Source organism: Mucilaginibacter flavus (assembly GCF_030409315.1).
GTDB classification, from domain to species: Bacteria; Bacteroidota; Bacteroidia; order Sphingobacteriales; family Sphingobacteriaceae; genus Mucilaginibacter; species Mucilaginibacter flavus.
Genome location: NZ_JAUFPS010000042.1, coordinates 1 through 54,147, shown reverse-complemented (window position 1 = coordinate 54,147; position 54,147 = coordinate 1). Strand labels below are relative to the sequence as shown.

General features: G+C 52.0%; 62 protein-coding genes (1 of these 62 only partly in view). 32 read left to right on the top strand and 30 right to left on the bottom strand.

Going from position 1 to position 54,147, the window contains the following annotated elements; all coding sequences use genetic code 11:
• A protein-coding gene (locus QWZ17_RS21490; RefSeq protein WP_290307373.1) for a glycoside hydrolase family protein crosses the window boundary here: on the bottom strand, positions 1-1,940 show its 5' portion. The gene continues 283 nt to the left of window position 1, outside the view; only the first 1,940 of its 2,223 coding nucleotides appear in the window; it begins with the start codon at positions 1,938-1,940; its stop codon lies beyond the left edge, outside the window.
• 292 nt (positions 1,941-2,232) lie between these two features.
• On the opposite strand from QWZ17_RS21490, the gene QWZ17_RS21485 reads away from it, so the two are divergent.
• Both QWZ17_RS21485 and QWZ17_RS21480 read left to right on the top strand, forming a co-directional pair.
• Positions 2,233-2,814, top strand: coding sequence for a DUF4142 domain-containing protein (locus QWZ17_RS21485; protein ID WP_290307372.1), 582 nt, complete (start codon positions 2,233-2,235; stop codon positions 2,812-2,814).
• Positions 2,815-2,868: 54 nt separating this feature from the next.
• Positions 2,869-3,057, top strand: coding sequence for a hypothetical protein (locus tag QWZ17_RS21480; protein WP_290307371.1), 189 nt, complete (start codon positions 2,869-2,871; stop codon positions 3,055-3,057).
• 236 nt (positions 3,058-3,293) lie between these two features.
• Here the strand turns inward: QWZ17_RS21480 and QWZ17_RS21475 are convergent, their stop codons facing one another.
• Positions 3,294-3,521, bottom strand: a complete 228-nt coding sequence (locus tag QWZ17_RS21475) for a hypothetical protein (RefSeq protein WP_290307555.1) — start codon at positions 3,519-3,521, stop codon at positions 3,294-3,296.
• 395 nt (positions 3,522-3,916) lie between these two features.
• Here QWZ17_RS21475 and QWZ17_RS21470 point away from each other — a divergent pair, with 395 nt between their 5' ends.
• From QWZ17_RS21470 to QWZ17_RS21455, 4 genes are all read left to right on the top strand, one after another.
• Positions 3,917-4,342, top strand: coding sequence for a response regulator (locus QWZ17_RS21470; RefSeq protein ID WP_290307370.1), 426 nt, complete (start codon positions 3,917-3,919; stop codon positions 4,340-4,342).
• An 18-nt stretch (positions 4,343-4,360) separates the two neighbouring features.
• Complete coding sequence (locus tag QWZ17_RS21465; RefSeq protein WP_290307369.1) at positions 4,361-4,885, top strand: DUF892 family protein; 525 nt, start codon at positions 4,361-4,363, stop codon at positions 4,883-4,885.
• A 110-nt stretch (positions 4,886-4,995) separates the two neighbouring features.
• Positions 4,996-6,549, top strand: a complete 1,554-nt coding sequence (locus QWZ17_RS21460) for a PAS domain-containing protein (RefSeq protein ID WP_290307368.1) — start codon at positions 4,996-4,998, stop codon at positions 6,547-6,549.
• Positions 6,539-6,904: a response regulator transcription factor gene (locus QWZ17_RS21455; RefSeq protein ID WP_290307367.1), complete on the top strand. Its 366-nt coding sequence runs from the start codon at positions 6,539-6,541 to the stop codon at positions 6,902-6,904. Before QWZ17_RS21460 ends, QWZ17_RS21455 begins: the two co-directional genes overlap by 11 nt.
• Positions 6,905-6,977: 73 nt before the next feature.
• Here QWZ17_RS21455 and QWZ17_RS21450 read toward each other — a convergent pair whose 3' ends face one another.
• Entirely contained in the window at positions 6,978-7,499 is a 522-nt protein-coding gene (locus QWZ17_RS21450) for a hypothetical protein (protein ID WP_290307366.1), read from the bottom strand.
• Between the two features lie 72 nt (positions 7,500-7,571).
• Positions 7,572-8,324: a DUF72 domain-containing protein gene (locus tag QWZ17_RS21445; protein WP_290307365.1), complete on the bottom strand. Its 753-nt coding sequence runs from the start codon at positions 8,322-8,324 to the stop codon at positions 7,572-7,574.
• Positions 8,325-8,378: 54 nt separating this feature from the next.
• On the opposite strand from QWZ17_RS21445, the gene QWZ17_RS21440 reads away from it, so the two are divergent.
• On the top strand, positions 8,379-8,537 hold the full coding sequence (locus tag QWZ17_RS21440; RefSeq protein ID WP_290307364.1) for a lmo0937 family membrane protein: 159 nt from the start codon (positions 8,379-8,381) through the stop codon (positions 8,535-8,537).
• A 50-nt stretch (positions 8,538-8,587) separates the two neighbouring features.
• On the opposite strand, the gene QWZ17_RS21435 is transcribed toward QWZ17_RS21440, so the two are convergent.
• The 3 genes from QWZ17_RS21435 to QWZ17_RS21425 are packed head-to-tail and all read right to left on the bottom strand — an operon-like array spanning position 8,588 to position 11,193.
• The gene (locus QWZ17_RS21435; RefSeq protein ID WP_290307363.1) at positions 8,588-9,097 is read right to left on the bottom strand and encodes a DUF892 family protein; all 510 of its coding nucleotides are present in this window, start codon (positions 9,095-9,097) and stop codon (positions 8,588-8,590) included.
• 22 nt (positions 9,098-9,119) lie between these two features.
• The gene (locus QWZ17_RS21430) at positions 9,120-9,584 is read right to left on the bottom strand and encodes a hypothetical protein (protein ID WP_290307362.1); all 465 of its coding nucleotides are present in this window, start codon (positions 9,582-9,584) and stop codon (positions 9,120-9,122) included.
• On the bottom strand, positions 9,574-11,193 hold the full coding sequence (locus tag QWZ17_RS21425; protein WP_290307361.1) for an FAD-dependent oxidoreductase: 1,620 nt from the start codon (positions 11,191-11,193) through the stop codon (positions 9,574-9,576). Before QWZ17_RS21425 ends, QWZ17_RS21430 begins: the two co-directional genes overlap by 11 nt.
• Before the next feature lie 20 nt (positions 11,194-11,213).
• On the opposite strand from QWZ17_RS21425, the gene QWZ17_RS21420 reads away from it, so the two are divergent.
• From QWZ17_RS21420 to QWZ17_RS21390, 7 genes are read left to right on the top strand one after another with little or no spacing between them, the layout of a single operon-like run.
• Positions 11,214-12,425, top strand: coding sequence for a zinc-dependent alcohol dehydrogenase (locus QWZ17_RS21420; protein WP_290307360.1), 1,212 nt, complete (start codon positions 11,214-11,216; stop codon positions 12,423-12,425).
• The gene (locus QWZ17_RS21415; RefSeq protein WP_290307359.1) at positions 12,425-13,216 is read left to right on the top strand and encodes an SDR family NAD(P)-dependent oxidoreductase; all 792 of its coding nucleotides are present in this window, start codon (positions 12,425-12,427) and stop codon (positions 13,214-13,216) included. The genes QWZ17_RS21420 and QWZ17_RS21415 overlap by 1 nt, the downstream gene beginning before the upstream one ends.
• A 4-nt stretch (positions 13,217-13,220) precedes the next feature.
• Complete coding sequence (locus QWZ17_RS21410) at positions 13,221-14,066, top strand: SDR family oxidoreductase (protein ID WP_290307357.1); 846 nt, start codon at positions 13,221-13,223, stop codon at positions 14,064-14,066.
• Positions 14,067-14,120: 54 nt separating this feature from the next.
• Positions 14,121-14,918, top strand: coding sequence for an alpha/beta hydrolase (locus tag QWZ17_RS21405; protein ID WP_290307356.1), 798 nt, complete (start codon positions 14,121-14,123; stop codon positions 14,916-14,918).
• Positions 14,919-14,929: 11 nt separating this feature from the next.
• Positions 14,930-15,106: a DUF6496 domain-containing protein gene (locus QWZ17_RS21400; RefSeq protein WP_290307355.1), complete on the top strand. Its 177-nt coding sequence runs from the start codon at positions 14,930-14,932 to the stop codon at positions 15,104-15,106.
• 33 nt (positions 15,107-15,139) lie between these two features.
• Positions 15,140-16,147 carry an SDR family oxidoreductase gene (locus QWZ17_RS21395; protein ID WP_290307354.1) on the top strand — a complete coding sequence of 336 codons (1,008 nt, stop codon included), beginning with the start codon at positions 15,140-15,142 and terminating at the stop codon, positions 16,145-16,147.
• A 9-nt stretch (positions 16,148-16,156) separates the two neighbouring features.
• On the top strand, positions 16,157-16,657 hold the full coding sequence (locus QWZ17_RS21390; protein WP_290307353.1) for a DUF4142 domain-containing protein: 501 nt from the start codon (positions 16,157-16,159) through the stop codon (positions 16,655-16,657).
• A gap of 32 nt (positions 16,658-16,689) precedes the next feature.
• Here the strand turns inward: QWZ17_RS21390 and xth are convergent, their stop codons facing one another.
• Positions 16,690-17,463, bottom strand: coding sequence for an exodeoxyribonuclease III (gene xth / locus QWZ17_RS21385; RefSeq protein WP_290307352.1), 774 nt, complete (start codon positions 17,461-17,463; stop codon positions 16,690-16,692).
• A 230-nt stretch (positions 17,464-17,693) separates the two neighbouring features.
• Positions 17,694-17,891 (bottom strand): PAS domain-containing protein, encoded by a 198-nt coding sequence (locus tag QWZ17_RS29690; RefSeq protein WP_353959527.1) that lies wholly within the window; start codon positions 17,889-17,891, stop codon positions 17,694-17,696.
• A gap of 523 nt (positions 17,892-18,414) precedes the next feature.
• On the opposite strand from QWZ17_RS29690, the gene QWZ17_RS21375 reads away from it, so the two are divergent.
• On the top strand, positions 18,415-19,911 hold the full coding sequence (locus QWZ17_RS21375) for a DEAD/DEAH box helicase (protein ID WP_290307350.1): 1,497 nt from the start codon (positions 18,415-18,417) through the stop codon (positions 19,909-19,911).
• A 21-nt stretch (positions 19,912-19,932) separates the two neighbouring features.
• Here the strand turns inward: QWZ17_RS21375 and QWZ17_RS21370 are convergent, their stop codons facing one another.
• The 4 genes from QWZ17_RS21370 to QWZ17_RS21355 all read right to left on the bottom strand — a co-directional run bounded on the left by QWZ17_RS21370 (position 19,933) and on the right by QWZ17_RS21355 (position 23,586).
• The gene (locus QWZ17_RS21370; RefSeq protein ID WP_290307349.1) at positions 19,933-20,232 is read right to left on the bottom strand and encodes a hypothetical protein; all 300 of its coding nucleotides are present in this window, start codon (positions 20,230-20,232) and stop codon (positions 19,933-19,935) included.
• A 78-nt stretch (positions 20,233-20,310) separates the two neighbouring features.
• On the bottom strand, positions 20,311-20,784 hold the full coding sequence (locus tag QWZ17_RS21365) for an ankyrin repeat domain-containing protein (RefSeq protein ID WP_290307348.1): 474 nt from the start codon (positions 20,782-20,784) through the stop codon (positions 20,311-20,313).
• A gap of 50 nt (positions 20,785-20,834) precedes the next feature.
• Entirely contained in the window at positions 20,835-23,048 is a 2,214-nt protein-coding gene (locus QWZ17_RS21360) for a catalase (protein WP_290307347.1), read from the bottom strand.
• Positions 23,038-23,586, bottom strand: a complete 549-nt coding sequence (locus tag QWZ17_RS21355) for a YciE/YciF ferroxidase family protein (RefSeq protein WP_290307346.1) — start codon at positions 23,584-23,586, stop codon at positions 23,038-23,040. Before QWZ17_RS21355 ends, QWZ17_RS21360 begins: the two co-directional genes overlap by 11 nt.
• Positions 23,587-23,806: 220 nt before the next feature.
• On the opposite strand from QWZ17_RS21355, the gene QWZ17_RS21350 reads away from it, so the two are divergent.
• Positions 23,807-24,343 carry a DUF892 family protein gene (locus tag QWZ17_RS21350; protein ID WP_290307345.1) on the top strand — a complete coding sequence of 179 codons (537 nt, stop codon included), beginning with the start codon at positions 23,807-23,809 and terminating at the stop codon, positions 24,341-24,343.
• Here QWZ17_RS21350 and QWZ17_RS21345 read toward each other — a convergent pair.
• Positions 24,338-24,631, bottom strand: a complete 294-nt coding sequence (locus QWZ17_RS21345) for a hypothetical protein (RefSeq protein WP_290307344.1) — start codon at positions 24,629-24,631, stop codon at positions 24,338-24,340. The two genes, QWZ17_RS21350 and QWZ17_RS21345, sit on opposite strands and share 6 nt — an antisense overlap.
• A gap of 184 nt (positions 24,632-24,815) precedes the next feature.
• Between QWZ17_RS21345 and QWZ17_RS21340 the strand changes: the two genes are divergently transcribed.
• Positions 24,816-25,406 carry a PAS domain-containing protein gene (locus tag QWZ17_RS21340; protein ID WP_290307343.1) on the top strand — a complete coding sequence of 197 codons (591 nt, stop codon included), beginning with the start codon at positions 24,816-24,818 and terminating at the stop codon, positions 25,404-25,406.
• Positions 25,407-25,437: 31 nt separating this feature from the next.
• On the opposite strand, the gene QWZ17_RS21335 is transcribed toward QWZ17_RS21340, so the two are convergent.
• The 3 genes from QWZ17_RS21335 to QWZ17_RS21325 form a co-directional block, all read right to left on the bottom strand.
• Positions 25,438-25,641 (bottom strand): hypothetical protein, encoded by a 204-nt coding sequence (locus QWZ17_RS21335; protein ID WP_290307342.1) that lies wholly within the window; start codon positions 25,639-25,641, stop codon positions 25,438-25,440.
• The gene (locus QWZ17_RS21330; protein WP_290307341.1) at positions 25,631-25,927 is read right to left on the bottom strand and encodes a hypothetical protein; all 297 of its coding nucleotides are present in this window, start codon (positions 25,925-25,927) and stop codon (positions 25,631-25,633) included. Before QWZ17_RS21330 ends, QWZ17_RS21335 begins: the two co-directional genes overlap by 11 nt.
• Before the next feature lie 75 nt (positions 25,928-26,002).
• Entirely contained in the window at positions 26,003-26,446 is a 444-nt protein-coding gene (locus QWZ17_RS21325; protein ID WP_290307340.1) for an Hsp20/alpha crystallin family protein, read from the bottom strand.
• 233 nt (positions 26,447-26,679) lie between these two features.
• Here QWZ17_RS21325 and uvrA point away from each other — a divergent pair, with 233 nt between their 5' ends.
• A complete protein-coding gene (gene uvrA, locus QWZ17_RS21320) occupies positions 26,680-29,232 on the top strand; it encodes an excinuclease ABC subunit UvrA (RefSeq protein WP_290307339.1) in 2,553 nt (850 codons plus the stop codon).
• Between the two features lie 15 nt (positions 29,233-29,247).
• Here the strand turns inward: uvrA and QWZ17_RS21315 are convergent, their stop codons facing one another.
• On the bottom strand, positions 29,248-29,874 hold the full coding sequence (locus tag QWZ17_RS21315) for a hypothetical protein (RefSeq protein ID WP_290307338.1): 627 nt from the start codon (positions 29,872-29,874) through the stop codon (positions 29,248-29,250).
• Between the two features lie 191 nt (positions 29,875-30,065).
• On the opposite strand from QWZ17_RS21315, the gene QWZ17_RS21310 reads away from it, so the two are divergent.
• The 3 genes from QWZ17_RS21310 (at position 30,066) to QWZ17_RS21300 (ending at position 32,366) form a co-directional block, all read left to right on the top strand.
• Positions 30,066-30,428, top strand: a complete 363-nt coding sequence (locus tag QWZ17_RS21310) for a response regulator (RefSeq protein ID WP_290307337.1) — start codon at positions 30,066-30,068, stop codon at positions 30,426-30,428.
• Between the two features lie 124 nt (positions 30,429-30,552).
• Entirely contained in the window at positions 30,553-31,590 is a 1,038-nt protein-coding gene (locus QWZ17_RS21305) for an SDR family oxidoreductase (RefSeq protein WP_290307336.1), read from the top strand.
• Positions 31,587-32,366 carry an AraC family transcriptional regulator gene (locus tag QWZ17_RS21300; protein ID WP_290307335.1) on the top strand — a complete coding sequence of 260 codons (780 nt, stop codon included), beginning with the start codon at positions 31,587-31,589 and terminating at the stop codon, positions 32,364-32,366. The genes QWZ17_RS21305 and QWZ17_RS21300 overlap by 4 nt, the downstream gene beginning before the upstream one ends.
• A 97-nt stretch (positions 32,367-32,463) precedes the next feature.
• Here QWZ17_RS21300 and QWZ17_RS21295 read toward each other — a convergent pair whose 3' ends face one another.
• Positions 32,464-33,036 carry an RNA polymerase sigma factor gene (locus QWZ17_RS21295; RefSeq protein ID WP_290307334.1) on the bottom strand — a complete coding sequence of 191 codons (573 nt, stop codon included), beginning with the start codon at positions 33,034-33,036 and terminating at the stop codon, positions 32,464-32,466.
• Positions 33,037-33,154: 118 nt separating this feature from the next.
• Here QWZ17_RS21295 and QWZ17_RS21290 point away from each other — a divergent pair, with 118 nt between their 5' ends.
• Positions 33,155-34,471, top strand: coding sequence for a sensor histidine kinase (locus QWZ17_RS21290; RefSeq protein ID WP_290307333.1), 1,317 nt, complete (start codon positions 33,155-33,157; stop codon positions 34,469-34,471).
• Between the two features lie 312 nt (positions 34,472-34,783).
• Here the strand turns inward: QWZ17_RS21290 and QWZ17_RS21285 are convergent, their stop codons facing one another.
• The 3 genes from QWZ17_RS21285 to QWZ17_RS21275 all read right to left on the bottom strand — a co-directional run bounded on the left by QWZ17_RS21285 (position 34,784) and on the right by QWZ17_RS21275 (position 39,969).
• On the bottom strand, positions 34,784-37,729 hold the full coding sequence (locus QWZ17_RS21285) for a PAS domain-containing protein (protein ID WP_290307332.1): 2,946 nt from the start codon (positions 37,727-37,729) through the stop codon (positions 34,784-34,786).
• Between the two features lie 73 nt (positions 37,730-37,802).
• On the bottom strand, positions 37,803-39,335 hold the full coding sequence (locus QWZ17_RS21280; RefSeq protein WP_290307331.1) for a PAS domain S-box protein: 1,533 nt from the start codon (positions 39,333-39,335) through the stop codon (positions 37,803-37,805).
• Positions 39,336-39,675: 340 nt separating this feature from the next.
• On the bottom strand, positions 39,676-39,969 hold the full coding sequence (locus QWZ17_RS21275) for a putative quinol monooxygenase (RefSeq protein WP_243483068.1): 294 nt from the start codon (positions 39,967-39,969) through the stop codon (positions 39,676-39,678).
• 233 nt (positions 39,970-40,202) lie between these two features.
• Here QWZ17_RS21275 and QWZ17_RS21270 point away from each other — a divergent pair, with 233 nt between their 5' ends.
• Positions 40,203-41,828 carry a PAS domain-containing protein gene (locus tag QWZ17_RS21270; protein WP_290307330.1) on the top strand — a complete coding sequence of 542 codons (1,626 nt, stop codon included), beginning with the start codon at positions 40,203-40,205 and terminating at the stop codon, positions 41,826-41,828.
• Here the strand turns inward: QWZ17_RS21270 and QWZ17_RS21265 are convergent.
• The 3 genes from QWZ17_RS21265 to QWZ17_RS21255 form a co-directional block, all read right to left on the bottom strand.
• On the bottom strand, positions 41,797-43,947 hold the full coding sequence (locus QWZ17_RS21265) for an ATP-binding protein (RefSeq protein ID WP_290307329.1): 2,151 nt from the start codon (positions 43,945-43,947) through the stop codon (positions 41,797-41,799). The two genes, QWZ17_RS21270 and QWZ17_RS21265, sit on opposite strands and share 32 nt — an antisense overlap.
• Positions 43,948-44,196: 249 nt before the next feature.
• Positions 44,197-44,700 (bottom strand): hypothetical protein, encoded by a 504-nt coding sequence (locus QWZ17_RS21260; protein ID WP_290307328.1) that lies wholly within the window; start codon positions 44,698-44,700, stop codon positions 44,197-44,199.
• A gap of 59 nt (positions 44,701-44,759) precedes the next feature.
• Positions 44,760-45,620, bottom strand: coding sequence for a chromate resistance protein ChrB domain-containing protein (locus tag QWZ17_RS21255; RefSeq protein WP_290307327.1), 861 nt, complete (start codon positions 45,618-45,620; stop codon positions 44,760-44,762).
• A gap of 82 nt (positions 45,621-45,702) precedes the next feature.
• Here QWZ17_RS21255 and QWZ17_RS21250 point away from each other — a divergent pair, with 82 nt between their 5' ends.
• Both QWZ17_RS21250 and QWZ17_RS21245 read left to right on the top strand, forming a co-directional pair.
• Complete coding sequence (locus QWZ17_RS21250; RefSeq protein WP_290307326.1) at positions 45,703-46,692, top strand: LLM class flavin-dependent oxidoreductase; 990 nt, start codon at positions 45,703-45,705, stop codon at positions 46,690-46,692.
• 8 nt (positions 46,693-46,700) lie between these two features.
• The gene (locus QWZ17_RS21245; RefSeq protein ID WP_290307325.1) at positions 46,701-47,396 is read left to right on the top strand and encodes a molybdopterin-dependent oxidoreductase; all 696 of its coding nucleotides are present in this window, start codon (positions 46,701-46,703) and stop codon (positions 47,394-47,396) included.
• On the opposite strand, the gene QWZ17_RS21240 is transcribed toward QWZ17_RS21245, so the two are convergent.
• Positions 47,397-47,783: a TraR/DksA family transcriptional regulator gene (locus QWZ17_RS21240; protein WP_290307324.1), complete on the bottom strand. Its 387-nt coding sequence runs from the start codon at positions 47,781-47,783 to the stop codon at positions 47,397-47,399.
• Between the two features lie 43 nt (positions 47,784-47,826).
• Complete coding sequence (locus QWZ17_RS21235; RefSeq protein WP_290307322.1) at positions 47,827-48,372, bottom strand: lipocalin family protein; 546 nt, start codon at positions 48,370-48,372, stop codon at positions 47,827-47,829.
• A 77-nt stretch (positions 48,373-48,449) separates the two neighbouring features.
• Between QWZ17_RS21235 and QWZ17_RS21230 the strand changes: the two genes are divergently transcribed.
• Together QWZ17_RS21230 and QWZ17_RS21225 are read left to right on the top strand one after the other, a co-directional pair.
• Positions 48,450-48,635 carry a hypothetical protein gene (locus QWZ17_RS21230; protein WP_290307321.1) on the top strand — a complete coding sequence of 62 codons (186 nt, stop codon included), beginning with the start codon at positions 48,450-48,452 and terminating at the stop codon, positions 48,633-48,635.
• A gap of 55 nt (positions 48,636-48,690) precedes the next feature.
• Positions 48,691-48,927, top strand: coding sequence for a hypothetical protein (locus QWZ17_RS21225; RefSeq protein ID WP_290307320.1), 237 nt, complete (start codon positions 48,691-48,693; stop codon positions 48,925-48,927).
• Here QWZ17_RS21225 and QWZ17_RS21220 read toward each other — a convergent pair.
• A complete protein-coding gene (locus tag QWZ17_RS21220) occupies positions 48,924-49,301 on the bottom strand; it encodes a winged helix-turn-helix transcriptional regulator (protein ID WP_290307319.1) in 378 nt (125 codons plus the stop codon). The genes QWZ17_RS21225 and QWZ17_RS21220 overlap by 4 nt on opposite strands.
• A 60-nt stretch (positions 49,302-49,361) precedes the next feature.
• On the opposite strand from QWZ17_RS21220, the gene QWZ17_RS21215 reads away from it, so the two are divergent.
• The 3 genes from QWZ17_RS21215 to QWZ17_RS21205 are packed head-to-tail and all read left to right on the top strand — an operon-like array spanning position 49,362 to position 50,765.
• Complete coding sequence (locus QWZ17_RS21215; RefSeq protein ID WP_290307318.1) at positions 49,362-50,105, top strand: SDR family oxidoreductase; 744 nt, start codon at positions 49,362-49,364, stop codon at positions 50,103-50,105.
• A gap of 46 nt (positions 50,106-50,151) precedes the next feature.
• Positions 50,152-50,355, top strand: coding sequence for a DUF2188 domain-containing protein (locus QWZ17_RS21210; RefSeq protein ID WP_290307317.1), 204 nt, complete (start codon positions 50,152-50,154; stop codon positions 50,353-50,355).
• Positions 50,352-50,765 (top strand): DUF1810 domain-containing protein, encoded by a 414-nt coding sequence (locus QWZ17_RS21205; protein WP_290307316.1) that lies wholly within the window; start codon positions 50,352-50,354, stop codon positions 50,763-50,765. Before QWZ17_RS21210 ends, QWZ17_RS21205 begins: the two co-directional genes overlap by 4 nt.
• 2 nt (positions 50,766-50,767) lie before the next feature.
• Here QWZ17_RS21205 and QWZ17_RS21200 read toward each other — a convergent pair whose 3' ends face one another.
• Complete coding sequence (locus QWZ17_RS21200) at positions 50,768-51,367, bottom strand: SOS response-associated peptidase (protein ID WP_290307315.1); 600 nt, start codon at positions 51,365-51,367, stop codon at positions 50,768-50,770.
• A gap of 93 nt (positions 51,368-51,460) precedes the next feature.
• Between QWZ17_RS21200 and QWZ17_RS21195 the strand changes: the two genes are divergently transcribed.
• The gene (locus QWZ17_RS21195; protein ID WP_290307314.1) at positions 51,461-52,438 is read left to right on the top strand and encodes an alpha/beta fold hydrolase; all 978 of its coding nucleotides are present in this window, start codon (positions 51,461-51,463) and stop codon (positions 52,436-52,438) included.
• Here the strand turns inward: QWZ17_RS21195 and QWZ17_RS21190 are convergent.
• Positions 52,435-53,142 carry an SDR family NAD(P)-dependent oxidoreductase gene (locus QWZ17_RS21190; RefSeq protein ID WP_290307313.1) on the bottom strand — a complete coding sequence of 236 codons (708 nt, stop codon included), beginning with the start codon at positions 53,140-53,142 and terminating at the stop codon, positions 52,435-52,437. The two genes, QWZ17_RS21195 and QWZ17_RS21190, sit on opposite strands and share 4 nt — an antisense overlap.
• Positions 53,143-53,340: 198 nt before the next feature.
• On the opposite strand from QWZ17_RS21190, the gene QWZ17_RS21185 reads away from it, so the two are divergent.
• A partial coding sequence (locus tag QWZ17_RS21185) for a DUF3500 domain-containing protein (protein WP_290307312.1) occupies positions 53,341-54,147 on the top strand: 807 nt, incomplete at its 3' end.

The following is a 54,147-nucleotide window of genomic DNA, read 5'->3' as shown; positions in this document are numbered from 1 at the left end:
ATGTAATGCCGCGGCAGGATACCGAAAGCGTTCCCGGCACCGTAGACCTCCTGACCGACCTCGCCGGATTTTTCCCAGCCGTCATGCAGGTCCTCGAGCGCAATCCAGAGACCGGCGTTCACTTCGCCAGTTTTCACTTTTTCCGCCAGCATTTCTTTGGGCAGCATCGGCGGGTAATAAAAAACTGCCCGGTCGATCAGGTACCGGATATACTCGGCCATCAGCAGGCGCAGAGAGGGCAGGATATCGACGCCCTCCGCGTGGCGCAAGTAATCATGGAAAGCGCAAAAAACCTCTTCCTCTTCATAAGCCGCCGTATAAGGCGCGTCGTTCAGTGGGAAAAGCGCAAAGAAGGACGGGAAATTCTTACCGTACCCATAATTGCAGTCCCACAGCCGGGTATTTTTAAAAACACTAGCCAGGCAAAGATAGCTCAGCTCCCGGTAGACCTCTTTTTTGGTGATCTTATATAAGCGCAGCAGCGCGCCGGCAGAAAAGGCAGTATTGTTCGCCTGGTAAAACACCTCAAAGCCCAGCCCTTTCAGTTTCAGGGCCGCCTTCTCGGCTTCCGCGAGATAGCGTTTTTCACCCGTCAGTTCCCAAGCCTGCAGTAATACATGCGCATAGAGACCCGGCACATCCTTTTCGCCGCCCTTGCCCGGGCGGGTCTCGGCCTTGATCACTTCCAGCGTATCCATCTTATAAAACACCGGCCAGTTGTAGTCAAATTGATGGGCCACCTTGATCACAAATTCCAGTGAGCCCAGGAACAACTGCTCCGCCGCCTTATCACCTTTCAAAGCTAAGCGTGATAAATTAAGCATCGGGTGCTGCAGGTACCAGGAATCCATGACCAGCGGCTTTTTATGTTCTTCCTCGCCGTTCAGCTTATCCAGCGCTTTAGGATGCCAGCGCATAATGGTTTTCAAATCCTCATCATAGAACGGCGGCAAACCCGCTTTGATCTTTTTCATCACCTCCAGGCGGTCGCCGTTCCATTCCACATAGTCCAGCAGGGGCAGCAGGATCGCCAATTGGACCATGATCTCCGGCGGGGTCAGGTAGTCACAGACATATGCATTGAAATAATGGTATCCGTCTACCTGTGACCAGCAGCCCGGGCTGTCCTGCAGATCGGCAAGGCCCCTCTTTAAAACGTCCGGCCATTCCTTATAGCTGGTGAGTGGCAGCGGCAGGCGAAGGTAGATCGCGGCCAGCAGGTCCAGGTATTGCCTGACCATCGCCGCTTCATCCGCCGGCACATCGTCGCTCAGGGCAATGAAAGCGTCGCTCATGATATACTGCTGACCGGCTTCCAGCGGTTTATTTTTCTGCGTCGGCGGCAGCGCAAAACCGATTTCCGGCCATTCGCCGCCTACCGTATCGCCGGCCGAGGTTTCGGTAGCCTGGTTATAATCCGCCAGCGCGGTCAGGTTCTGAAGATAAAAAACCGAACCGGCAGCCGGCCGCGTTAAACTGAAATACAACTGCCCGGAACGCGTGCCCACCTGGCTGACCCTGACATTACCCTCCGCCAAAACGTCGCTGCCGGCGGTGCCGAGCACGACGATATCCCGCGGCCAGTAGGGAAACAGCAGCGGTGCTGAGGGAACAAGCCCTGTCGTCAGGCGAATAACCGGTGTGCCTTCACCCGGCAGTTCCAGCACCGTCTCACATCTGCCGATCAGAGAAGAACACCGAAAGGTCACCCGGTCTCCTGCTGTTACCGGCTGTTCCAAAACCAGCTCGTCATTTGGAGCATAGGCCATCCGGAAGCCGATCCGGCTGCCGTTCGGCCAGGTAACCACCAGCCAGCAACTGTCGCCGGTCAGGTATACCCGCAGCCAGTAGCCGCCGGCATGTTGTTCATAAACTGCAGGCCGGGAAGAATCATTCAGTTTTGAATTGGCTGTGAGCAGCCAGGCAGATACAGGTTTCATGATCGAACTCAGGTTGTGTTCTGCAATAACTACTATTGGTTAAAAAATGTTTGTTGGTTTTCTTTCTAAAAAATTTTATTAATTAAAAACCATACTTAACCACCTTTGGTTGTATAAGGACAGACAGATCCCTTATTAGCGAGCAGTTCCTGAACTACGTTCACCATTTAAAAGACTTACAGTGCACGGGTAAGGAGATGAGCGCACAAAAAAGCGCGAGAGTAAAGTTATTTGAGCCAAAGGACAGAGCCCAAATGGATCACTAAACGGAAGAAATTAACAGCGATCAAAAATGAAAAGGATTTTAGCAACAACGCTGCTGGCTGCACTCTGGTGCGGCTGCAGCCAGGCGCCCAAGGACAGCGTCGAAAAAGCAGACAGCACTAACCTGACCAAAGATTCGGCCGACAAGAAACACCCGGCATCTTTCGGTCAGGAGATCAGCGGCGATGATGCGACCTTCGCGGTAAAAGCTGCGGCTGGTGGCCTGGCTGAAGTAGAATTGGGCAAACTGGCTCAGGCGAAGGCCGCCAGCCCGGAGGTCAGGGATTTCGCTGCCATGATGGTCCGCGACCACAGCGCCGCCAATGCCGAGCTGACAGCGCTGGCCAAAAGCAAACATATCGTGTTGCCGGAAAAGCTGACCGATGAGGCCACTAAATTGAAAGCTGAGCTGGGCGAAAAGAACGGCAGCGAATTTGATAAAGCCTATACGGACGCCATGATCGATGACCATGCGCAGGACACGAGCGAGTTTGTGCGGGGAATTAAGGTGGTCAAATATCCCGAAATGTCCGCATTCGCCAAAAAAACACTGCCCGTATTAAAGATGCATCTCGCTGCCGCTGAAAAAATAAAAGCCAAACTCAAATGAGATGAAAAGAACTGTTCACCCCGGACGCTGGCCGCTTTTGCCCTGGCCGCACTCTTGCTGGTTTCCTGCGACGAAAGCCGCAATAAAGCAACGCTGGGGGGCACCCGCGATACGACCAGCGTTAACAAAGCGGGCGGGCCGCCGATCAGCGACACTGCCGCCATTTCCCGCAACCGCCGGGACAGTGCCGGCCGCAAAAATAACCTCGCCAATGGCAATGCCGATCCCTCGGGGCGGATTTAAATCAATAGTGATGGAGGGTATCATGCAGCTCAAGGCCAGCATGTCACCTGCCCGGAGGGAGCGTGCGATGTGATCGGAACGATCAGAGATAAAGTGGTGATCGAACTGCAAAACGGAGCTTCCTGCTTATCCCCGTTGCCCAAATTACCGTGCAGGAGAGTGCTGAACCAGCCGGGTTTCCGCTTAAGTGCGCTAACCGTAAACCGGCGCGGCAGCAGACGGGTGCTTATTATTAATCAGCGCGACCCCGCGAAGGTTTCCGCTGCAACCGCCTGATGAGCGCGGGGGCCCGCAATCCTCAGCTGCTGATAGAGATCGATTACCTTTCTATGCAGCTGCATCACTTCGGCCTCGCGCTCGGCGATACGTTCGCGTACGGCCTGGATGGCATTCGCCTGCACCGGTCTTTCGGCCTGTTCGTCCAGCGACAGCAAGTCCACGACCGATAAGCCAAATGCCGGCAAGCTGCGCCAGGCGCGAAAGGTTCATATCGGTGACACCGCTTTCAATCTTGGAATAAGCCGGAACCGAAATAGCCAGTTTACGGGCCACGTCTTCCTGGTTCCAGCCCTGCCGGTGAGGAAGCAACCTTATTTTTCTACCCAATGTTTCCACCTCTAGTCAGGATTAGCATACGAGCTTGCAAACTTACGACAAATAAGAATTCGATAAAAACTGAGTATTTATCGAAAAGCGAATCGGCGAGTGCACCTGCCGTCCACCGTACAATTTGATCCTGGACTGAAAAACAGCTCGCAGATACCAGTTTCGCATGCAATCAATGTAGGGTTTTATATCCAATGCCTAAAATGCACATTCTCTGATATTTATTTATCCAAGCCCGAATAGCAGTTAATTCATGAAATACCGAAAAATGACGAAGTTGGACGGTTATTTGCACTATCAGCTGAAATCCCTGATGATGACAAGAAGAATATTGGTTATAGATGATGATGAGGACATCCTGGAAATATTAAATATTATATTCCAGGAGAATGGGTACGATATTGTAATGTCCAACACCGGCGAAGCTGCTGAACATATCCGCGTTATTCAACCGGACCTCATCCTGCTGGATGTACGGATCGTCGGTTCGGCTAAAAACGGCCCGGAGATATGTAGAGAAATTAAATCGCAGCTGGAAACGCGCCATCTTCCGGTAATGCTCGTATCTGCCGAATCAGATCTGTCCATTATCGCAAAAGAATGCGGTGCAGATGCCTATATTAGAAAACCTTTTGATATTTTTGATCTGCTGGCAAAGGTGGAGGAATGCCTCGCCTAGCTTGTCTGCATGAGGCCTATGACAAATGAACCAGGAAAACCGTCCCCTAGACAAATACAGTTAGGGTCAGAAAAATTAAAAACTTTTTTCATTGATCATCTTAACCGCATCTACAGCGCTAAAGCCCATCTGGTGACCAGGTTGCCGCAATTGAACGACGAAGCTTACTTCAAGGACCTGCAACTGGCTATCCGCGAAACCGTTGAAGACGTGGAAAAGCAAATGGCCCGGATGGACGTCATTTATGAATTGCTGGATGCCACCCATACGGATGGCAACATCAAGGGCCTCACCGGCCTGGTCGACGACGCGTTTGAAGCCATAGCGGCACAGGCAGACGAAGCCGAACTTCGCGATATGTCGATCATATTTTATCTGCAAAACATTGAGAGTATGGAAATGGCCTCCTTCCAGATCTTGCAGATGGCCGCCGTTAAGTTGCAAAATAAACAGGTCAAACAACTGCTCCAGGAAAATTACGATGAGGCTAAAGCTGACCGCACCTTATTGTTGCTGATCGCCGCCAAATACATCACCAAATAACCGCCCGGCTTTTCAGCACAACGTAATTTTAGACGACTGCCTGTAAACATTATCACGCCAAAGCGGTTTAATAGATCTGATAAGTTTTTCAATAATTGCGTGACCTACCTATGTCGGATGAAAAAAAAAACACGGCTGACCACATCGTGAGCAAGGATGTCGAGTTGCTCAAAAAAGCGCTGGACGCTTCCATTTCAGGTATTATCATTACCGATAACAACCAGCCGGATAATCCTATCATATATTGTAATGCTGCGTTCGAGCAGATCACCGGCTACAGCCGCGCCGAGATCATCGGGCACAACTGCCGGTTCCTGCAAAAAGACGACCGCAACCAGCCAGCACGCGCGCAACTGCGCCAGGATATCGCCGCGGGCAATAACTCCGTGATCGAGATCAGGAATTACCGAAAAGACGGTACCCTGTTCTGGAATGAACTAAATGTATCGCCGATCAAGAACAGCAGCGGAGCGGTCGATTATTTCATCGGTGTTCAGAATGATGTAACCCGCCGAAAAAACGCGGAGGAGGAACTCAAGTCAAACCAGTCGAAACTGGAGCAGCGGGTAGCCGAGCGGACCCAAAGCCTCCGGGAAAACGAGGAATACCTCGCCAGTATCGTTCAGACCGTGCGCGAAAGCCTGATCGTGCTTTCGCCGGATTACAAGGTCATATTTGTCAATGATCATTTCAAGCGCACCTTTAAAGTTTCCCGCGAAGAAACCGAGGGCCGCAGCTTATTCGACCTGGGCAATGGCCAGTGGGATATTGCCGAACTCCGCCGCTTGCTCGAACAGATCCTGCCGACCAATAACCCGGTTATCGATTTCGAGGTCAGCCATGATTTCCCGCATATCGGTAAAAAACTCATGCTGCTCAATGCGCACCGGATCGAACTGGAAGGCCAGTATAAGGACCGGATTTTATTGGCAATTGAAGACATCACCGAGCGTCGCGCGATAGAACAGCGCAAGGACGACTTCCTGTCCATCGCCAGTCACGAGTTGAAGACCCCGTTGACCACCGTCAAAGGGCACGTCCAGATCATCAACCGCCTGACCGCGCAAAGCGGGGACGAGAAATTAAAGAACGCGGTCAGTAAAACTTCCTTGTATGTGGAACGGCTCAATAACCTGATCAGCGAACTCCTGGACGTTTCCCGTATCCAGTCCGGCAGCATCGAACTGCACAAGCAGCCCTTTGATTTTGACCAGATGGTCAAAGAAGCCGCGGACAGCATCCGCCAGGCGACAAACTCGCACGAAATTACCATCAGCGGCGCAACTGATAGCCAGTTCAACGGCGATGAATCGCACATTTCGCAGGTCATCACTAATTTGCTGAGCAATGCCGTTAAATATTCCCCGGAAGCGCAGCAGGTGAAGTTACATTTATCAACGGTCGGCGACTATCTTAAAGTTGCTGTTACCGACCAGGGTGTCGGAATTTCCCGCGATGAGCACCAGAAAGTATTTGAGCGCTTTTACCGCGTCAAGAACATACAGCAGCGTTTCCCGGGCATGGGCATCGGGCTTTACGTCTGCGCAGAGATCATCAAAAATCATGGCGGTACGCTTTGGGTAGAAAGTGAACCGGGCAAGGGCGCCACGTTTAGTTTCACCCTGCCACTCGACCAAGCGGAAGGAGCAGCCGATGTCCGCTAAAATCCTGATCTGCGACGATGACGAAGGTATCCTGGATCTCGTTGACATTGTGCTGGCCGAAGAAGGCTTCCAAACCATACCCGAAGTGAACAGCCTGAATGTAGCCGGGGTCATTGACCGCGAACACCCTGATTTGATCTTGCTTGATCTGTGGATGCCGGTACTCTCAGGTGACCAGGTGCTTAAATCCCTGCGGGACAATCCCGCGACCAAAGCCCTGCCGGTCATCGTCATATCGGCCAGTACCGACGGCAAAGCCATTGCCATGAATGCCGGTGCCACCGATTTTATGGCCAAGCCATTTGACCTGGATGAGCTGGTCGGCAAGGTCAGACAACATTTAAGCCAGCAATAAATTATTTAAGCAAAAGCCCTTAAACAACAAAGCCACGGCAGACTGTCGTGGCTTTGTTGCGGGAATACCCTTTTTAGATTTGTGAATCCTGGTCGCCCTCGCTGTTGTCCAGCTCATCATCCTGCAGGTCGTTGCCGCTGCGGTCCGACTCCTGGTCGCGGTAACTTTGGTCGCCTGTTGACTGTTGTTCCTGCTGGCTGCCGCGGTTATTCTCCTGCTGGTCCTGGCTGCTGTTCCAGTCCTGATTTGAGGAACCCTGGCTGCCGCCCATGCCCGAATTGCTTTGTTGTTCCTGACCGGCACTGCGGTTACTGTCCTGCTGGCCCTGGCTGCTGTTCCAGTCCTGATTCGAGGAACCCTGGCTGCCGCCCATGCCCGAATTGCTTTGTTGCTCCTGACCACCACTGCGGTTATTATCCTGCTGGCCCTGGCTGCTGTTCCAGTCCTGATTCGAGGAACCCTGGCTGCCGCCTATGCCCGAATTGCTTTGTTGCTCCTGATCGCCACTGCGGTTTTGTTGATTGTTTTGATCTGCTGAACCACTGCTTTGGTTCTGATCGTTTTGATTGAACGATCCTCCTGTGTTGTTTTCCATAATTGTAGAATTTAGAATTATTTGGTATAGAGATAACAGGTGCCGCGAAACCTTTGTTTCTTAAAAATTAAATTATTTTCCAACCAGTGAGCGCAGCAGGCGCGCGTCAGGGATAGCCGCCACTGCCGCGTCGTTATTAAAATAACACCAAACCTCCCGCACCCCTCGTTCGCTACTGATCGCGTCAGCCACAGCCGAAAGTGCAGCCCGGCTATAGGCTGAACGGTATAGGTCCGGTACCCCGTGGAAACGGTAATAGACCACCGGCCCGGTCACCACCGGTTCCACCGGCAGTTCCGGGTGGCTCATCCCGCAAAAAGTCACCTCCTTTTCGCGCAGGGCAGCAAACACCTCTTCGCGCCACCAGCCCGGGTGGCGGAACTCCAGTACGTTGGTAAAGCCTGGATCCAACTGATCGAGCACTCTCGCCAGCCGCTCCGGATCATAACGGAAACGTGGTGAGAATTGGAACAGCACCGGTCCCAGGCGGTCCGCCAAGCCTTCACGGACCGTGCCATAAAAGTCGGCCAGCATCCCGGCGGTGCCATGAAACTGTTTGAAGTGCGTGATCGCCTTAGGGGCCTTGACCGAAAACCGGAAACCTTCCGGCGCCTGCTCATACCAGGTACGCAATACCGGCATCCGCGGGAACCGGTAAAATGTAACATTCAGTTCCAGCGTTTCGAACTGATTGGCGTAGAAGCCGAACCATTTCGTTTGCGCCAGCCCCTCCGGGTAGAAAGCGCCCTTCCAGTGCTTATAGTGAAAGCCCGAACATCCGATATGCCATTCCATCATTCCGTAAATAAATTTATCACTTGTCAATCTTTGGTATCACTATTGCATAACCTTAACCAACATTTACTAAAACATTCAGTTATGAGATCATTATTGTATATCATCGCAGTTATCCTGATCATAGGTTGGGCTATCGGCACCTTCGCTTATTCAGCTACCGGCCTGATCCACGTTTTACTGGTGATCGCCATTATTTCACTGGTATTAGGCTTCCTGCGCCGCGACACGACTGTCGTGTAAACAGTGCAGACATTTTAAAAAAAGGTCGGCCCTATAAGCCGGCCTTTTTCTTATACGTAGGCTTCGGTGATCTGACGGAACAAGACCTTATCTTCCCTGGCTTCATCATAACATTCGACCAGCAACTGGACCACCGCTTTATCCGGGAAATGATCAGCCACGCGGAGCAGCGTTTTAAACGAGGATGTTTCAATACTCTCGATATTATACATGTAGAACAATATCGAAAGGTCACGTAAGGCCGCGCTGTCGCCCGGCGCACCGATGGACTGAAAGGCTTCATCCAGGATGCCCGCCAGCCCCACGCAACTCTCCGGCTGATAAAAAGTGTCCAGCCGGATATATATCTCCTGCATCCTTTTGATTTGCATCCTGACTATATCGATGGTTTCGCCGATGGCCTGCTGCAGGTCCAGGTAATGCGAACGTTTGCCCAACTGCGGCAATTTGTCCACCAGCTGGTTTTTGGCGCAATAAATACGGTTCAGGTGACTGATAAAGAAGACCCGGAGCTCCTCCGTGCTTAGTAAATGCGATGGTTGGCGGCTTTGATTTTCCATATAGTTATGATTATAGCCCGGCTTAATTAGGGTGTCCGCCCGGCGTTTTTTTTCGTTGAAGCTGATAACCAATTCCTGCAAACAGGGCGAACACCACATGCGCCGGAACTAGTTGTAAATAATATTTGTCGAAATTAAGTTTAGGCGGCAGCGGGTGCATTTTAAAGGTCGATTTCCAGATGGCAACGGCAACGAGACCGCTGATGCCACCGAGCCACAGATTGGTTTTCCAGTCAGGCCTTAATTTACCGCTGCGCCAAAGTTCCACATACACTACAGCAAAAAGCAGGCCCACACTATAATGCCCCAGCCAGCCCAGCGCCTGGCTTTGTTCCTCATCGAGTTTCGGCAGCAACCGCCCCGCCAGCTGGCCCAGCCGTTCCGGCTCACTGAAGTTTTCACCGTCCGCCAGCGAAACCAGGTAGCTGAAAAGCGTCATAAAGGTGGTACCGGTAATACCCGGGATCAATATTTCCTTAGCTTTCATCGGCATCCATTTTTAATAAGTCTTTTGTAGCCGGACCTGTCAGCACTTTACCGGCAATATCATAACGCGCACCGTGACAAGGGCAGTCCCAGCTTTTCTCCGAAGCGTTCCAGTTGACGATACAAGCTGCATGTGTACAGATCGGGCTCAAAGCATGGATCTTTCCGGCTTCATCGCGGTAAGCGGCGATCTTTTCACCGTCCACATCGACCACTTTGCCCGTTCCCGGCTGCAAACGTTTCAACGAATCGCTGTCCTTGATCCCAAACCTGTCGGCCACAAAATGATAGGCCACATCCGCGTTCTCTTTGACAAACTCCGTAAAGCTGTCTACCGGTTTGACCCGGGCCGGGCTGAACAGTTGTTCATATTTACTTTCCCTGCCCGTCACCAGATCGCTCAGTATTTTACCGGCGATACTACCCAGCATCATCCCGTTACCATTATAACCCGTCGCACAATAAATGCCGTTAGCCGCCAGCGGCATCTGCCCGATATAAGGCAGCCCGTCAACCGGTACATAGTATTGCGAAGACCAACGGTATTTTACCGACGAAACGCTATAGTACTTTCTGACATACTTTTCCAGATCGGCAAAAGCCTTTTCCGGATCTTCATGCCCCGTTTTGTGGTCCAGCCCGCCTACCAATAACAGTTCCTGACCGTCGATCACATGCGTGCGCACATAGTGATAGGGTTCCTGGCTGTCATAAATTAAGGCCTCGGGATATTTCCCGCTTTTGATTTTGACCGCCATCACATAGCTGCGGTAGGGTGCGCATTCAAAATTGAACACATTGATATTCGGCGGCAGATGTGTCGCATAGATCACCGCTCTGGCGCTTACCGGACCGTGATTGGTGTCCGCAATATGGATGCCTGAAGCCGTGTTTACCCCGCTCACCAGGGTGTTTTCTAAGACCACGCCGCCCAAAGACAAGAAAGCCTTTTCCAATCCCAGCAAATATTTCAGCGGCTGGAACTGCGCTTGCCCCGGCCATAACAAAGCTTTTTTATAGTCCACCGGTGTCGGTACCTCACTTACGTATTCGACCGCAACACCTGCTTTGATCGCCCCTTCGTAAATATCATTCAACTGTTTGGCCTCTTTATCCGTTTCGGCATACAGATAACCGGCCTTCGTTTCGTAATCACAATCAATCTTAAATTCGTCGATGTATGTCTTGATCAGCCCGGCACCCTCCGTTACCGCATTGGCAAACAATTCCGGCTGATCAACTTCCGCATAAGTCGTATCTGCAAAAGTATTGATATGCGCGCTCGTGCCGCCCGTCGTACCAAAACCCACCGTATGCGCTTCCGCCAGGACGACCCTTTTACCGGCTTTAGCCAAACCGATCGCCGCCGTAAAACCGGTCATCCCGCCGCCGACGACCAGTGCGTCATAAACCGTTCCTGCCGCCACCGTCGCCGGCGTGCTGATACTATTTAAATTGATTTGCCAGGGGCTCTGTTGCGCGCCGTCACGGGCGATACCTGGTTCATATTGTGTTGCCATACTATAAATACAAAGACAACGGCCGTCATGTTTGAAACTATCTTTCATATTAATAAACAAAAAAATTTCTTTCAAGTTAAATAAAGACATCAAAACTTAAAAAACTACTTATGAAAGCAGCAGTATTTCACAAACCCGGCGACATCCGTTACGATACCGTCGAAGACCCGCGCCTGGAACAGGACTCGGACGTTATTTTAAAGGTCACTTCTACTGCGATCTGCGGATCTGACCTGCACATCCTCAGCGGCGGCGTACCACAACCGAAACCCATGGTGATGGGCCATGAATTCATGGGCATCGTCGAAGAAGTCGGCAAGGGCGTCAAGAACCTGAAGAAAGGGGACCGTGTGGTCGTACCCTTCCCCATCTCCTGCGGCCATTGTTTCTTCTGCCAGCACGATGCCTCGCCCGCCTGCGAAAATTCCAACTACAAACATTATGGCCCGAACGGCGATATGGCCGATCAGAAAGGCGCGGCCCTGTTCGGCTATACCGACCTGTATGGCGGCTATTCCGGCGGCCAGGCCGAATATGTGCGCGTACCGTATGCGGATATCAGCCCTCGTGTCGTGCCCGATAACATGACCGATGAACAGGTCTTGTTCCTGACCGATATTTTCCCTACCGGCTGGTCGGCTATTGATTGGGCACAATTAAAGGGTGGTGAAGTGGTGGCCATTTTTGGTTCCGGACCTGTCGGCCTGATGGCGCAGAAAGCCGCCTGGCTGAATGGTGCCAGCCGGGTGATCGCCATTGACCCGCTGAACTACCGCCTGGAAAAGGCCAAAGCCGTTAACAAAGTAGAAACGCTTAACCCCCATGAAGTAGACGTGGTAGAAGCCATCCGCGCAATGACCGGCGGCCGTGGCGCTGATGTTTGCGTGGACGCTGTCGGATTTGAACCCGAGCGTAATATTTTGGACAAAGCCAAAGCCATGTTCAATTTCGAGGTTGGCAGCATGAAAGTGCTCGATATGTGTTTTAAAGCCGTCCGCCGCATGGGTACCGTGTCCATTATGGGCGTTTATGGATCACCTTACGACAACTTCCCGCTGCACCGCGTTTTTGATAAAGGTATTACCCTGAAAATGGGCCAGGCACCGGTGTTGAATTATATTGACCACCTCATCGAACTGGTGAAAACCGAAAAAGTGGTGCTGGATGATATCATATCGCACACTTTACCGCTGAGCGAAGTGACCCGCGGTTACGAGATCTTTGACAAAAAAGAAGAGGACTGCGTGAAAGTAGTACTGAAACCCTGGGAACAACAAAAACCGACCAAAAACGAAGACGAACCGATCAAAATCGAAAACTAATGGAAAATCAAAAAACCGCTTTGATCACCGGTGCCACCAGTGGCATCGGCTATGAACTGGCAAAACTATTTGCCGGCGATAAATATAACCTGATCATCGTTTCGAGGAATCAGGAAGAACTGGACATAAAGGCACAGGAATTCAAGATGAACTATGGTGTTACCGTAACTACCATTGCCAAAGACCTGTCGGATATGGAACAGGCTAAAGCGCTTTGTAGCGAGATCACTACACCTATAGACGTTTTGGTGAACGATGCCGGCCAGGGGGTTTACGGATTATTCACCGAAAACGAACTGGAACGTGAGTTGGGCATTGTTCACCTGAATATCTGCGCAACCGTCATCCTCACCAAATACTTCTTAAAAGAAATGGTCGCCCGTGGCGATGGTAAAGTATTAAATCTTGGTTCTGTCGCCGGCAAACTGCCCGGCCCCTGGCAGGCGGTTTACCATGCGACCAAAGCTTTCGTATTGTCCTTTACCACTGCGATACGCGAAGAGATCAAAGACAGCGGCGTAACGCTGACCGCGCTGATGCCCGGTGCTACCGATACCGATTTCTTTAACAAAGCCGGTATGCTGGACAGCAAGATCGTGCAGAATAAGGAAGCCTTATCTGATCCGGCTGACGTGGCGAAAGACGGTTATGAAGCTTTGATGGCCGGCACCGGCCGCGTGATATCGGGATTCAAAAACAAATTAGAGGTAAATATGAGCAACTTAATGCCGGATAGCAACGTCGCTCATACGATGTATGAACAGCAAAAACCGGTAGAACAAAACTCGTAACGTTATGGCAAAGACCCCGGCAAAACAAAATACACAACCCGGCATCGAGGCCAGTATGGACCCGGCTCCGGAATATATTAAAAGCAGCTATGCCGGTTCCGGCAAGCTACTCAACAAAGTGGCGCTTATTACCGGGGGCGATTCCGGTATCGGACGCGCCGTTAGTGTACACTTTGCCCGTGAAGGTGCGGATGTAGCCATTGTGTATTTGAATGAAGATATCGATGCTAAAGAAACCAAACGCCTGATCGAAACAGAAGGCCGGAAATGCTTGTTGCTGAAAGGCGATGTCAAAAAAGCGACATTTTGTAAAAAAGCAGTAGCAGCAACGGTAGATAAACTGGGCAAACTGAATATCCTGGTGAATAATGCCGGGATGCAACTACCGCAGAAAGACCCAAAGTCGATCGATGAAAAGCAACTGGAGGATACATTCCGCACGAATATCTTCGCTTATTTCCATTTTGCCAACGAGGCGCTGGAACACTTGCACGAAGGCGATAGTATCATTAATACGACCTCGGTTACCGCTTACCGCTCGTCGCCCAACCTGATCGATTATTCTTCGACCAAGGGCGCAATCACAAGTTTTACTCGTTCGCTGGCGACCAATCTGACGGAAAAGAAAATAAGGGTCAACGCGGTTGCGCCCGGCCCGGTCTGGACACCGCTGATCGTTTCGACCTTTGATAAAGAAAAGATCAAATCTTTCGGCAGCGAAACCGCTATGAAACGTGCCGGCCAGCCTTCGGAACTCGGCCCGGCCTATGTTTTCCTGGCTTCGGATGACGCATCATTCATTACCGGCCAGGTCATCCATGTCAACGGCGGGGAGGTCGTCAACGGTTAAAGCATACGCCGATAAAAAATTAATCTTACAGAATCAATAACATCATCAACAAATATGAAAACCATCGTATTTATCCACGGCATGTTCCAAAACCCCAAAAGCTGGGAAAAGTGGATAGCTTATTTTGAAGCCAAAGGCTACAATTGTATCGCACCGGCCTGGCCGCTGCATGAAGGCGAACCCGCCGATCTGCGCAATAACCCGCCGGCCGGTTTGGGTGACCTACACCTGCAGACCATTGTCGACCACATGGAGCGCGTCATCACCGCGTTGCCGGAAAAACCAATCGTCATCGGTCATTCCGTTGGCGGTTTGATCACGCAACTCTTAACCGCGAAAGGCTTGGTCGAAATGGGCGTGCCCATCAGTTCCGTGGCACCCAATGCCATGTTGGCTTTTGACTGGGGCTTCATGAAGAACAGCGCGCTGATCTCCAATCCACTTAAAGGCAATGAGCCATTTATGATGGACTTGGAAAGTTTCCATGGCTCGTTCTGCAATACCATGAGTGAGGCAGCAACTGAAGCCGCCTATAAGGAAACCGCTACCCATGACAGCCGCAACGTATTGCGTGATTGCATGGGCGAAGCTGGTCAGATCGATCTTGACCTGCCGCACGCGCCGCTGTTATTCATCGGCGGGGTAGAGGACCAGATCATCCCTTACGAATTGAATGAGCGCAATGCCGAAGCTTATACCGATGAGGTCAGCATCGTTGACTTCAAATTCTTTGACAACCGCGCCCACTGGATCTGCGGCCAGGACGGCTGGCAGGAAGTTGCTGACTATATCAGCGAATGGCTGACCGCCCACGCAGAACAGCTATATCATACCGAACAGGAAAACAATTAATCAAAAAAGTCATGGCTAAATATTCAGAAAAAGCCCAGGACAAGGTCCACAAGGCTTTACACGAAGAAAAAGAAGGCACGCTCAAAAGCGGCAGCGGTAAGAAAGTAACCAGCAAGAAACAGGCGATCGCTATCGGCTTATCCGAAGCCCGGAAAGACGGCGCTAAAGTCCCTAAAAAGAAAGATTAAAAAATATAAGCAGCAATCATTAATACAGACTCCATGAGTGAAGACCATAAAATTACCCGGCGGCAGGTTGTCGCCGGTTTAGGCGCCACCCTGGCAGCAGCAGCTGTTGCTCCAGCTTTCGGTGCAACTACTAATCCAACAACAAATGCCGACGGCCCTGCCAAGATCAGCGACCCGACCAAACTCTATCCCAAACCGCCTTACAAAAGCCAGCCGCAACCCTGGCCGGGTTTGCAAAGCAAAATGGACCCCGTACCGGATTGCGGAGAAACCAGCTATAAAGGCTCCGGCAGGCTGATGGGCCGTAAAGCCCTCATCACCGGCGGTGATTCCGGCATGGGCAGGGCAGCCGCCATTGCCTACGCCCGCGAAGGCGCGGATGTCGCCATTAACTATTACCCGAGCGAAGAACAGGACGCGCAGGAAGTGGTCGCCCTGATCCAAAAGGCCGGAAGAAAAGCCGTAGCCATTCCCGGTGACCTGCGCAGTGAGGATTTCTGTAAGTCATTAGTGGAAAAAGCCGTGACGGCTTTGGGTGGTTTAGACATCATTGTCAATAACGCCGGCCGTCAGCAATCGATCAATTCCATTGCCGACGTTACCACCGAGGAATTCGATGCCACCATGAAAACCAATATTTACGCGCCCTTCTGGATCATCAAAGCCGCCCTGCCGCACCTACCCGCCGGTTCCGCCATCATCGGCACGACGTCCGAACAGGCTTACGACCCATCGCCCGACTTGTATGCCTATGCGCAGACCAAGGCCGCGACCATGAACTATGTTAAATCGCTGGCCAAACAGTTAGGCCCGAAAGGCATCCGCGTCAACGGCGTCGCACCCGGGCCGGTCTGGACCGCTCTGCAGATCAGCGGCGGCGCGCAGCCCGAGAAACAGCAAATGTTCGGCAGCTGGACCATGCTGGGCAGGCCCGGCCAGCCCGCAGAGTTGGCCTCTATTTATGTACAATTAGCAGCGGCTGATGCCAGCTTTGCCACCGGGCAGATCTATGGTTCATCAGGCGGAGTGGGCATGCCATAATATGAAATCATGAAAAAAATATTCATCTCAATCCTGTGTCTCGGCGGCCTGGCTGCCCAGGCACAGATCCCGCAGCCCGATCCCGATACGACTGCCAAACATTTCCTGACCGTCGCTAGTATTAAAAATTTACAGGAGGTCAGTGCCGGACAACTCGCAGCCCAAAAGGCCATGGGTTCTGACGTAAAAATGTTCGGTCAGATGATGGTCAAAGATCATAATGATGCGGAAGCCAAATTGCTGGCTTTGGCTAAAAGCCAAAATGTGAATTTACCGCCTGCGGCGACCGGTGGGATACAAACCGACCTCATGCTGCAAAACGCGGGCAGTAATTTTGATAAATTATATGTTCATGGTGTGCTCAGCGGTCACCGGAACACCGTCGAAGTCTTTGAAAACTACGCCACTACCGGTAAAAACCCGGTCGTGAAAGCTTTCGCCCAAGCGATGCTGCCTACGCTGAAACACCACTTGATGGAGATCGAAGCCATCGACGAAAAACTTAAATGAACACAAGCAGCCCGTTTCGGCGGGCTGCAAATTTAATCTTTCAGTTTGATCCAGGCCGGCGCATGATCGCTGGAATGTTCCCAGCCCCGAACTTCTTTGTCGACACCATCACCGCCTAACCGGTTCATCAATGGCTCATTTAATAAAAAGTGATCCAGCCGCAGCCCCGCGTTCCTACGATAAGCATTCCGCAAATAATCCCAGAATGTATAGATGGGTTCATCCGGATGCAAATGACGGATCGCGTCTGTCCAGCCCGACTTGATCAATGCCCGCCACAGCTTGCGCGCCTCCGGTCTGAATAAAGCATTGTTCACATATTTCTCCGGCTTATAAGTGTCCAGTTCCGTTGGCATAATATTATAATCACCGATCAATGCCACCGGCAAACCAAAGCTTAACAACTTATCCGCATGGGCGTGCAGCCGTTTGATCCAGCGCAACTTGTACTCAAATTTTGGCCCCGGAAAAGGATTGCCGTTCGGCAGATACAAACAGCTGATCACCACGCCATTGATAAACGCTTCGATATAGCGACTGTGCAGATCTTCATCCTCGCCCTCCAAACCGCGACGGGTTTCCTGGATCTCGCCGTAACGCGACAGGATCGCCACCCCGTTCCAGCTTTTCTGACCCTGCCAGATCGCATGATAACCCGCGTCCAGCAAAGTACGTTCAGGAAACTTGTGATCCTCGCACTTCAGCTCCTGCAAACACACCACGTCCGGCCTGGCTTCCGCCAGCCAGCGCAGCAGGTTTTCAATACGGGCATTGATGCCATTAATATTATAGGTGGCGATCTTCACCCTACGATAACACCGCTTATTCTTTGTAGTTTTCGATGGTTTCGCTCGAACGCATTTTCGCCCGGTTCAGATCACCACCGCATCCCGGAAAGCGCGGCGCTGGCGCAGCAGGTCCCAATATAGTCAAATTTGGCTCTCAGTAATTCCTCGATGATCGTGTAACCCAATGTCTTGCTGTTCTCCTGGAACAGGATCGACATCACCTGGCACCAGACGATCGTGCCGTTTTTCTACCGGAGACAGGTCTTCAGGCTAAAGGAAGGCATGGCTTTTTGCCATAACTTTTCCTTGAGGAAGCGCCAGTCCTTATGGCATTCTTCCGGTGCAAAGTCTAAAATCGTGGCACCGATGACCCCTTTTTTGGATCCAAAACCCAGCAGGGCCACCATCGCCGGGTTGACCTGGATGATCTTCAGGTCGGGCGTGATGATCTTGTTATCAAGCCTGGAGGCCTCAAAGATGGTCTTAAAACGCGACTCACTTTCATGGTAACGCGGATCAGCCGAAAGAATGGCGTCCCGGTATTCGTCAGATTTCAGTCTTTGATTTTCTGCGGTCAGTGCTGCTATCCTGCGTTTTAAGTGGGGACATCTTCCATGAGGTGAGGTTTATCCATCTTAAAGCCGGAAATTGGAAGAAAGCGGATTTTTAAAAAAGGAAAATATTCCCGAATTGTTTGGAATAAAAATGCGTTTGATCCGCCATTCCTCCTTTCGATAGCACAGCGCTGGATATTATTATGGCCAGGTCGCTGAAACAGGCAGACACTTTTGTGCTTCAGGTAACCAAGCGCAAGCTTAGGGTCAATTTACTCTGTATGAGGAATATACCCTCAGTTATTAATGTATACTTAGATCGCGGGCGGAATTTAATCGCAAAAACGCAGTAGCCAAGCTTGGGCGGCACAGCAATTGTTTTGAAAGAAATATGAACCCAAACACCAAGTGCACAATGGCAGAACTTTACCCCTACCAGGAGCGGGACCTTAATCTTTTATTCACCAAACTGGCATCAGCTGACGCCAAACAGCGGTTGCTTTACCAATTGCCGACCGGTGGCGGCAAGACCCGTATCTTTTCCGAGATCGCCGGGCGTTATATCCGTCAATACGATAAAAATGTTATCGTACTGACGCACCGCGTGGAGCTCTGCAGTCAAACTTCAGCGGCCTTGAAATCGCTGGGCATACGCAATAAAGTGATCAACAGCCAGGTTAAAAAGCTCAGTCGCCGGGACAATTACCGCTGCCTGGTGGCCATGGTGGAAACTTTAAAGAACCGCATCAAAGAAGGATTGATCGATACGAGTACGATCGGGCTGGTCATCATTGACGAGGCCCACCACAATTCGTTCCAGAAACTGCTGGGTAAATTTGAGCAGGCCACCGTGATCGGTGTCACGGCAACGCCCTTCAGTTCTGATGTTAACCTGCCGATGCGCAAGCATTACCAGGAACTTATTGTTGGCGAGAGCATCCAAAACCTCATCGCGCAGGGTTTCCTGGCCAAACCCACCAACTGGCGGTATGACGTGGAATTGAACACGCTGCAAACCGGCATTAACGGTGATTTTACGGTAGCGACCTCCGATGCGCTGTATACCTCGCCGGCCATGCTGGAATTGCTGTTACACGCCTACGAGGCTCACGCCAAGAACAAGAAAACACTGATCTTCAATAACGGCATCTTCACTTCAAAAGCCGTGCTGGAAATGCTCGTCAGTGCCGGTTACCCGGCCAGGCACCTGGATAACCACACGCCGCCGGCGGAACGCGCAGCGATCCTGAAATGGTTTAAAAAGACCAGGTCGGCCATCCTGACCTCGGTATCCATTTTAACGACCGGTTTTGATGAACCTACGGTCCAGGCCGTGATCCTCAACCGGGCCACCACCTCACTGACGCTTTACCACCAAATGATCGGCCGGGCCGCACGGCGCCTGCCGCAGAAAAAGACCTTTACCATCATCGACCTGGGCAATAATACCGACCGTTTCGGGGAATGGCACGTCCCCATCGACTGGCAGCAAGTCTTCGAGCAGCCGGAAGCTTACTACGAGGCCCTGCATCATAAAAGCGAATATGAAGCGCATCAATTGCCGGCCGACTTCAGGGCGAAATTCCCGAACACCCTGCAGCTCTCCTTCGATATTCAGCAGGCCCACCAGGAAGCCGTGGCAAAACAGCTCAAATCCAAGATCGTGATCAGGGATGCCATTCGTCAACACGCGCTGATGTGTGCGGACAACAGCGAACACCTGACCGAAGCCCTGGCGCTGACCGGTTTATTGGAAAAGGAGATCGCCTGGCGGGTAAAACAATATGCCAAGTGCCTGGGACGGGTCACCAAAAACTACACCGAGTGGTTAACAGAAGATTATAAAGCGCGGTTACGAACGCTGATCACCAAGATCATGAACCGCCGTGCGCTCCACTTGCGGTCGGCCTGACCTTAGTGAGTGCTGTCAAATTCAGAAGATCGGATAGCGCTGCGCCAGCTGGTTTCGGAAATCCGCTGCGGACGACCGAAACAAGACCAGCCGATCGTTATATTTCAAGGACAGGTAAAGTTCACCTGCTTCCAAATGTGCCTCCCAGCAAGCCAGCGCCTGGCGTGCACTGGTCCGGTGCTGGAAATGAACGGATCCCGAGGTCGGACCGTTAAGGGTAAAACTCGCGATGAATTTTTCACCGTCTACGGGTTGCTCCAGTAATTTGCTGACCGTTTCTTTAATTTCAAGGTCCAGGTCGGTATAGGTTATTGCGCTCATTCCGGTAGAAATCGAAGTCTTCCTTGGATTTACGAGGATATGGGTAGTTCAGATGCTGAAACGACCGTTTTTTTTGAATCAGGTGCTTTCCAAAAGGTCCAGGGCGGCCTCGTTCCCCTGCTGCGCTGCCAGGTCAAAAACGGATAGGCCGCGGCTGTCTACCAGGGTTTTGTCCGCGCCATGTTTTAACAGGATTTTAAGCAGCTCGTTCCGGCCGAACATCGCCGCGAACATCAGTGCCGTACCGCCATTGCCATGCTGCAGATCGGTATCGGCGCAATGGTCCAGCAAGAGTTCCGCGATGGCCGGGTAGCCTTTAAAGCTAACCCCCATGAGTGCCGTATTCCCGCCATGATCGGCTGCGTCGACATCGGCGCCCGAATTCAGCAAAAGTTCAGCGGCAGCGAAATGGTTGTTATAACAGGCGATGATAAGTGGGGTATAGCCCTTTTCATCCCGGGCATTGACGTCGGCCCCGGCGGCGAGCAATCGCTTTAAGGTCTCCAGGTCTCCGGCACGCGCCGCATTGATCAATTGTAATGTTGTATCCATATCGTTGATTTAAGGAAGCCCGTGCCTGGGCACAGGCTTCCGGTAAATGATTAAGCCGGGATCAGGCGTGGTTTTTCACGCTCCCAGAAACGGTGTTGCGCGATCATCTTCGCAAACAAGCCCGCGAACTTAGCGCCACCGTCGCCGACCAGCAGGCCTTCGGCCAGTACGGTGTCTTCTTTATCATCAGGCGGCAGCTTTTTACTGAAATAAGTGGCTTCCAGGACCTGCAGGGCATCCTCCTGCGCCGCGATCGGTTTGCAGTGCTTGAACGCCTCATTCAGGAAATGGATCGCATTGGCTTCGGCTTCCAGCGTAGCGACCGCATTAGTGCCGCCAGCTACATATACCGCATCGAACAGCACCGAGGCAGCGGTCAGAAAACTCTGGTCCACCTCGATCTGCTCATCGTTGGCCGCGGTCAGGAACCCTCCACGCGGCGCAATGATCTCGACCACCGCGCCTTCAGCTGTCAGTTTCTCTTTAACGGTCGTAATAGACGCGGCATCCGCCCCATCGGCGGCCAGTATCGCCACTTTACGGCTTTTGATGGTGTCTTTGACCGTACCGGCCATGCTCAGTGCTTCAGATCTGGCTAAAGACCCTTCCACCTGGACCGATTGATAGTCTGCCGGGTTACCGTCGGCCGGAATACTTTGATTGGTCGGCAGGTCGGTAGGCAGATGTAAGCCTAAGCCATAAGCTACCTGAGTAGCCAGCCCTTTATCGATCTGCGCCAAAATGCCCAGCATACGTTCTCTGATCGCCACCGTTTTTACTTTGCCTAATTCAAACGTCAAAGCATCCACGATATGGTTCTTTTCCGGCTCGGACTGGCTGTTAAAGAACAGGCGTGCCTGGCTAAAGTGATCAAAGAAGCTCTTGTTACGCAGGCGCTCCTTGCGGGCCTCGATACGCTCGCGGTAACTGACAAAACCACCGGCGGCTTCTTTAACCTGCTGCGGGTCATTATTACCCAGCGAGTTCGGACTGTAGCTGGTTTTGCCCTTATTGATGGTCTGGCGCATAAAGCCGTCGCGCTGGTTATTATATACCGGCACGATCGGACGGTTGATCGGGATCTCCTGGAAGTTCGGCCCGCCCAAACGGGTCAGCTGGGTATCCGTATAAGAGAACAACCTGCCTTGTAACAGCGGGTCATTACTGAAATCGATCCCGGGCACGATATGGCCCAGGTGGAAGGCGATCTGTTCGGTTTCCGCAAAGAAATTATCCGGGTTACGGTTCAGGGTCAATTTACCGACACGCTGCACCGGCACCAGTTCTTCCGGTACCAGTTTCGTCGGGTCGAGCAGATCAAACTCATATTTAAATTCGTCTTCCTCGGGGATGATCTGCAAGCCCAGTTCCCATTCCGGGAAAGCGCCGCTTTCAATGCCATCCCAAAGGTCACGGCGGTGAAAATCCGGGTCTTTACCCGATATATTCTGCGCCTCGTCCCAGGCGACGGCATGTACGCCCAGCAAAGGCTTCCAGTGAAATTTGACAAAGCTGGCTTTGCCTTCGGCGTTGATCAAACGGAAAGTATGTACGCCGAAACCTTCCATCATGCGGTAGCTGCGCGGCAAAGCGCGGTCACTCATCGCCCACATCACCATATGTGCCGATTCCGGCATCAGGGAAATAAAATCCCAGAAGGTATCGTGTGCGGAAGCGGCCTGCGGGATCTCATTGTCCGGCTCGGGCTTAAGCGCATGGATCAGGTCGGGGAACTTGATCGCGTCCTGGATAAAAAATACCGGCATATTATTGCCGACCAAATCAAAATTACCTTCGGTGGTATAAAAGCGCACCGCAAAACCGCGCACGTCGCGCGCCAGGTCAGAAGAACCCCGCGAGCCCGCCACTGTAGAGAAACGTACAAAAACAGGGGTTTCAGCCTCCGTATCATTCAGAAAACCGGCTTTGGTATATTCGGCCAGGGGTTTGTAAACTTTGAATACACCATGCGCACCTGAACCGCGCGCATGCACCACCCGTTCCGGTATGCGCTCGTGGTCAAAATGCGTGATCTTTTCGCGCAGGATAAAATCTTCCAGCAAAGTAGGGCCGCGGTCACCCGCCTTTAATGAATTTTGGTCATCATTGATCGGCAGGCCGGTATTGGTATTCAGGTTCTCACCTGCACCGTCAGCGGTATGCGCTGCCAGTTGCGTGGTCTTGTCATTTTCGGGTTGCGGTGCCAGTTGTTTGTCAATGGCGCCCTCCGTACCCATTTTGGGTGATGGTTTCTTATTGCTCATCTGCTGCTTTATAATTGATATCACTTTCGGCCACTTCGGTCAGTTGCTGATCGGCCGCTTTTTCTTCGGTCAGGGTTTGGTAAAGCAGCTCAGCTACTTCATCCAGTCCTAAAGTTTTGGCTAACTGGGTTAAACCACCATAAGTGGCAATTTCGTAATGCTCCACTTTTTGCGAAGCGAGAATAATACCCACGTCGCGGGTTGCCGTCCCGGGTTCAGTACTTTCCACGATGCCTTCACCTTCTTTGGCCAGGCCTTCCATGGCGTCGCATTTCTGTGCCTGCACTTTTTCGCCCAGTAGGCCGAATACCTGCTCCAGCCGGCTTACATGGGTTTTAGTTTCTTCCAAATGGCTTTCGATGGCAGCTACCAAAGTCTTGGAAGTCGCGGCCTTTTGCATTTTCGGCAGGCTCTTCACCAAATGGTTTTCCGCCCAGTAAATATCCTTGATCCCATCGGTAAATAATTCCAGTAAGGCGGGCTCCGCCTTCGGTGATGTTTTAGTGCTGAATTGAGGTTCCCCTGTTTCTTTTTTCATAAGCTAGTTGTGGATGTTGATAGTAGGGTGGGATCGGCTGTAACGAAAGTATGGGCTCAGGTAGATAAACCCGCGGGAACCGTAATTGTTCCGATTTAAAAAGCTATTTCTACGCGGCGCGTTTAAATAAACCGTATTTTTACCAACGAACTAGGTTCACCGGATCATCAAGATAAGTATTTGGCCCGTCGTCGCTCACCTGCTTATAAACCCCTACAACATGGAAGATTCGTCAGCATCCGGACCCCAGGGTTCTTTAACCGCACAACAAATACAGCATTTCTTTGTCCTCCATCTCGATCGGGTTTATTGTGTCAAAGCCCATTTGCAGGAACGGCTACCGGAGATCAGCAATTATTCCGGGTTCATAGACCTTACTAAGGCGATCAGCGAAACGCAAATCGTTATCGACAAGCAGGTCGTCCGAATGGACGAGATCTACGGTCTGCTGGGCTTAACACCCCAGCTGGACAATTGCCAGGCTATGATCGGATTGATCGAAGATGCCTTCAGCGCGATCTACCTGGAAGATGAGGATAGGCAAATGCGTGATCTTTCGATCCTGTTGTACCTGCAGAACATTGAAAGCCTGGAAAGTACTTCCTTCAGATTGCTGAACCTGGCAGCCCCCTTGCTGGCAAGAGAAAAAATTCAGCAATTGCTCCTCAAAAATTTTAATGAAGCCCGGGAAGACCTGGCGATGCTGCAGCTGATCACCCGGCAATATTTTACACCGGATTCCCGCCCTATATCATGAACTCATTCTAATGCTACGGCTGCTCAAGATCTCCGCCAATTCGATCTTGAGAAAGTTCATTTCGACCTGGGAACCCAACACCTCATCGCCTTCCACATAATCCATCAGCAGCTGTCTGGCGAGCCGCTTCAGCTCAGCCTGGCGTGCGCTCAGGCAAACCAGGTCATTGGGATCGGCGAATCCGCTGATTTTGACGATTCGGCATACTTCGATCATTAAATGGAGCGATACTTGCAGGTCAGCCAGCGCATACTGCAGCAATTCTTGTTTTGCGTTTTCAGGGCTCATATTAAGGTGCCGGCAAGTTATACTTTTTACGAACAGTTGTCATCAATAAAGTGCGAACCGGCGGTCTTTGGCGCATCTTTGATATCGCATGATATTGTTTTCGCCTAACACAACCCATTCGATCCGGGCTTGACAACCTAAAACTTATCCGGCATATGCCTGTTCAATCACTATAACAACACGTATGAACCATTTCGCCCAGGTCAACCAGTTCCTGAAGGATTCTTCTTTTTTCTATACCATTGCGATCGGCATGGACAGCACCTATACTTACGTCAGTAAGAACTATGACCGTAATTTTGAATTTACCAACGGCACCTTGCTGGGCCGGCATTTCAGTGTCACCCTGCACCCGGAGGATGTCGCGATCTGCGCGCAGGTCGGCGGCCAGTGCTTCAGCGCACCCGGCGAGTTGTTTTCGGCAACCCTGCGCAAGCACGACGGGAGCGGCGGATATGTGACCACGCAATGGGAAATGCAGGCCCTGTTCGACCAGCAAGGGCAGCCCGAAGGTATCTTTTGTATCGGCTATAACATCACCGAATTTGTCGATACCCAAAGCCGTCTGGCCTCGGCGAACAACCAGCTTAGCGATATCGGCTTTATGCAATCGCACCTCGTGCGCAAACCCCTGGCCAATATCATTGGCCTGAGCAAACTCATCAGCGAAGAACTGAAAGACGAAAAGACCGGCCAGCTTTGCGCGATGCTCCTCGAAAGCGCGGATGAGTTGGACCAGGTGGTCAGGGATATCTCGGATAAAACCGACGAATAGGAACTGCCGCTATGAATTCGTGTAAGTTCGTTTAATACTGACCCGCCCAGTCGTCACCATCCTGCGGTGTGCGGAACAAAGTATAGACCAGCCAGCAGAGCACTGCCGCACCTAGCACTTGCTTGGGCATTGCTGCCAGCCGGTGTTCGGTCAGATAGCCGGTCAGTTCCCAAATAATGGCGATCATGACTAAGGCGATCATCAGCGCCTGCCTGACGAGTGTTTTATTCTTCATAGATCTTCAGATTTTTTTGGCGGAACACTTCGCGGGTGACCAGTTTACAGTTGGCGGCCAGTTCCTCCAGGCGGCAGCACTTCGTCCTGACTTTAGCCGGCAGCGCCCCGTCCGTTTCCATCAGATCGATGTGCAACAGGCCTAAGTCATTTAATGGCTCCTTTCCCTGCAAACTGTCGAACAGGGTATTGGCTGCCAGCCGGTCATCGCCGATGCCGAATTCCCCGAACACCTCGAAACCCGCCTGCGTTTTCAAACTGAGCAATAAAGCAAAGCGATCTTCCATAACTTCCAATTTAAGTAGTAAATAAAAGGGCTCTGCAAGCAGAACCCTTTTAATCAAACTAAAACACTTTAAAAATTACTTGATCTCGATCTGGCGGCGTACCATTTTAGCTTCCTCGCGTTTAGCGATATCGATCTTCAATACGCCGTCGGTATAGCTCGCCTCAATATTTTCGGCATTGGCGCTTTCGGGCAGCGTAAAAGAACGCACCCAGGAAGCATAGCTGTACTCGCGTTTACTATAGTTCTTTTGCTCCTCGCTGTTTTCCGCACGCTGCTCAACCGAAATGTTCAGCACGTTGCGGTCCAGGTTCAGCTTGAAATCCTCTTTTTTCAGGCCCGGCGCGGCCAGTTCCACATGGAAGTGATCTTCAGTTTCGCTGATGTTGGCCGCAGGCACCCGGCTGGTCAGGCGGTCATTGAAGAAAGTGTCGTTGAAGATGGAATCGAATACGTCATTAAAGCCTGGCATTAATGAACCGTTGTTACGTTTGTCGGAATTGAATTTAACCAGTGTCATAGGTCTGTCCTCCTTAAATAAATAATGATTAAAACTTATAATTAATTAAACTGAACATCGTATTTCAACTACTGTGCCAGGGCTGGAAACAGGAACAACAACTGAAAAATTTTCAGTTTGAATGAAAAAATTTCAGTTGCTGAATGACAGTTTTTCAAGTATTTGCCCTGATCTGGTGGACAGCGTAGACAAAAAGGCGGCAAAAAAAAACGGAGCAGCCCCTTCACGATAACATGTCCCGCACAAACAATGTGGCCGGCGACCTGTTAGCACCAGCAATGGATTTCAGTGGTTTTGTTAAAGTGAAAGGCGCGCGCGAGCATAACCTGAAAAATGTGAGTTTAGATATCCCGCGGGATGCCCTGGTGGTTTTCACCGGGATCTCCGGTTCGGGGAAATCTTCTTTGGCCTTTGGCACGCTATATGCCGAGGCACAACGGCGTTACCTCGAATCGGTTTCGCCTTATGCCCGCCGGCTGTTCAACCAAATGGCTATTCCCGAGGTCGATGAGATCGAAGGCTTGCCGCCGGCTGTGGCTTTACAACAGCAGCGTGGCGGCTCGTCCACCCGTTCGTCAGTTGGCAGCGTAACTACCTTATCCAACCTTTTGCGGATGCTTTATTCCCGCGCGGGAGATTACCCGGCGGGACAAGGGATCATATCCGCGGAGTCATTTTCACCCAATACGCCCGAAGGTGCCTGCACGGAATGCCATGGTTTAGGGCGGGTTTATGAAGTGACCGAAAAAACGATGGTGCCGGATGATACGCTCACGATCAGGGAAAAAGCGATTGCTGCCTGGCCCTCCGCCTGGCAGGGACAGAACCAGCGGGACATCCTGACCACCCTGGGTATCGATATCGATACGCCTTGGAAGGATATGTCCCGGAAAGATAAAGACTGGATCTTATTTACCGAAGAGCAGCCAGTGGTACCGGTTTACTCCGGTTACAGTCATTCGGAGATCAAGCGCTTCATTCAAAACAAGCGCCAGCCGGATTATATGGGCACTTTCACGGGAGCCCGGCGTTATGTGCGCCATACTTTTGCCCATACGCAAAGCGCGCTGATGAAAAAGCGGGTCTCGCAATATATGCTGAGCAGTGAATGCCCGTTATGCCATGGGAAAAGGTTAAGACAGGAATCACTATCGATCAAATTCGCAGGCTATGATATTGCCGAACTTTCGCGGCTGGCGCTAAATAAACTGGCGTTGATCTTCGCGCCTTATGCGACTGGTGAAGCCCCCGCGTTAAAAAAAATAGCTACGGCGCACCCGGAAAAAGTAGTCGTGGCGCAGCGAATAGCCGAAGATTTTTTAGCACGCTTACAAGTGATGCTGGACCTGGGGTTGGGGTACCTGACCATTGAGCGCAGTACGCCAACTTTGTCGCCGGGTGAGCTGCAACGCTTGCGCTTAGCTACCCAGGTCCGTTCCAATTTATTTGGGGTGGTTTATGTGCTGGATGAACCCTCAGCGGGTTTACATCCCGCAGACACCGAAGCATTACTACGGGCGCTGGACAAACTGAAAGCTTCGGGCAATTCGCTCTTTGTAGTGGAGCATGAGATCGATGTGATCCGCCATGCCGACTGGATCGTCGACGTGGGGCCGGCAGCGGGCGAAAACGGCGGGTATATCCTATACAGCGGTTTACCGGAAGGGCTACGTGAAGTCAAAGCTTCGGTTACCCGGCATTATATTTATGAGGACGCACCTAAAACGATCAGCGATCCGCGGGTGCCAAAAGCCTGGCTGAAGCTGGAAGGCGTTACCCGCAACAATCTGGTAAACTTAGCCGCCGCTTTTCCACTGGGTGTACTGACCAGCGTGACCGGTGTTTCCGGCTCGGGCAAAAGCAGTTTGGTCAGCCAGGTGTTAGTCGAACTGGTAGCAGAACATTTAGGCCTGCAGGTGGATATTTCCGGCGATACCGAAGCCGACCCGCTGGAACAAACCGAAGTGCAGACCCTGGGGGGACGTATCAGCGCCGGCATGTCTGATATTAAACGCCTGGTGGTGGTCGATCAAAAACCTATTGGCCGCACACCGCGCTCGAACCTGGCCACTTATACTGGCCTATTTGATCATGTGCGCAAATTATTTGCCGCGACGCCGATGGCCCGGTCGCGAAAATATGATGCCGGACGTTTTTCCTTTAACGTAGCAAAAGGCCGCTGCCCGCATTGCGAGGGTGAAGGGATGGTGATGGTGGAGTTGCTTTTCCTGCCCAGCGTATATACACCATGCCCGACCTGCGGCGGCACACGCTATAACCCCAAAACCCTGGAAGTAACTTATAAAAACAAGAACATTGCCGAAGTACTGGGACTGACGGTGGATGAAGCAGCGAATTTTTTTGATGAGGAGCCGGCGATCAGCCGGGCATTGGAAGTGGTACGGGAAGTGGGTTTGGGTTACCTGCGTTTAGGCCAGCCTGCCACCGAGCTTTCGGGCGGGGAAGCCCAGCGCATCAAACTGGCGACGGAATTACAGCGGGCACAGCACGGGCAAACGTTATATGTGCTGGATGAACCGACCACCGGCCTGCATCCCTCGGATGTGGAGCGGCTGATGCTGCAACTCAACCGCTTGGTAGATGCCGGGAACACCGTCATCCTGGTGGAACACGATATGCACGTTATTGCAGCAAGCGATTGGGTGATCGATATTGGTCCCGGTGCCGGTGAGGATGGCGGTAGGATCGTAGCCGCCGGGACACCTAAGGAAATAACCAAAGTTACAGCCAGCCGGACGGCACCTTATTTAGTGCCCTATCTGTAGATCCTTAGGTTAGCTTTACGTTTTGGCTTCCTGGTACTCAAGCAGACCGTTGACCAGTTTTTGCCATTGACCGCCTGACAGACCGACCCTGGCCATCAGGGCGATCGCGGTATTGCGTATCTGATCATGCAGATCGACATTTTCGTTATTAGGTGTTTCGTTCCGCCCGTGGGCACCGGCGCTGACCACCAGGCCGTCCCGTCGCACGATAAAGGTGCTGGTCGACACGTCGGTATAAAAATGCGCGGTTTCCGCAGTTACCCTACGCGGGTCCGCTGAAGGACGGACGGTCATTAGCACATATTCCGCAGCCGTATGCGCGCCGCCTTCAGATGCCAGCTTTTCCACCTGCACCCATTCGAGGCCGCTGCCGGCATCCGGCCCTGGCCCCGGCAGGTCGATACTGATAAAGAAGCCTTCTTCGGCCATCACGTCCAGTTCTTCGCCCGCGTTATTGCTTAACGTAAATTTGGCCGAACCTGCCCCGGCATACACGTGCCAGTTGTTCACCGACAGCATCCTTCCGGCCGCTGCCTGGAAGGTCTTATGCGCTGTTGCCAGCGTATCGTATTTTTGTTGGTGTGTAAAATCGGTTTGCCGCCCCGTGTGTTGTTCGGGCAATAGTTCTGGCGCTGTTTTCATACAGATGCAACGTCAAATGACCCGGCTTGTTTGCCGCCGGACCTAGTCCTTTTCCCGATAAAAAAAATTAAATGAAACATTGTCTACCCCCGCAGGTTGTATGCGTAACCTGCATTCACCTTGGAACCCGGGAACCGCGATAAACTGTAAAAGTTTCTTTCCCTTTTTGGATTTCATTCAACCAAAAAGCGATGGAAACGATCATTTTTCAGGAAACCGACCCGGATATTTTAGAGGTCTTGTATGCTGCACTGGAACTGGAAGGCTACCAGGTCTACGCGGTGCAGGATTGCGAGCCGGACTTTATCGAGATCATTGACAAGGCCCGGCCACATGTGGTCATGCTGGATTACCGGCTCAGCGGCGAGGTTTGTAAAGCATTTTGCCTGGCGATCAAAAAACACTATCCGCACCTGCCCGTACTGGCCCTTAGCTGTAACAGTAACATTAATGAGTGCTACCACCGGGATGGCTTTGACGGCTACGTGGAAAAGCCCTTCGACCTCGACCAATTGTACCGTATCCTGCGTGCACATATCCCAAAACCGGCTTGACAACGCTATCTTATGGTTATCTTGGGCGGGTCTGCCGGACCGCTCACTAAAGTAAATCTGGACCTCCTGATAAACCTGCGGGATTGAATTCCTGCCGAACTTTGTGTAATTATTTAACACGATCATGAAAAAATCAGCAACCGTATTGGTTACCGGCGGGACAGGTTTTGTGGGCCTGCGCCTTATCTTCACTTTATTGCAGCAGGGTTATACCGTCCGCACCACCGTCCGGCAGTTGAGCAGCAAGGATAAGATCATAGCCGCACTCAGCGAACATGGTATCCTTGACCTGGAACAATTGTCCTTTATCGAAGCGGAACTGACCGATGACCGGAACTGGGATGCGGCCATGCAGGGTAGCACCTATGTATTAAGTGTGGCTTCGCCGGTCTTCTTTGACATTCCGGAAGATGAAAACGAAGCGATCCGCCCGGCAGTCGAAGGTATCCGCCGGGTATTGAAATTTGCGCAGCAGGCCGGCGTCAAACGCGTGGTGATGACCTCGAACTTTGGCGCCGTCGGTTTCAGCCAGACGGATAAGACCCGGCAGACCACGGAGGAGGACTGGACCGATGTGCACTTAAAAGGCCTGTCGGTTTATGAAAAGTCAAAGACCCTCGCAGAAAAAGCCGCCTGGTACTTTATCCGCACGGAAGGCGACAGCCTGGAGCTGGCCGTTATTAATGCGGTGGCTATTTACGGGCCGGCACTGGACGCCCACGTTTCCGGCAGTTTTCACCTGCTCACCAATTTGTTGAATGGTTCGATGAAACTGGTGCCCAATATTCCGCTGAATGTGGTCGACATCCGGGATGTGGCCGAATTGCATATCCGCGCTATGATTACACCGGAAGCGAATGGGCAAAGGTTCATCGCCGCTGCTGACGGGCAGATCACCCTGCCCGGGATCGCCGCCTTGTTGAAAACCCGCCTGCCTGAGGTATCCGGCAAGGTATCGATGCGCCGGCTACCAGACCTGCTGGTCAGGTTCGCCGCGTTGTTTAATAGGAAAGCCCGGGAAGGTGTTGTATTTTTGAATATGAACCGGAACATCAGCAATGCGAAAGCCAGGCAGGCATTGGGCTGGAAGCCCATTGCCTCACAGGAAGAGGCGATATTGACAGGGGTGGCAAGTATGGCCAGGTACCGGATGATCTCATGAGCGCGATCACAGAAAACACAGCAACCAGCCTGCTCAAAGAACAGTTCATCCCCGATCACGTTTTCTGCTACGTGATCAGCGGGGAGATCCGTTTTTTTGACGGCAGCCAGAGCCACACCCTGAAAGCGGGGGAATGCGGCCTCGCCCGGAAAAATCACCTGGCCAGATTCATGGTGACCGACACCGGGGAGCGCTTTCAGCCGGTGCTGTTTTGTTTCGATGAACCTTTTTTGCGCCAGTTCCAGAGTAAGCATCGTGTAGCTGTGCCCGAGCCTGCATCCAAAGCGGCAATGATCAAACTTGGCCCAACTGTCCTGCTCGAAGCTTTTATCCGCTCCCTGGAACCATACCGCAAAGGCGTCATGGAACTGGACGAAGCCTTCGAGGACCTGAAATACGAAGAGTTGCTGATCATCCTGCTCAAAGAGCAGCCGGAACTGGCTGGACTGTTCTTTGATTTCGGCCTGCCCGGCAAGATCGGCCTCGAAGCGTTCATGAACCGGAACTACCGATTCAACGTCAGTATCAGCCGCTTTGCCTTCCTCACCGGCAGGAGCTTATCCGCTTTCAAGCGGGACTTCCGGTCGGTATTCACGGAGACGCCCGGGCACTGGCTGATCAGTAAACGGCTGGAGGAAGCGTACCGCCTGATGGTTCAGGAAGGCGCCAAGCCCTCGGCAATTTACCTGGAACTGGGCTTTGAAAGCCTGTCCCATTTTTCGGTGGCTTTCAAAAAAAAGTTCGGCTGCCCGCCGGCAGAGATATTGAACGTCTGAGGGCGATCCGAGCTTCGCCTATTTGGTAAGCGCTTACCGCTTACCTGATCGCCCGGCGCTGCAGCCGGAATGTGAGCGGGACAATGATAGCCGGCGGTTACGATGCTACATTTAACAGCCCCGCCGTGTAAAAGGAGCGCAGTCGTTTAAGCCCCATCATCAACCTGGTTTTAACGGTTCCCAGGGGCAAGCCCAGTGCTGCTGCAGCTTCGGCGTGTGTATACCCCTGGTAATAGATGAGGTTGATCACTTCCGATTCTTGCGACCGGAGTTTTTCGACACCCAACCGGATGAAATACCGGTCGGCCCGGTCATAGATCCCTTCTGCCGGAAGGGCAAGGTCTTCACATCCCTCCAGGCCCTGGGTCTGCTGGCCGTTGCGGTAGTTTTTCGAGCGGACGCGGTCGATCGCCTGGTGACGGGCGATATTCACCATCCAGGTGAACAGACGCCCTTTTTCCGGCTCATAGTGGTCGATGGATCGCCATATTTTTAAAAACGTTTCCTGTAAGATATCTTCGCTGAGCGCCTGGTCGTTCAGGATACGGCAGATCACGCCGAACAGTGAGCCGCTGTACATATCATACAATGCTTTCGGCCCGGCCGGATGCCTTTCCCGCAGCGCGCGGATCAGCATTTCTTCAGATAGTTTGAGTTTTTTTGTTTTCATAGGCAGATATGGGATTTACGAAACTTTTTAGCTGCCGGATTTGTATCAGTACAAGAAGTCCTTTAATTACCGGACGGATAATTACGGCCGCTACAATGGATTTGTCTATCTTAGAAAAATGTTACCTCAACGTCTACGTTCCTTAGCCGGGTACCTGGTGGGTACGGCGGAGAACGTCCCCCTGGAAGCCCGGGTCTTTCACGCGGTCTGCCTGATGGTCCTGTGCGGGATCGGGCTGAATGTGGCCTTTAATTTCCTGATCGGGCTGCCGGAAGTAGCCTGGCTGATGCTGGGGGTATTGATGGCTGCCGCGACCGTTTATTATACTTCCCGCTTCCTGAACCGGGTCAGTGCGGCGATGGCTGTTTTTCTTCTGGCCTGCGATCTCATACTGCCGGTCAACTATTACTATAATTCCGGGATCAACGGTCCAACCTACGCGATATTCCTGCTATGCCTGCTGGTGACCATTTCCGTGGCCCCGCGGCGCCAGTATCCGGTCTGGCTCCCGCTGAACCTGGCCGCGATGCTCGCCGTTTTCGGCTGGGATTACTTTCACCGGGACTGGCTCAAAGAAAATTATGAAAGCCGGGGCAGCCGTTACCTGGACTTTCTCTATACCTATATCATCATCGGCAGCCTGATCATCTTTATCGTGACCTATATCCGGAAAGCCTATCATGCCGAACGCGGCCTGGCCCGCGGGCGCGCGGCCGAACTGGCTGAAGCCAATGAGGTCAAAAATAAACTCTTGTCGATCATCGCCCATGACCTCAAGGAACCCCTGACCTCCATCCAGGGCTTTCTCGAACTCTTGGGGGACAAGGATATGGATGCGGCACAGCGCCGCCGGCTGGAGGCAGAACTGATGCACCGGACACGGAATGCCTCTGAATTACTCAATAATGTACTGAACTGGACACGTGGCCAGATGGACGGGCTGCGCGCCCGCCGGGTGCCGGTCAATTTAGCCGGCCTGCTGCTCCCAGTCATCCGGCTGCTGGAACCCCTGGCCGAAGAAAAGGCCATTAACCTGACCTCGGCCGTATCCCCCGCGACTTGCGTCATGGGTGATCCCGATATGCTGCAGCTGGTACTCCGCAACCTGCTCACCAACGCGATCAAATACAGCCATCCCGGCGGGGACGTCCGTATCACGGCTGAATCCTCTGTGTATTACTGCGTGATCATGGTCAGGGACAATGGTGATGGGATACCGCCCGCCCAGCAGGCCCGGCTCTTTAGCTTAGACACCCATTCGGCGCAGGGCACCCACGCGGAGAAGGGGGCCGGCCTCGGCCTCTATCTCTGCCGTGAATTCATGGAGCGGCAGGAAGGCACGATCGCTTTCACTACGGAAGCGGGCAAAGGGACAACTTTTTCCGTCAGCCTGCCCTGCTGCCGCGAGTCGGAAACCCCGTACTCTAAAAGATAAGCCCCGATATAAGGCCCTTATTAAGGTATGGGGCGAACTAAAAATAAAGTCCCCGATGCGCTCGCCGCCCGGGGACTTCAACCTAAACCTTATCACAATGAGGCCGGTAAGGATACCGGCCCGTTATAATAGCTGCAAATGTACCGTAAAAAGACGGCTTCCGGGCTATCAAGATGGGGCAATCTACCGCCGCTATTCATGCCACACGGCCTCCCTTACAAAATTTAATGTCATGAACATGCAGAGGGAGGGAGGGGTTTAGCAGCAACCTTAGTGCGGATCACTAACGAAACCTATGGCAAACTGCCATGCTCAGGCCGGTCTGATCAGCCAGTCCAGTGCCGTTTGCTTATCGTCAAAGAACGCGACCTGCACCGCGTCATATGCCGAGGGCAGGCTTTTGTTGGCGGCGATCCGGCTGAAAGTGCTGGGCGAATAGATCCAGGCAAACTTTTTAAGGCCGGCCTCAGCCATGGCCGGGAACCAGATCTCAGCTCCCCAGTCCGAAGCTTCGGACCAGTTGCCCTTGACTTCAGTATTGTCATTCAGTACCCAATGACAGTCGTTCTTTTGCAGCAGGTCCAGCATGATACCGCAGCCTTTGACCACCGAATCGTAGTTCTGGTAACCCAGCCAGCTGACATCAAGATAATGTTGAGGCGCCTGGTGGCGGATACGGATATAATCACCTTCATAAAAGCTGTGGCCGTCGCCTGCCAGGTCGTGAAACTCTTGTTGTCCGCTCAAGGGCAGCAGAAAGTAAAAGGTGGAACCTTCCCCGGGCTGGCTTTCGATCCAGAAACTGCCGCCGTGGCGCTTCACGATCTCGTTTGAAATGAAGAGGCCCAGCCCCAGGCCCTGGAAGCGGGCCGAAGAATTGTCGACGCGGTAAAAACGGTCGAACAATCCCTTGAGATGTTCTTCCGGAATGCCGATCCCGAAATCCTGAACAGAGACGATGATGTTCTGATTTTCCAGGGCGCAGCTTAAAACGACCCGGTCGGCACCCGGTGAATATTTGATCGCATTATTCAGCAGGTTGACCAGTACCTGTTCCAGCCGGTGCTGGTCGCCGCGGTAACGGATCTCGCATTGGGTGTTGATCTCCAGGCGATGGGTGCTGGTGGTCTGACGTATGCTCTCGACCGTATCGGTCAGCAATTGCCCGAAATCAAAGTCCTCTTTATTATAGACCATTTTACCGGCATTGATCTTGGAAACATCCAGCAGGTCTTCGATCAAACGGCCGAGGCGCTCGAGTTGCCGTTCGGCTTTTCCTACAAAAGGATTGGGTTTGGCCCCGGCCTCTCGTTTGCTGAGCTGGAAAAAAGCTTTGATCGTGGTCAGCGGGGTTTTCAGTTCATGGCTGGCGATACTGATAAATTCATCTTTTTTATTTTCGTTCGTCTTTTGCTGCTGGATATTGGTATTGGTGCCCACCCATAGTTGTACCTCATCATCTTCGATCAGCGGCAGGGCCCGGCTTAAATGCCAATAATAGTTGCCATCGGCAAATTTCACGCGGAACTCGGTCAGGTACTCTTTCCTGGTCCGCAGCGAACGTTCCCATTTGGCTAAAACCCCGGCCAGGTCATCCGGATGAAGAAAGGCCTGCCAGCCCTGGCCAACGATGAGTTCGGCCGCCATGCCGAAATCGGCGGCTACTACTGCATTAACATAATCGAGCGCACCGCTGGGTTGCGCCGTCCACACTTGCTGTGGCATGGCGTTGAGCAAAAACCGGAAACGTTTTTCACTGGCTTCCGTATGCTGACGGGCGATGACCTGCGCTGTTACGTCGATGGTGATGGCGATCACGCCCTGCACTGTGCCGTCGGCCCGGCGGTAAGGTTCATAAACAAAATTCTGGTAAACGATGTCTTCCCGGCCGTTTCGGATCAAAGTGACCGGCATTTCACTCGCATGGTAGGCTTCGCCCTTCTCATAGACATCGGTCAGGATCTGTTCCAAACCCTGACCGCGGACCTCGGGTAAAGCCTCGAAGACCGGCCGGTGGAGCACTGAGGCGGCAGGTTTCCCCCAAAGGTCGATCATTCTGGCATTAGCGACGCTGATTACCTGGTTAGGGCCGAGCATGATGCACATGGCGACCGGTGCCTGAAGGATCATATTCTGCAGATCGCGTTCGCTCCGCTCGACCTGTTGTTTGGCAGTGACCACATCGGTTACGTCGGCCGCCGTATTCATCACCCCGTAAACCTGGCCATCTTGTGCAAAAAGCGGCGTAAAACTGTAATTGAAATAAAAGATCTTTAAATGGCCGTCGATCATCAGGTCGACCCGCTGGTTGCGCGCATGAAAAGCGGTCCCGCTGGTAAATACCTCGTCCAGTTGTTCGTATATACCGGTGCCGGCCAGCTCAGGTAAGACGTCGGCATAGGTGCGTCCGATCACCTCATGGCCCTTGCCCCAAACTTCAAGAATGGAATGATTGGCCAGTTCGATGCGCATTTCCCGGCCCTCATAGACGCCGATCGGGAAAGGGGCACTCTCCACGATGCTGCGCACTTTATGTTCACTGTAAGCCAGATCGCTCAGGATCTCCTGCAAACGGTTCTGGCTCTCCAGCAGCTCTTCGTTGGTCGCCGATAGTTCTTCGTTTATGGAGGAGAGTTCCTCATTCAGTGCCTGCAGGGCGGTTTCACTTTTGGTCAGCTCATCCGTACGCCGCCTGACCTTATTTTCGAGATCCGCATTAAAACCGGCCAGTTGCGCCTGGGTTTGATTCAGCTGCTCATTACTGGCAAAGAGTTCTTCGTTGACCGAAGCCAATTCTTCGTTCAGGGCTTGCTCGCGGCTCAGCGCATCGCTTTGTAACTTGATATTGGTGATCGCTTCCTCCCCGGCCAGGTGCTCGGTCACGTCGGCGGCAGTATGCAGGATAAGCGGGTTAGCGCCGTCCCGTCCGGCGATCAGGCGGTAATGGTAACGATAATAACGTTTGTGTAAAAGCCCGCCGGTTAGGATTTCTGCCGGGATGGTCCCTTCATTAGGTACCCCCGTTCGCCATACTTCCTGCAGCATGGCTTTGATGGGCTGCCCTTTCAGTTCCGGCACGGCTTCCTCCAGTTCCAGGCCGATAATGTCCGGATCTTTTCCCCAGAAAGCCAGCATCGCGGCATTGGCAAATTCGATCCGGATGTCTTCACCGCTGTAGATGGCGGTGGCTTCCCCTGTTTCCTGGGCAAGCGCCCACAATAAATTGGCAGTATCCGGTCGTGCGTTCATGAAGGCCATAGGTCAATAACGCCAAATTCCTGCAAAAGTTTGGGACCAGCGGAGGACCCTCAGCGGGCGCTGCGCTTTTTACTCAAAGTGACACTGAACCCGGCTTATCCAGGTCCTGTGTTAGCGCGGTGATCTCCATGATCACACGGTCAAGGTCTTCAGCCGATTTTTTCAGCATCGGGATGATCTCGGCATTGGGTGAATCATTAGGGTCGCAAAGCTGCGCAAGTCCGAGGATACTGGCCACCGGCGCGCGCACGCGGTGCGACTGTATCCAGGCGATCTCCCGCAGCCGTTTGTTTTGCTCTTCGATCTGGTGCAGGTACTGTTGTGCGTCGGTGATATCCCGCAGGAAACAGTTCACGCCGATGACCGACTGATGGATGTCCCGGATCGGGTTAAAGCTGAGCTCTTCGAAAACCTGCCGGCCATCCAGCTCACGTTGCCGGACCAGGCTGAAGGCCTCGCCCTTAAAGGCACGCTCATAGCTTTCGAAAAAAACGGCTACACGCTCTTGTACAAAATCGGCGTTGCTGACCTCCTCCTCGCCTTTGCCGGTGAGTTCTTTGACGCGTGTCCAAAAAGCCTGGTTGCCGGTGATGATCCGGGACTGCAGGTCGACCGACCAGATCAGGTCGCGCGTGTTATTGATGATCGCGCGCAGGTTCTGACCGTCATTATAGATCTTTTCCTGGATCTTTTTCTGTTCGGTAATATCTACAAAATAAACGGCGATGCCTTCTTTGGTGGGATAAACGCTCATCGAGCCCCAGACCCCCAGCGGTGCATAGTACCCCTCAAATTGTACGCTGATCCGCTCGTTCATGGCCCGTTCATATTCGGCATAGAACCTTCCGTCCCGGGAATTCGGGAAAAAGTCCCACAGGTTTTTGCCCAGGATGTCTCCCTTGGTGCAGCACAAGGTTTTTTCGGCTGCTTTGTTGATATACGTTACCTCCCAGCGGCTGTTCAGCGCGTAAAACCCATCCGTTATACTATCAAGCATATTTTCCAGTTCGGCGCTCTTTTCGGCCAGCGCTGTTTCAGTGCGGACCTTCTGGTCAATATCGATCACCAGGGTCTGTTTGGCCGGCAGTCCTTCAAAGACGGTGTGGTGAGAAAAGATGCGCACGAAAAAGGTTTCCCCGTTCTTTTTCCGGTGCAGCCAGCGCCCCGCGTCGGCATAGCGGTCCGGCACCTGGCCGACAGCTGCTAAAAAAGCCGGCACTTCTTCCGGCGGTCGGATGTCGGTGATCTTCAACTGTAAGAACTCGGCCTGGCTGTAACCGTACTGTACGGTCGCCGCGCTATTGACCGCCAAAAAACGGAAATCCCGGCTGTCGAAAATAAACATGGGGACCGGTACTTCGTCGAACAGGCGGCGGTAATCATCCCGGGTCTGGCGGACCTCAGTCGCCTGGCGGCTGATGCGCCGGTACAGGATCAAGCTCACCAGCAGGATGACGATAAGATAGTTCAGGCTCCGGAACAAATCCCGGTGCGCCGGCGCGTACGCCAATGCCAGCCGGCTGATCAGCGGATCGGCGATGAAAGCCCAGCCCAGCGCCGCAGCAATAATGATCAATTGGTTCTTCAATGCCGACAAACGTTCCATGGTCCTCACCCTCCTTTTACGCGAATTAACAACTTTAAGTTGTAAACCGGCCAATTTATACATGATAGAAAGCGAACTTGATCGATCAGGGCCAGCAGATTGCTGATTCCCTTTACCATTGTATGCGAAGAGCTATAAAGATCTGCGTATCGATAGTTTCACCCGGCTGAAACAATGCTACCTAACAGCCTGTTGCCTGTACATGAGTGAAAAAGATCAGTTTTCGGGATTTGCCCGGAAAAATCCTCGAACGCAAGACAATAGAAACCAAAGCAATAAAATAAAGTATTAACAGTAAGTCCCCGCCGGACTACCGCCGGGGACCTTTTTATTGGTAGACTTATTTAATAGCCAACAGATCCACTTTTTCGATCACCGGTGGCGCGGCCAGTAATTCATCCGCCCGGGCTGCCAGGGCTTTGGGGATCTCGCCGCCCAAGTGTGCCTCGCGGCCGGCTTCATCAGCAAAGGTATCAAATATGCCAAAAGTGGACGGACCGAGTTGCAGCGCGTACCAGCGGATCGTGCCTGGTTCGGCTTCGGCCAGGGGCAAAGCGCTTTTAAGCAAGTCAGCAACTTGCTGCTCTTTACCGGGTTTGGCCTCCAGGCGGGCCAGTAATGCTAATTTTTCCATTTGATTATTTTTAAGTAGTAGGTTATCGGCGGCAATCTACCGCCGCTATTGATGCCACACTAATAGTGCCACGATCTATCCATTGACTTTATCGCCCGCTTAGTGCGCGCCTGTCTATTGATCCCGGCCTCTGATAGCTTTTAAAACTTTAACGAATAAAGCAACGTATACAAGCTATTTTGATTATTTAGCCACACCTCGCAGCAACGCGGCCAATCCTTTAAATACTTTATATGAACAAACTTTTAAAAAAGTACGAAGGCATGGTCTGCGCCAATATTTTGGGCTCAGCTGAAGCAGATGACCGGGAACTTGGTTACTGGCAGGATCAATTATTTTGTCATTTCCTGGCCTATTGCTGGCCGATCAGTCTGATCGCGCTAATACCCGGCGTGTATATGGCCCTGCGGGACGGCCTGCCCGTTATCGCCGCGGTGGACCTGACTAGTTTCAGCCTTATTTTTTTCGTCACATTCGTTCCCGGCCTGACCCTGCGTATGCGCAAAATAACGGTCATTACGGTCTTTTATACGCTTGCTGTATTTCTGATCAACACGCTGGGCTATCTCGGACCGGGTGTGTTCTATCTATTTTTCATCACGGTGCTGGCGGCCCTGTTCTTTCCGGTACGCTACGCGGTATTTTCTGTGCTCAGCAACGCCGTCTTGCTGGCTATATTCAGCACGGTGATCGCATTCAAACTCTTCGATTCTGCGCTGATATCGGAGTACAGCACCGGCAAATGGATCGCTTTCAGCGCCAATCTGGTTTTTGCCAGCGCGGTGACCATTTTACTGATCGACCGCATTTTTAAAGGTCTTCAGCTCACCATCACTAATAAGACTCAATTGCAGGAACGTTACCAGCAGATTTTTTACAAAAGCCCGCTGCCGATGTGGTTGTTCGATACGGATACCTTTCAGTTCCTGGACGTCAACGAAGCGGCCCTTAAACATTATGGCTACTCCAAACCGGAATTCCTGGCAATGACCATTATGGATATCCGGCCGGCCGAAAGCGTCCGGCAAACAGCGGAGCTGGTGCGTGCCAATAAACTGTCGGGGCAATACTACGGCGGCGTTTCACAGCATTTAAAAAAGAACGGTGAAATGATCTACGTGAACATTGAAAGTAACCTGTTGAACGTCGACGGCCGTCAGGTGCGGCTGGTGCAGGCGGCCGATATTACCATCCAACTGGAACATCAACTGGAAGTGTTCGAGGCTAACCGGAAGGTAAGGGATTCCGAGTCTAACTTACGGGCTTTGTTTGACAGTGCGATCGACGGCTTCGTATTGCTGGATGAAAAAGCGGTGATCAAATTGTTCAACCCTAAGGCGCTTGATGCTATGCGTTTCAACAAGGGACAGCGTCCTTTTGAAGTAGGGTGTAGTATTTTTGACTATGTGGAAACTTCACGGATAGCCTATTTCAGGGAGATTATTGCCAGAGTTTATCAGGGAGAGACGATCGACTACGACCGCATGTTCCGGACACGGGGTATCGTAAGTTGGATACGCTACACGGTCACACCGGTTCTGGACGAACAGCGGGTTTCCGGTGCCTGTATTACGGGCCGGGATGTAACGGCGCGGAAATTGTACCTGCAGTCGGTGGAGGAACAAAATAAAACGTTCAGAGAGATCTCCTGGATGCAGTCGCACCTGGTACGGGCCCCCCTGGTAAGGATCATGGGACTGCTGCCAATGCTTTCGGAAGCTGTACAGGAAAAGGAAAAAGCGGAGATCATCGATTATCTTAAGGTCTCTGCAGGCGAACTCGACGCGGTCATTCACCAGATCACCGAAAAATCCGCGGCGATCATCGCTAAATACCCGGCGCCTGACGAAAGTGAATAAGCGGCAGTTCGAACCAGGCCGTGGTACCCTGGCCGGGGGAACTGGTCAGACCGATCTCACCGTCGTGCCGCCGGACGATCTGCCGGGAAATAAAAAGGCCGAGGCCCAGTCCGGCATATTTTTGCGAGGCGTCATGCCCCCGTGAAAACTTTTCAAAGATCAGTTGCTGGCGCGCCGCCGGCAAACCGATCCCTTCATCACTGACGCTGCATCTGATCTTTTCGTCCTGGCTCAAACTGATAGTGATCTTCGACCCCTGCGGTGAATACTTCACTGCATTCGTCAATAAGTTAAAGATCACCTGCTCCAACCTTAGCTTATCACCGTTAACCATTAATTCTCCGGATGATAGGACCGTGAATATCCTGTCTTTGGCCGCAGGTTTAATCTCCTCCAGGCATTCCTCGACTGCTTGACGCAAGGAAAAAACGGAATAATTCAGGGACATCATGCCGGCTTCAAGACGGGTTACGTCCAGCAGTTCCTCCACGATCAAACTCAATTTTTTGACCTGCCGGGTAGCCATGCCTACAAAGGATTTCACCTTTTCGGGTTTGAACTGATCGTCAGGCAGGCTGTTCAGCACCTGCAGCGATGCCTTCATGCTGGTGATCGGCGTTTTCAACTCGTGGCTGGCGATGCCTAAGAATTCATCTTTTTTTCGCGACAGAAGATCAGCCGTTTCCTGCACCGCTTTTTGTTCCTGGATATTGGTGCTTGACCCGATCCAGAGCACGACCTCTCCCGCCTCGTTTTTATGCGCGTACGACCGGGTCAGGTGCCATTCATAGTTGCCCTGCGCATTTTTGAACCGTTGCTCCAGTTCCAGATCTTCGCCGGTGGCGACCGCTTTTGTCCAAAGGCTTTTGGCCAAGGGGAGATCATCGGGATGTATCGCGGCCCATATCGATGCCTGCACTTCTTCGAAGGTGCCGGCGCCCAGGTAATCGAACCATCCTTTATTGTAATAATTCGCTTTGCCGTCAGGACCACAGGTCCAGATCTTATGCGGAAGGGAATCTGCCAGAAAACGGAAGCGCCGTTCACTTTCCCGGAGATCAGCATTCGTTTTAACCATATCGGTCACATTGAAACCAAAGGTGGCTACGCCGTCGATCTCGCCGAGTTCATTGAGTAAAGGCTCCACTACCAGGTCGAACCAGGCTTCTTGCGGCTTGTCGCTTTCCGGGCGGTTAAAATTTAATTTGAAGGCTTTGGCGGTAAACCTTTCACCGGTCCGGTAAACATTTTCCAGGATCTCCGCCCCGGCGTTAACCTGAAATTTGTCGGCTGTCTCGCGCAGCGTCAATCCCAGGTGCGCTTTTGTACCCGCATAATCCTGAGCCGTCTGATTACTGAATTCCAGCCGGAGTTCCGGCCCGCGGCGTATAGAGATCATCGACGGCGCGTTCATCAGCAGGCGCTGCAGCTCTTCTTTTTGCTTCAGGACGTATAAACTCAGTTCTTCCTCGCGCAGGCGTGCCTGGTGCCTGTGTGAAATGTCGATAATATAGGTTATCGCGTCCGCCAGGTCATCTCCGTCCAGCAAGGCGGAGGCCACGACAACGTGGACAGCCGAACCATCTTTGCGGATATATTCCTTTTCAAATGGTTCGCAGAAACCCTGTGTCCGGAGTTGCTCAACAGCCCGGGCCGAGACGGCCTGATAGGTTTCGGGCGTCAGGATTTTCCAACTGACCAATTCATTTTTCAAGTCATCGGCCGTATAACCGATCATGTTAAGGAAAGAATCGTTGGCTTGGGTGACCACCCCGTCCAGCCGGGTAAAAAGCAAACCGACAATGCCGGCGTTATAGACTTTGTCGAACCGGGATTGGCTTGTTTTGAGCTTTTTTTCAACAGCGCTTTTCTGTCGGGCAGTTCGGACCAGCAGAAAGAACAGCACACCAATGGTCAGCAGACTGGCTAAAAGGCTGCCTTCGTTACCACTTCCGCTGTAAGTGACAGGATGATAGTGGTAAAGAAGATAACCGGTTCCCAGGCATAAAAAGGTTGCCGGGAGCATGAAACGGTCCATGGCCCGGAACCCGCTACGGTTGTAGCCGGCCTTTCCCAGGATGGTTCCGGCAATCGACCGGCCTTTGGTGAATAATCGCATAGTAAACTTGTTTAAATAGTAGGCATTGCACTCGGTATTAAAACAACGTAACTAAAATGTATTAAATTACTTAGGCCGGTATAATATCGGATCTGACCGATTTGTTTTGATTTTTCCCGGAAGGAATGAAAATATTTTACGAGTCGTAATAAAAAAATATTGGGAGGTACCAATATCGGCTTTAATTCTGGCCGAATTCTGAAGAAAACCCGATCGCTGAAATATTTTAGGAACGATGAGCAGAAGGCCTCAAAACGACACGCCCAATTGCAAACCAGTGCTTACTGAAGCAGGTTGATCATTGCCGAGCCTTACCGGGAAAGGCACGGAAACAAAAAGGCTGGCATCTTTGCCTTTTTTAATGACTTGGTTAAATACCGGCGTGACGCCGAAGCGCCCATTGGTTTCGAAAGCCAGGCGGCCGATAAAAGTAAAGCCATGCTTAAAGCGGAACATCGCGCCGGGATGGAAAAGTACCGAACTCACTTTAGCACTATTTTTTTCAGTTCGGATAGTGGGCGCCACTTCAAAGCTTATCCCGAAGTGATCGCTTTTCAACAGGTTCATCCCAAATGGAAAGCCGACCACATAGACGTTTCCAAAATTGCCGCTCAGGTTGCCGCCGGATAAAGTGGCCAATGGGTGCAGGATACTGAAATAACCACTGACTTTGGGATACGTGGCGGGTTGCTGGGCAAAACTGGCCTCGAAAATGGCCAGCAATAAAAGGGTAATGTAAATATGTTTAACCATACTGAAAGTTTTAACGGCAGCAATACTAGGGAATGCCCGGCCCCTAAACTTGTACGGAATTATCTATTTGTACCGGCTTTACTTTTCAGGATACTTTTTTTATAAACAGAGGGGTTTTGACCGGTCTGTTTTTTAAAGATCCTGTTAAAATGGCTCTGGTCGGAAAAACCGGTGAGGTAAGCGATCTCGGTTAAGGAGTAAGCTGAATCAGTCATTAAGCTGATCGCTTTTTCTATCCTTAGCTTTCGGATATAATCACCAAAAGTTAGGTTGTCAAAATACTTGGAAAACTCACGGGATAAGTAAGTTGGATTGATCTCCAACTCTTCGGATACCTGCTGCAGGCTCAGGGTCATATTGGTATCGAGTTGATCCTGGATCATCTCCTTGAGTTCCGTAGCCCATTCCGGGGCCTTCCTGGAATTGCTTTGCTTAATGTACTTATGGAACACTTCCAATAGCATTTGCTCAACCGGGCCGGCCTGGGTATGCTTCAATTGGTGCAGGTGTTTAGCCCAGCTATATAGCCCATCATAAATGGTCATGCCCAATTCCAGCAATTCCAGATCATCCTTAATGTTATAAGCTAATCCTGAAAAGAGCGCTTCGAGTCCGGCAGATTGCGGCGCAAAATCAGGACGATCGGTATCAGCGCCACGAACGATGGCCGCGATCCTGTTGAGCGCCGCGTCTTTAAGCCCGTGCTTTTTAATAAAATAATCGAAGGTACATTGATCATTATAATGCGTGTACTCCACCTGAGGCAGATCAAAAGGTATGGCACCTAACTCATCGGCTTTGGTTAAAACCTCTTCAAAGGGTACAAAAATGATCTCCGCTTCAGCATCAATGAACCGCCTGATCAGCCAGGGGCAGGCGATTCGGTCGATCTTCGGGCGTTCACGGGTGATCCATTTCATTTGCCCACAAATGTAAGCACTCAGCGCCAAATTATGGGAAAAGGCTGACAGTCGGCCATCGCGGAGCCCGTACCTTTGTCCTATGGCAGCAATCAACTATTCGGTACTTGACCTGGCGACCGTTATCGAAGGACATACCATCGCGGACAGTTTCAATTACAGCGTCGCGAATGCGCAACAGGCGGAAGCTTTGGGCTACACCCGCTATTGGTTCGCGGAACATCATAACATGGTGAGTGTAGCTAGTTCGGCCACCAGTTTAGTAATCGGGCATATTGCGGGGCATACGTCTACCATACGCGTAGGCTCGGGCGGCATTATGCTGCCTAACCATTCACCCTTGGTGATCGCCGAGCAGTTCGGTACATTGGAAACGTTCTATCCCGGGCGGATCGACCTCGGCCTTGGTAGAGCGCCGGGCAGCGACCAGGCGACCGCGCTGGCCATACGCGGCGAGAACATGAATGCGGCCTTTCACTTTCCACAGGATGTAGAATCCCTCCAGCATTATTTTGCCGGCGATCATCCGAACGGCGTCAGCGCCGTTCCCGGCGAAGGCTTGGACATCCCGATCTGGATATTGGGTTCCAGTTTAGACAGTGCCAAGCTCGCCGCCGCAAAGGGACTGCCCTATGCTTTTGCCAGCCACTTCGCGCCGGCCTATTTTTTACAAGCTATCGAGCTATACCGCAATACATTCAAACCTTCCCGGTATTTAGCGGAGCCTTACGTCATGGCTTGTGTAAACGTAGTCGCGGCCGATACCGATACCGAAGCGCAATACCTGGCCACTTCCTTAAAGCAATTATTTAAAGGGATCATTACCGGCAGAAGGCAGCCATTACCGCCGCCGGTAGATAGCATGAATGGTATCTGGAGCACGGCCGAACGTGAAGCTGCTATGCAGATGCTGACTTATTCCTTTTTTGGCAGTAAGAACACGGTTCAAACGCAATTAAATGACTTCATCAGCCGCACCGGCATCAATGAACTGATGGCCACTTCGCATATCTACGACCAGGATGCTCGGCTAAAGTCCTACCGCTTGCTGGCAGAAGCTTTAAATGCTTAAATTAGGGCATGGAAGATCCGGAAAAATTGGACCGCATTGTGGAAGCGTGGATGAAACTCAAAGCGCGCTTCGAGCAGCAGATGCAGGCCACGCCTTCGATGGCGGATGACCTGCCGAAAGGCTCGGGTAAACCGAACCGCCATGGCATGCCTGCCATTCCCATCGGGCAGACCGCCACGGTCAAATGGCCGGTGCTGGACCTGGGTTACCATCCCAAGATCTCGCAAGAACGCTGGCGGCTGAGCATTGACGGTGCAGTGGAACACCCCGTGGTATTGACCTGGAAGGATTTTTTAGCCCTGCCGCAAACCAAAGACACCTCTGATTTCCATTGCGTGACCACCTGGTCCAAGTTGAACATGCACTGGAAAGGTGTCAGCCTGCTCGACCTGGCCGCCCTCGTACAGCCCAAAGCCGAAGCCACCCATTTGCTCTGCCATGGTTATGATACTTACACCACCAATATCGCGCTCGAAGAAGCGCTGAAGCCGGACGTGCTTTTAGTGCACACGTTCGAGGGTCAGCCGCTGCCCGAAGAACACGGCGGCCCTTGCCGCATGATCACCCCGCAGCTATATGCCTGGAAAGGCGCCAAATGGATCAAGCGTATCCAGTTCCTGACCGAGAACAAACTGGGCTTCTGGGAAGAGCGCGGCTATTCCAACACGGCTTATCCCTGGCGGAACGACCGCTACGACGACTGATCAGGAAGCCTGTTTTAATTTGGCTGCCATGCTCATGGTAGTATGCGGCACCGCGCGTAAACGCTCGGCCGGGATCAAGGTTCCTGTTACCTTGCAAATACCGTAGGTCTTGTTTTGAATGCGGACCAGCGCCGCTTCCAGCTGCTCGATGAACTTTTTCTGCCGGGCCGCTAATTGGTTGGTCTGTTCCTTTTTATAGGTCGCCGAACCGTCCTCCAGCGTTTTACCGGCAATGGCCGCATCATCGCCATTGCTGTTCGATGAACTCAAGACGGCGGTCAATTCACCCAGTTCTTCCCTGGCTATTTTGATCTTATTTTCTATCAGCTGCTGAAATTCCCGTAGCTCGCTATCGCTATAGCGGGTCTTGTTGTATTCGTTTTGCATGTGCTTTCAACAACAAACCACGAAGATGGTTTGCTAAAAGCCTTTAATGTTCATGCTTCGTCCAAACCAGTTTGGAGACATCGTAGCCTAAGCCCTGGGCTTGCTTAAGGTAAGCGCTCTGAATTGCCGGCGGGATACTTTTTTCACGCGACAATAGCCATAAATAGTTCAGGTTATTCCCGGCTACCAGGGCGTAACGATATCCCGGGTCCACGGCGATCACATTGTAACCGGCATAGAACGGTCCAAAGAAAGATACCTTCAGGCGGCCTGTGCTGGCATCTTTGACCGGTTTGGCTTTACCGATGCTTTCTTTCCATTTTTGCTGGACATAATTATAGCCTTTATTATCCACCCGGATCGAGCCGTCCGCGTTCAGCGAGTAGGTCGCGCTGACATCCGACAGGTTCTTTTCGAACTTGAAGTCCATACGCGCGATCTCATACCAGGTACCCAGGTACCGCTGCTGATCGAAAGGTTGCACGGCTTTAGCGCCTTTGGGTATGGCTACGCAAGAATTTAAGAATACTGCCACAGCCGCCGCACCTATACCGGCGACGAGGCCGATCTCCCAGTTTTTTAGTTTCATACCGGATTAACGCCTGAAACGCCGGTATGTTTAACGCGCTGCTGCGAACTATTTACCCGCGAGTTTGTTGAACGCATATGAATAATTTTTTCCGTGGTATCATTGCGGCCTGGGGCGCCAAAAAACTGGGCGGCGGCTGTCTGTCCACTATTGTGATCTTTGTGGTCATTTATATGCTGCTGGGCAAATGCAATAACGATCCCCGTGCCGAAACGATCAAATCCAAGCCGGTGGCTGTTTGCGGAAAAGCATCCCGCCCATAATACGGCATGGTGCTTGTAACTTTCTGATGAACAGGTTATAAACACCACTACCACGATGACCTCGGATGATTTCAGAACCCTTAGCTACACCGACAAAACAGAAGCTGTTTTAACGGGAACTTACCTGGCTGCCCGGTCGGATGAACATTATTTTATCAAACTATATAACGTCGAGAATTTTTACTTGGAGATATTCTTCGACAGCCGCAGCCAGTTGATCATCCATTTCCGCGCATTTGAGCATACGCTTTTTGTGCTGCCCTACCTGGAAGATCTAAAGATCGCGGTTTAAGCGGAGTGTTCCCCCCGGATCTTTTCCCGGTGCTGCTTACCCCATTTGATCATTTCCAGGATAATGTCGCCGAAGCTCTGGCAATAATCGGTCACGGTATATTCGACCAGCACCGGCGTATCTGCGGTCACGGTGCGCTTGAGCAATTGATTTGCTTCCATTTCTTTGAGCTCGCGTGAAAGCATGCGGGTCGTGATGCCGGGAATACTCCGTTCGATATCGCGGAACCGCTTATTCCCGTTGCATAAGGAGTTGATGATAGGCAGCTTCCACTTACCGCAAATGACATAGATCGTGTCCTGCAGAGCCTGAACCTCTTCCCGTTGGTTGCGCGGGTCCGATAAGATAGCCGCCGCTTTTTCCTGTTTCGTCATATTGGTATACTCGGTGATACTGGTAACAAAGTTATACCAATTCCACGATAGATTTGCAGCATGGAAACACTAAAAAACAAAATAGCCCTGGTTACCGGGGGTAACAGCGGCATCGGCTATGCGACTGCCATGGAATTAAAAGCACAGGGTGCTACCGTCATCATCACGGGCCGTCGCCAGGAAGCGGTAGACACGGCGGCTGCGGAATTAGGCGTGACCGGCCTGATTGCCGACCAGTCCAGCGTCGCACAAATAACAGCACTCGCGCAACAAGTCAGCGCGAAATTCGGTAAGATCGATATCCTGTTCATCAACGCCGGCATCGTCGGTACTGCCACCATTGCGGAAACTACAGAAGAATTATTTGACAGCGTTTTTGATATTAATTTTAAGGGCGCCTATTTCACCCTCAGCAAATTTATTCCTTTGCTCAACGATGGTGCTTCAGTCGTATTGCTATCCTCCAACACCGCCAGTATGAACGGGGTCAATTCTTCGGTGTACTCTTCCGGCAAAGCGGCGCTGAACGCGGTGATGAGGATCGCGGCGCTGGAACTGGCGCCACGCCGTATCCGGGTCAATGCGGTCAGCCCGGGGCCTACCAAAACCGAGATCCTGAACAAGCTGGGCCTGGACGAAGCGGCGCGAAAAGGGCTGGATGACTGGATGATCGAAAGGATCCCGCTGAAAAAGATCGGTACGGCGGACGACGTCGCCAGGATGGTGGCCTATTTTTGCGGCGATGGGGCCAGCTTCATTACCGGAGCCGAAGTGGTCATGGATGGCGGGATGTCGCTGGCTTAACTAAACAAAGTCCGGGGCAATGCGTTCTTCCTTAAAAGGAGGAACCATGCCCTGGCCAAAAGGAGAATACCCGCCATCTTATAAGAACCAACCCAAATACCTGCGCGACAAGGGGGTCGAGATCGCCAACGAGGTATTAAAGACCACGCACAACGAAGGCGAAGCGATCGCCACCGGCCTCAAGCAGGCCCGCATCCATTTTGAACACCACCCGGAAGAAGTGCCGGCCGGACGAAAGAAAAAAGCATGAGCGACCTGAAACGTTTTTTAGAAGCCCAGCTGCGGGACTATGCGACAGCCTTGAGCGAGATCAAAACCGGGCGCAAGCGCAGCCACTGGATGTGGTATATCTTTCCGCAGATCGATGGCCTGGGTTACAGCGATATGGCCAAGCGCTACGCGATCAAAGACCTGGCGGAAGCGACTGACTATTTGGCGCACCCGGTACTTGGAAGCCGTTTAAAGGAAATTACTGCGGCGCTATTGCAACTACCCGGCAACAATGCCAACCAGGTCATGGGCAGTCCGGATGACCTCAAGCTGCGCTCGTCGATGACCCTATTTGCCTTAGTGGAGGGTAATGATTCCGTTTTCGATCAGGTACTCAAAAAATTCTTCGACGGGCATAAAGACCCGGCAACGTTGCAACTCGTGCGGTAAACTTAATATTCCTTTTCTACCGTGATCTTGAGGGTTTCCGGCAAGCAAGGATGGCTTTGTAAATAGGCGGTGCGTTGCTGCCCGGTCAGGTTACCATTCAGCCAGGTCTTCACATCGCCACGCTCCAGGATCGCCGGCATCCGGTCATGGATCTCGGCCATCGCCCGGTTCGGCGGCATGGTGATCATCAGACAAGTCGGCAGCAATACATTCGTATCTATATCCATCCAGATATCCCATAACCCCGCGATATAAAAAGGCTTGCCATCCGCCCGCTCGACTTTATAAGACTTCTTCTGCTCCTTATTGTATTCAAAAAAGGCTTGTATCCGGATCACGCAATGTTTCTTCCCCAACTGCTGACGCCAAACCGTATGCAAATTATCGATCTTCGCATGCTTATGCCTGGCGTGGATCTGCTCATCATCCGCTGTCAATAAACCCCAGCGGTATTGCTGCACCTTATCCGGCAAGGCATCGGTCACCACCGTCAGCATACTCCCCGGGTTACCGGTGCTATTCGGTTTGGGCTTGAATTGCCGGCCATCCCGGCCAGTGATCATGATATCTTTTTGTTCGCCTACTAAAACTCTTCCGCACATAATAAATCCTAACGAACAAAATTACTAATTATTTTAGTAATTAATTGAATTTATTAACTCAAACGATTTTGGAGTTCATTCCTTATTGCTTTTATGAAACGTTTGCTTTGCCTTTTACTCCTGATCTCCTCGACGGCCCTGGCCCAGCAGGATATCATGTTAAGTACTTACCCGTATCCTTATGCGGTCAGTTACCTGGACTTGAACAGCCAGCACCAGCAATTAAAGATGGCTTACATGGATGTGAAGCCGCAAAGTCCGAATGGTCAGGTGGTCGTACTTCTCCACGGCAAAAACTTTGGTGGTGCTTACTGGAAAACGACGATAGCGGCGCTAAGCAAAGAAGGCTATCGTGTGATCGCACCCGACCAGATCGGTTTCGGTAAATCGTCGAAGCCAGTAGGTTACCAGTTCACCTTCCAGCAACTCGCCATCAACACCAAGGCGCTGCTTGATCAATTGGGTATCAAAAAAATCTTCTTACTCGGTCATTCCATGGGCGGCATGCTCTCTATGCGTTTCACCTTAATGTATCCGGAAACAGTTGCTAAACTCATTCTGGAAGATCCGCTCGGATTGGAAGATTGGAAACGCATGGCACCTTACGCATCGATCGATTCCAATTACCGAAAAGAAATGAGAACCGATTTCGCGTCGGCCAAGAAATATCAGCAGGAAAACTATTACCATGGCACCTGGAAACCCGAATATGATGAATGGGGCAAACTGCAAACTGCCGCTGTAGGCGACCCGCAATATCCCATAGTGGCGATGAACAATGCGCTGACTTCCGACATGATCTTTACCCAGCCGGTCGTTTATGAACTGAACCTGATCACAGTACCGACACTGCTGATCATTGGCAGCCTGGACAAAACCGCGATCAATAAGGACCTGGTCAAAGACCCGGCGGTGAAAGCACAGATGGGCAATTATCCCAAAATCGCTAAAGCAGCACAACAACAGATACCAGGTTCGCAACTTGTCCTGATCGACGGCGTGGGACACCTGCCGCACATCGAAGCCTTTGACCGCTTCATCGGGCCCTTGGAAACCTTCCTGAATAATTAAAGTGCAACGCCGGTCAATCGCGCACATTCGGCCAGTAAGCGATCCTGCGCTTTAACATCGTCGGCCGCACGATTGTACCGTGCCTGCTGCTGATGGTGAAAATACTGACCGCTTACCCGTGTTGCCTGGTCGTCGCTGGTGGCAAGCCAAACCTGTGTTTCATAGCCCTTTTGCAGATCATCCGGCGCCCCAGCACCGCCCATTTTGGTGGGTACCCAACCCGGATCGACCGCATTGGCATGAACGTCCGGCCATTTCCGCGCCAGCACTTTAGCCAGCATCAGTACATGCAGCTTAGTGTCTGAATAAGACGGCAGCTCCGTCCAATCCGGCTTGCCGGATAAATGCATGCCCGAACTTAAATAGATCAGGCGTTCGGGTTTGTGCATCAGCGCCGTCAGTAGATAAGGAGCCAAGGTATTGACATCTAATAATTGCTGCGCGCTGGTCTGATACACACCGGCATTATGAATAACCGCGTCAAAAGTGAATGCATTCGCCTTTTCACCCAGCGCTTTAATTTCATCCAGATCAGCCAAGTCCGCGATCAGCACGTGCTTGGCGCCGGGTATTTGTTTCAAAGCTTCCTGTCCACGCTTTTCATTACGCGCGTGAAGTACGACTTTATGTCCTTGTTTAATCAATTCCTTTGCCGCCAGCAGCCCTAAGCCATCGGCCGAACCGGTGATAAATACTTTTGCCATTAAAAATTACGTTTTGTTAGCGCACTTTTTAATCAATCAACAATCCTGCCATGATAGGCAATACCAATTCGTCGATAGAAAGGGGGCATTGGTCTACATGTTGCAGACCGTTGGCTATTAAACCCGGATATTTGTTGCGGATTACTTAGGTTTAAACAATTCGGGTTACGGCCTGTGAATAAAATAAGAATAATTATCATGAAGAAATGGACTTATGGCACGCTTTTGCTGAGCGGGATCACGGCCTGTCTGGCTTTTAATTTAAGCAGACCGGCTAACCAAACCGCGGTCATTGTAAAAACGGCTAATACCTTTTTAAATTCATTAAGCGCGGAGCAGCGCAGTAAAATATCCTTCCCCTTTACGCCGCAGAAAGCGGCAGTTTCGGCCAAATTTGCCCGGAACGGAAATGCCGGCGGCCAGGGCGGCCCTCCTCCGGGTGGAGGTAACCGGCAAGGCCCCCCGCAGGGCGGCCCTCCAGGTGGTGGCGGTGGCCGGGGCGGTCAGTTTCCGGGTTTTATTGGCGAGCAATACGGGCAGGCGGTCTGGTCGAACTATCCGGTCAGCGACGTACCGCGTCCCGGTTTGCGATTGGGTAGCTTGAATGCTGCGCAGCGCGAAGCGGCAATGAAGCTTTTACAAGCCTTGTTAAGCGCTAATGGTTATGAAAAGGTCATGGAGATCATGGGCTCCGACCAGGCTCTGAAAGACGGCGGCACGAATTTCGATTCGGGCAAGGATGTTTACACGCTGGGTATTTTCGGTACACCTAACGAAAAGACGCCCTGGATGGTAGAATTCGGCGGGCACCATTTGGCGCTTCATATCGTGATCGCAGGTGCCCAGGGCGCACTAACACCGGCGCTGACCGGCGCGCAGCCCTCGGTCTATCAGTCCAACGGGAAGACCGTGCGGGTACTGGCTGGAGATTCTGTTGAACTTGACCACCACATTCCGGCGCAAGCTGACCACCCATTCCGGGCGAAACTGACCAGTGCATTCCGG

Excerpts from the sequence above, each read along its gene's own strand:
- QWZ17_RS21485 (WP_290307372.1), top strand. The coding sequence starts at position 2,233 with ATGAAAAGGATTTTAGCAACAACGCTGCTGGCTGCACTCTGGTGCGGC.
- QWZ17_RS21470 (WP_290307370.1), top strand. The coding sequence starts at position 3,917 with ATGAAATACCGAAAAATGACGAAGTTGGACGGTTATTTGCACTATCAG.
- QWZ17_RS21465 (WP_290307369.1), top strand. The coding sequence starts at position 4,361 with ATGACAAATGAACCAGGAAAACCGTCCCCTAGACAAATACAGTTAGGG.
- QWZ17_RS21460 (WP_290307368.1), top strand. The coding sequence starts at position 4,996 with ATGTCGGATGAAAAAAAAAACACGGCTGACCACATCGTGAGCAAGGAT.
- QWZ17_RS21455 (WP_290307367.1), top strand. The coding sequence starts at position 6,539 with ATGTCCGCTAAAATCCTGATCTGCGACGATGACGAAGGTATCCTGGAT.
- QWZ17_RS21450 (WP_290307366.1), bottom strand. The coding sequence starts at position 7,499 with ATGGAAAACAACACAGGAGGATCGTTCAATCAAAACGATCAGAACCAA.
- QWZ17_RS21440 (WP_290307364.1), top strand. The coding sequence starts at position 8,379 with ATGAGATCATTATTGTATATCATCGCAGTTATCCTGATCATAGGTTGG.
- QWZ17_RS21435 (WP_290307363.1), bottom strand. The coding sequence starts at position 9,097 with ATGGAAAATCAAAGCCGCCAACCATCGCATTTACTAAGCACGGAGGAG.
- QWZ17_RS21430 (WP_290307362.1), bottom strand. The coding sequence starts at position 9,584 with ATGAAAGCTAAGGAAATATTGATCCCGGGTATTACCGGTACCACCTTT.
- QWZ17_RS21425 (WP_290307361.1), bottom strand. The coding sequence starts at position 11,193 with ATGTCTTTATTTAACTTGAAAGAAATTTTTTTGTTTATTAATATGAAA.
- QWZ17_RS21420 (WP_290307360.1), top strand. The coding sequence starts at position 11,214 with ATGAAAGCAGCAGTATTTCACAAACCCGGCGACATCCGTTACGATACC.
- QWZ17_RS21415 (WP_290307359.1), top strand. The coding sequence starts at position 12,425 with ATGGAAAATCAAAAAACCGCTTTGATCACCGGTGCCACCAGTGGCATC.
- QWZ17_RS21410 (WP_290307357.1), top strand. The coding sequence starts at position 13,221 with ATGGCAAAGACCCCGGCAAAACAAAATACACAACCCGGCATCGAGGCC.
- QWZ17_RS21405 (WP_290307356.1), top strand. The coding sequence starts at position 14,121 with ATGAAAACCATCGTATTTATCCACGGCATGTTCCAAAACCCCAAAAGC.
- QWZ17_RS21400 (WP_290307355.1), top strand. The coding sequence starts at position 14,930 with ATGGCTAAATATTCAGAAAAAGCCCAGGACAAGGTCCACAAGGCTTTA.
- QWZ17_RS21395 (WP_290307354.1), top strand. The coding sequence starts at position 15,140 with ATGAGTGAAGACCATAAAATTACCCGGCGGCAGGTTGTCGCCGGTTTA.
- QWZ17_RS21390 (WP_290307353.1), top strand. The coding sequence starts at position 16,157 with ATGAAAAAAATATTCATCTCAATCCTGTGTCTCGGCGGCCTGGCTGCC.
- QWZ17_RS21375 (WP_290307350.1), top strand. The coding sequence starts at position 18,415 with ATGGCAGAACTTTACCCCTACCAGGAGCGGGACCTTAATCTTTTATTC.
- QWZ17_RS21370 (WP_290307349.1), bottom strand. The coding sequence starts at position 20,232 with ATGAGCGCAATAACCTATACCGACCTGGACCTTGAAATTAAAGAAACG.
- QWZ17_RS21365 (WP_290307348.1), bottom strand. The coding sequence starts at position 20,784 with ATGGATACAACATTACAATTGATCAATGCGGCGCGTGCCGGAGACCTG.
- QWZ17_RS21360 (WP_290307347.1), bottom strand. The coding sequence starts at position 23,048 with ATGAGCAATAAGAAACCATCACCCAAAATGGGTACGGAGGGCGCCATT.
- QWZ17_RS21355 (WP_290307346.1), bottom strand. The coding sequence starts at position 23,586 with ATGAAAAAAGAAACAGGGGAACCTCAATTCAGCACTAAAACATCACCG.
- QWZ17_RS21350 (WP_290307345.1), top strand. The coding sequence starts at position 23,807 with ATGGAAGATTCGTCAGCATCCGGACCCCAGGGTTCTTTAACCGCACAA.
- QWZ17_RS21345 (WP_290307344.1), bottom strand. The coding sequence starts at position 24,631 with ATGAGCCCTGAAAACGCAAAACAAGAATTGCTGCAGTATGCGCTGGCT.
- QWZ17_RS21340 (WP_290307343.1), top strand. The coding sequence starts at position 24,816 with ATGAACCATTTCGCCCAGGTCAACCAGTTCCTGAAGGATTCTTCTTTT.
- QWZ17_RS21335 (WP_290307342.1), bottom strand. The coding sequence starts at position 25,641 with ATGAAGAATAAAACACTCGTCAGGCAGGCGCTGATGATCGCCTTAGTC.
- QWZ17_RS21330 (WP_290307341.1), bottom strand. The coding sequence starts at position 25,927 with ATGGAAGATCGCTTTGCTTTATTGCTCAGTTTGAAAACGCAGGCGGGT.
- QWZ17_RS21325 (WP_290307340.1), bottom strand. The coding sequence starts at position 26,446 with ATGACACTGGTTAAATTCAATTCCGACAAACGTAACAACGGTTCATTA.
- uvrA (WP_290307339.1), top strand. The coding sequence starts at position 26,680 with ATGTCCCGCACAAACAATGTGGCCGGCGACCTGTTAGCACCAGCAATG.
- QWZ17_RS21315 (WP_290307338.1), bottom strand. The coding sequence starts at position 29,874 with ATGAAAACAGCGCCAGAACTATTGCCCGAACAACACACGGGGCGGCAA.
- QWZ17_RS21310 (WP_290307337.1), top strand. The coding sequence starts at position 30,066 with ATGGAAACGATCATTTTTCAGGAAACCGACCCGGATATTTTAGAGGTC.
- QWZ17_RS21305 (WP_290307336.1), top strand. The coding sequence starts at position 30,553 with ATGAAAAAATCAGCAACCGTATTGGTTACCGGCGGGACAGGTTTTGTG.
- QWZ17_RS21300 (WP_290307335.1), top strand. The coding sequence starts at position 31,587 with ATGAGCGCGATCACAGAAAACACAGCAACCAGCCTGCTCAAAGAACAG.
- QWZ17_RS21295 (WP_290307334.1), bottom strand. The coding sequence starts at position 33,036 with ATGAAAACAAAAAAACTCAAACTATCTGAAGAAATGCTGATCCGCGCG.
- QWZ17_RS21290 (WP_290307333.1), top strand. The coding sequence starts at position 33,155 with ATGTTACCTCAACGTCTACGTTCCTTAGCCGGGTACCTGGTGGGTACG.
- QWZ17_RS21285 (WP_290307332.1), bottom strand. The coding sequence starts at position 37,729 with ATGGCCTTCATGAACGCACGACCGGATACTGCCAATTTATTGTGGGCG.
- QWZ17_RS21280 (WP_290307331.1), bottom strand. The coding sequence starts at position 39,335 with ATGGAACGTTTGTCGGCATTGAAGAACCAATTGATCATTATTGCTGCG.
- QWZ17_RS21275 (WP_243483068.1), bottom strand. The coding sequence starts at position 39,969 with ATGGAAAAATTAGCATTACTGGCCCGCCTGGAGGCCAAACCCGGTAAA.
- QWZ17_RS21270 (WP_290307330.1), top strand. The coding sequence starts at position 40,203 with ATGAACAAACTTTTAAAAAAGTACGAAGGCATGGTCTGCGCCAATATT.
- QWZ17_RS21265 (WP_290307329.1), bottom strand. The coding sequence starts at position 43,947 with ATGCGATTATTCACCAAAGGCCGGTCGATTGCCGGAACCATCCTGGGA.
- QWZ17_RS21260 (WP_290307328.1), bottom strand. The coding sequence starts at position 44,700 with ATGGTTAAACATATTTACATTACCCTTTTATTGCTGGCCATTTTCGAG.
- QWZ17_RS21255 (WP_290307327.1), bottom strand. The coding sequence starts at position 45,620 with ATGAAATGGATCACCCGTGAACGCCCGAAGATCGACCGAATCGCCTGC.
- QWZ17_RS21250 (WP_290307326.1), top strand. The coding sequence starts at position 45,703 with ATGGCAGCAATCAACTATTCGGTACTTGACCTGGCGACCGTTATCGAA.
- QWZ17_RS21245 (WP_290307325.1), top strand. The coding sequence starts at position 46,701 with ATGGAAGATCCGGAAAAATTGGACCGCATTGTGGAAGCGTGGATGAAA.
- QWZ17_RS21240 (WP_290307324.1), bottom strand. The coding sequence starts at position 47,783 with ATGCAAAACGAATACAACAAGACCCGCTATAGCGATAGCGAGCTACGG.
- QWZ17_RS21235 (WP_290307322.1), bottom strand. The coding sequence starts at position 48,372 with ATGAAACTAAAAAACTGGGAGATCGGCCTCGTCGCCGGTATAGGTGCG.
- QWZ17_RS21230 (WP_290307321.1), top strand. The coding sequence starts at position 48,450 with ATGAATAATTTTTTCCGTGGTATCATTGCGGCCTGGGGCGCCAAAAAA.
- QWZ17_RS21225 (WP_290307320.1), top strand. The coding sequence starts at position 48,691 with ATGACCTCGGATGATTTCAGAACCCTTAGCTACACCGACAAAACAGAA.
- QWZ17_RS21220 (WP_290307319.1), bottom strand. The coding sequence starts at position 49,301 with ATGACGAAACAGGAAAAAGCGGCGGCTATCTTATCGGACCCGCGCAAC.
- QWZ17_RS21215 (WP_290307318.1), top strand. The coding sequence starts at position 49,362 with ATGGAAACACTAAAAAACAAAATAGCCCTGGTTACCGGGGGTAACAGC.
- QWZ17_RS21210 (WP_290307317.1), top strand. The coding sequence starts at position 50,152 with ATGCCCTGGCCAAAAGGAGAATACCCGCCATCTTATAAGAACCAACCC.
- QWZ17_RS21205 (WP_290307316.1), top strand. The coding sequence starts at position 50,352 with ATGAGCGACCTGAAACGTTTTTTAGAAGCCCAGCTGCGGGACTATGCG.
- QWZ17_RS21200 (WP_290307315.1), bottom strand. The coding sequence starts at position 51,367 with ATGTGCGGAAGAGTTTTAGTAGGCGAACAAAAAGATATCATGATCACT.
- QWZ17_RS21195 (WP_290307314.1), top strand. The coding sequence starts at position 51,461 with ATGAAACGTTTGCTTTGCCTTTTACTCCTGATCTCCTCGACGGCCCTG.
- QWZ17_RS21190 (WP_290307313.1), bottom strand. The coding sequence starts at position 53,142 with ATGGCAAAAGTATTTATCACCGGTTCGGCCGATGGCTTAGGGCTGCTG.